The organism is Pseudomonas sp. SDO524_S393 (assembly GCF_054071875.1).
Genome location: NZ_JBSVVZ010000005.1, coordinates 57,672 through 115,342, shown reverse-complemented (window position 1 = coordinate 115,342; position 57,671 = coordinate 57,672). Strand labels below are relative to the sequence as shown.

Sequence of the window (57,671 nt, the reverse complement as noted above, 5' to 3'; positions counted from 1 at the left end):
GGCTCGTCATGGGTGGCAATCACGCAGGCCGCGCGACGCTCGCGGGTCTGGGCCAGCAACGCCTGCATCACACGCTCGGCGTTCAGCGGGTCGAGGGACGCTGTCGGTTCATCCGCCAACACCAGTTGCGGCCCATGGGCCAGGGCACGCGCGCAACTCACGCGCTGGCGTTGGCCCACTGAAAGCGCCGCCGGTTGCTTGGCCAGTTGATCGCTGATTTCCAACTGCTCGGCCAGCCGCGTTACGCTGCCGTCATCCTTCAAACCCAACAGTTGCCGGGGCAGGGCGATATTGCCGCGCACATCGAGAAAGCCCAGCAACCCGCCGGTCTGCAACACATAGCCCAGGTGCCGGCTGCGCAACGCGGCCAGGGTGGACTGGCGATCCGCGCGCCACAGCCCACCGATATCCTGCTGATGGAACTCGAATTGCCCCGCCTGATCCGGCGCCAGCACCAGCGCGAGCAAGTCCAGCAAGGTGCTTTTGCCGCAACCGCTCGCGCCGACAATCGCCACTTGCTCACCCGCCCCCAACTGCAACGCCGGGATCACCAGGCTGTAGCGTTGGCTGCCGACACCCCGGCTCTTGTGCACCGCGCTCAGGCTCAGCATTACGGCAACGTCGACAACGGCACGCGGTACAACGCGTCGCCCGGTTCGGCGTCACCGAAACGCACCCAGTTGGCCACATCGTTGTGGAAGGTTTCATAGAGGCGGATCTTCGAATCCAGCTCGTCGATAAAGTCTTCCTGTTCGGCCACGCTCAACGACAACCACAAATCCTGGGTCATGTTCAGCGACTTGCTGCGGTACGGCAGGCCCTCCAGGTATTCGCCGAGCAGGCCGCCGTCGGCCAGGTTGCCGCCCTTGCGCAGGGCTTGCGGGTCACGGCTCATGTAGGCCGAAGCACTGGCGATTTCCTGGAAGAAGTCCTTGGGCGAAGACTGGGTCTTGCGCGCCGCATCCACGATCAGCTTCAGCGACTGTTGCAACTCGTTGAGCTGCAACTTGGTCAGCATCACGCACACCTGAAACGCCGGCAGCGCCGGGTTGGTCAGGTCGCGGTCGGCGGTCCAGGCGCTGACCAACTGCGGCGCCTGGCTGGCGCTCTTGCGACCGAGGAAGTCCATGTGCATCGCATAGCCGACCGCCGCCGACTTGTCCGCCAGGCTCGGCGCCGCGCCCAGCGCCGGCACCGCCTGCGGCGTGTTGCTGCGCACCTGGTGCACCAGGTCGGCGAACACACTGCCGATTTCATCCACACGCTCCCCCAGCTTGCGCACATCGCCACCCGGTACCGGCGTGTAGAGGTCGCCGATCTGCGGGTTGGCGTCGGCGGTGAGGATGCGGTACTGGCTTTCGGCACCGGCGTGGGTTTTCTTGCCGGCGTCGGTGCGCAGGTGCAAGGCGTAGATCTTGATCTGCTTGCCCAGCGCCGCCTGGCGCACTTCGGCCTCGTTCATCTGGGTGGCGGCGAACGGATCGTTCTTGCGCAGCGCGCCCGCGTCGGTGACCAGCAGGATGATGCGCCCGCCGTAACCGGACCAGTCCATGCCCTCGACGGCCTGCATCACCCCGGCGAACGCGTCTTCGTTGAAGGAGTGACTGGACACCGTGGACGCCTTGACCTGGCGCGCCATGTCGAGGAAGCGCTGCGGGTCGCGGCCCTGATCGAGGGTGATCAAGGTCTTGGCCACGTAGTCCAGGCCGGGGGTCTTCTTGATGCTGTTGCGAAAACCCACCAACCCGAAACTGACACTGTCCAACTCGCCGCGCTCGGCAATGCGGGTTTGCAACTCATGCACCACGTCGCGCACCTGGTCGATATACGGCTGCATCGACACCGTGGTGTCCACCACCAGCACCACAGCGGTACGGAAGGCATCGGCATTGGCGCTGAGCACCGGCGTGGCCGGTTTTGCCACGGCCTTGCCGGGGTCGATGGACGCCACATTGAGCAACTGCACCGGCTGGCCGTTTTCGTCGAAGCTCTCTTTGGAGTCGAAGATCGGCAGCAGGTAGAACTGGTTCTGCGGCACCGCGCTGGTCGCAGGCTCCAGGGCCAGGATCTGGCTGTTGTCGTCGCTGTTCTTCTGCGCCTTGGCCAGCACGCCTTTGGCGGCAGCGGGATCGGCCAGCAGCTTTTCGACTTCACCGGATTGGCGCAGGAACATCACCGGTGCCCTGCCCGAACGCTCGGTGAACTTGAGCACCAGGCTTTGCTTCCAGTCACTGACCTGAGCCGCCGGCAACCAACCGTCGCTGCGGCCATCGGTGGCAGCACCGACGCGCACCCACGGGCTGCCGTCGACGTCCTTGCGCTGATACACATAGAGCACGGAAAACGCCGGCAGCGCTTTGCCCGGCGCACCGCCCGCCTCGCTGGACAGCTTGGCGCCCGGCTTGCTGAGCACGCGCTGGAACAAGGTCTTCTTGCCGGCCATCAGCAACGGGCGCTGGCCTCCGTCGGTATCTGCCACCACCGGCGGCTTGGCTTCAGGGGGTGGCGCTGTCGGGCTCACCGGCGTCTTGGGCACCACGACCGTCGCCGGCGGAACAGGCTCATCGCTGCCGCTGAGCCACCAGTAACTCGCGCCACCGATGGCCAGCGCGACCGCCACGGCCACGGCAGCCAGCGCCAGTACCGGCCCACGGCGCTGCTCGGACACGGCGCGGTGCTGTGTCGGCGTCACCACCGGTTGGCGCACCACCGCGGGTTGGGGTTGGGGCTTGTCGGTGGGAATCTCGATGGATTCCGGAGTGATGCCCGCCAGATCGAAGCTCATCGGGATCGGCAGTGGCCGCACCAGCGTGGCTTCCAGCGCCTCGCTGGGCAAAGTGTCCAGCGCGTGCAGCAGCGCGGCAGCGTCGGGGAAACGTTCCGTCGGGTCCTTGGCCAACAGCTTGCGCAGCACCTCCTGATAACGCCCGTGGTGCACCGGCAATTCCGGCAGCGGTTCGGTCAGGTGTGCCAGGGCCGTCGACAGCGCGTCGGTGCCGGTATAGGGCAGCTTGCCGACCAGGATTTCATACAGCACCACGCCCAACGCATACAGGTCGGCGCGGCCATCGATCTCCTGGCCCCGCGCCTGCTCCGGGCTCATGTAGCTCGGCGTGCCCACGGCAAACCCGGCCTGGGTGAACTGGGTGCGATCGTCCAGGGACTTGGCGATGCCGAAGTCCGACAGCACCGCCGTGCCGTCGGCGCGGAACAGAATGTTCGCCGGCTTGACGTCGCGGTGCACCAGGCCCTGGGCATGGGCGTAACCCAGCGCCGAGGCGATCTGGCGGATGTACACCAGGCCCTGCTCCGGTGTCAGGCCGGCGGCGATGCGCTCCTTGAGCGTGCCGTTGGGCAGGTATTCCATGGCCATGTAATACAGCTCACCGACATTGCCGATGTCGTGGATGGTCACGGTGTGCGGGTGCGACAGCCGCGCCAGGGTCTTGCCCTCGCGCAGGAAACGCTCGCAGAAACTCGGGTCGGCGGCCAGGGCCGCCGCCATCACCTTGAGCGCCACCTTGCGCTCCAACGAGCGCTGGGTGGCCAGGTACACGCTGGCCATGGCGCCTTCGCCGATCTCGCCTTCGATGTCATAGCCCGGGATCAGGATGTTCATGGCGAAACCTTCACGACAATGGCGGTGATGTTGTCCGGCGCCCCCCGGTTGAGTCCCAGGTGCACCAGGCTGCGCACGATTTCATCCGGAGTGTCGTGGCTGAGCACTTCGCGGATCTCATGGTCTTCGACGGTCTTGTTCAGGCCATCGCTGCACAGCAGGTAGCTGTCGCCAGGAGCGATCAGCAGGTCGACCACCGCCAGCTCCAGCTGGGCTTCGACGCCTACCGCGCGGGTGACGATATTCGCGCGCGGATGCAAGCGCGCATCGGCCTCGCTGAGCAGGCCGCTGTCTTGCAGGTCCTGTACGTAGCTGTGGTCTCGGGAGATGCTTTCCAGCACACCATCGCGCAGGCGGTACAAGCGGCTGTCGCCGGCCCACAGGCACACGCCGCGCAGCCCGCGCGCAGCCAGTAACACCACGGTGCTGCCCATCAGGGTCACGCCACGGTGGGCGGTTTCTTCGCGCACAGCACTGTTGATGCGGATGAGGTCGGTGCGCAGCGCCGCCGTGTATTCATCGAGTGAACGCCCCACCGGCACGCTGCGCAGGCTGTCGACGATCAGGCTGCTCACATAGTCCCCGGCCGCGTGCCCACCCATGCCGTCGGCGACCACCCACAGGCGGTTCTCCGGCAGGTCCAGGCAGGCGTCTTCGTTGACCTGGCGCACCATGCCCACATGGCTCTTGCTCGCGGATTTGTACGTCGCCCCCATCTACACCACACCTTCTTGTCCGAGCAAAAACTGCGCAAAATCGCCGGCGGCAGGCAGGCCCTGACACCGCAATAAACCTGGGGAAATACGTTGCGAACCCCGGCCCCACCAGAGGCTCGCACCTTCGCAGGCCTGCTCGGCCAGCGCGGCCAGGCGCCCATGGGGCACGGTGGCCGCCATCCGTTGCAGGCCGGCGAAGCGGCTGTCGACCGCACGCGTCTCGCTGGCCGGCGCACCCAGCTGGTCCACGCCGTCGCTGAACTGCTCGAACGTGGCACCCGGTTCCAGGGTGCTGAGCAACAACTCCTCGGCATGTTCGAACCAGCTGTCCGGCCCGCCGACCAGGGACGCGGGGTTGGTGTCGTGATCGAGCAAGGCAACCACCGCCAACGGAAAATACCGCCCGACCCGGTCGATGCTTGGCATCACCACCCCCACCGCGGCGTCCGGCCCGCACACGCCCGGCGCCAGCACAAAGCGCCACAGCGGGCTGACCAGGTAGGTGTTGAGCCAGTCACCGCCGAGGCTGTTCTGGCTGGCGAGCAAGCCCGCCGCCAGCCAGCTGTCCCACGGGCCGATAAAACTCTGGGGCAAGGCGCGGCTGACAAAATCTCCGCGACTGGCCAACTTGCCGTAGAAACCCAGGGTCGTCATAGCCGCTCCGGCAAGCTGAAGCCGCTGAGCACGCGACTCTTGAACGGGTTGAAGGCACTGTTGGCGCGTAATTCGTAGGCGATGCTCGCACCGTCCACCCGCAGACGCAGGTTGAAACGGTCCGGTGAGTTCCCGGCAGTGAGGTCCGACTGCTCCAGCAGGCGGAACCAGGCCCACGGCCCGTCCAGGGTCACGCCGGAACGTCCGCTGGCCGAGGGCGGCATGATCGAAATACGCACAACGCCAATGCTGCCGGGGTTCGGCCATTGCATCGCCACCGGGCGGCTCGGGCCGTGGTCGTAGCTCAGTTGCTGGCCGTCGAGGTCGAGCAGGAACTGGGTGATGGTCGGGTCCATCGACACCGGCTTGAGCTCGAAACGCACGATGGGCTGGGTGCCGCCAGCCCGGAAGAACGCATCACGAATCGCCGCCGCGCGCTGGAAGGTTTGCAGCACGCCCGGCGCAATCCCCAGCTTCTGCGCAGCGCCCGGCTGCCAACGCCAGGTCTGCGCCGAGGTGTCCACATACGGTTGCAGGTATTTGCGGAAGTAGTTGTCCATCACCCCGCCCACGCCGAAGAACTGGCCGAAGTCATCCAGCGTGGCGTCCCGCGCACTGCCCGGCGCCATCGGGTAACGCCCGGCCAGGGACTGGCGGTAGACGTTGACCACTTCGCTGACCCAGGCGGCGTTCAACTGGTTGCGCACGCCCCCCATCATGCTGTTGGTGGTGGCGTTGACCACCGACTTGACCATGCCCTGCACCAGCGGCGGCTGGCGCTCGGCGTTCAGGCTGACCCGCGTGGCCGCAGCCGCCGCCTGGTTCTTGGCCTCGCCGAGCAAGGCATCGCCGCTGGCACCGACCATGGCGCTGACCTGCACATACAGCGCGTTCATGTCCGCCAGCAGGCCGTCGATGGCCGCCGGCTCGCCTTCGTTCTTGCTGACGATGCCGTTGAGATCGGCAAAGTGCGCCGTCACCGGATCGTCTGCCGCTGCCGGCGCATTGGCCGCCGGTTGTTCCTGACCCAGCAAGCTGCCCAGACGCTCCTTGAGCTTGTCGACACCGCCTTCCACCGGCACGCCCTTGGCAGCCAGCTGGCGCTCTTCGGCTTGCAGATCGGTTTCCCTGGCCACCGCCACCAGCAGTTTTTTCAACGGCGAGGTCGGGCCGGAAATCACCCGCAGCACATCGGCCGCCTGGGCCACGCTGGTGATCGGTACGAAGTCGATGTCCGCGAGCAGCGCGTCCCACTGGCGCTGGTAGTCCTGGAAGTACAGGCGACGCACGTCGGCGGCCAGGCTCACCACGTTCTGTTGATCCGCCTGTTCGTGGCCCAGCACCCATTGCTCTTCGGCGAGGGTGCCGGTCTGGTTCAGGCTGCTCAACAGAAACGCCTGGCGATACCCCTTGGCGGTGAAGAACCCGCTCAGCGGCTCGCCCAACGGCTTGCCACTCTTGCGGCTGAACACCAGCGCGGCATCACGGCCCGCCGCTTCGTTGAGGCGAAAGTCAGGGATGCCTTCCGGCAGTTTCTGACGCTTGACCCGGTCATACACGCGCTGGGCCACCGGCAGTTGTTGCAGTTGCCGGCGCAGGTCGTCGATCAACCGTGGGTCAAGCCGCGCATTCGGCGGATGGCGCTCGAACAGGGACTGTAAATGCCCGGTCAGTGCCTGGCGCTGGTCAGCCGGCAAATCGCGCGGCAGGTTGCGGTCCCAGTCCAGGGCGATCCAGGCCTTGATGAAGTCCGGGTCGTAATGCTCGGTGTCGGCGAGCATCAGGTAGGCCTTGAGACCCTCGTAGAGGAAGTCGGAATTGCCGCCGCCATGCAGTTGCTCTTCGATGCGCGTGACCAGCCGCGGCGCGAAGACGGCAATCAGCAGCTTGCGGTAGACACTGGCGGACTCGGCTTCCAGCATGTCGCCCTGGTACAACCCCAGGCCTTCGGACCAGCTCGGCGAATCGCCCGCCAGGTGCTTCACCGCATTGAGCAACGGCAGCACGGCAAGCACTTCGCGCTGCGCCGGGCTCAGGCTTTGTACCGCCTGCCCCAGCGGCGCAACCTTCTGGTCGACCTGGGCAATGTAGGCCTGGTTGGCGCGATAACTCACCCACCACAAGCCGCTGACCACCACCACCAGCGCCACGGTCGCGGCGAGTACACCGCGCGCGATCCATTTGCGCCGACGCTCGACCTTGGGGTTCACACCGACCAATCCACGCTCGGCGAACGCGACGGCGCTGAAGAGTTTTTCGATGAAGTAGCTGCGCCCGGTACCGCTCTGGCGCGCCAGGTGTTGGCGGTCCAGGTTCATGCTCTGGGCCATCGCACCGATCAGGCGATCGATCGGGCTGCCTTCCTGGGTGCCGCTGGTGAAATACACGCCGCGCAGTAACACGCGCTCTTCGAAGGCATTGGGCTTGAACACGCCGTCGAGGAAGCTTTGCAGGCAGTCTTTCAACGCGCCGAACTGCTGCGGGAAGCCGTAGATCAGGTCGCGCCGCGCCGGGTCGCGCTCCTGTTGCAGACGCTCCACCAGACGCTCATTGAGGCGCTGCTCCAGCCCGGCAAACTCGCTTTGCAAGTGTGCCAGGGGGCTGTCACTGCTCTTGCCGTCGTCCAGGGCAAAGGTCATGCCCCACACCTGGGCGCGGTCTTCCTTGCTCAGGTTGTCGAAAAACTCCATGAAGCCCGGCACCAGGTCGAGCTTGGTCAGCATCAGGTAGATCGGGAAACGCACGCCCAGCTGGGTGTACAGCTCCTGGATACGCAGGCGGATGGCGGCCGCATGGGCCGCGCGCTCGGCGTCGCTGCCCAGCAACAGGTCGGACAGGCTGATGGCAATGAACGCACCGTCGATGGGCCGGCGCGAACGCTGCTTTTTCAGCAGGTCGAGAAAGCCCAGCCACGCCGCTTTGTCCACCGTGGAGTTGCTGTCCTGGGTGGTGTAGCGGCCTGCGGTGTCGAGCAGAACCGCCTGATCGGTGAACCACCAATCGCAATTGCGCGTACCGCCAACGCCGCGCACGGCGCCGGCCCCCAACTGGGCGGCCAGCGGAAAATGCAGGCCGGAATTGACCAGCGCCGTGGTTTTGCCCGAGCCCGGTGGGCCGATGATCACGTACCACGGCAGCTCGTAGAGGTTGCGCCGCTCATCGCCGCCGAGCTTGGCCTTTTTCAGCAGGGCCAGGGCCTCGTCCATGCGCTGGCGCAGGGTGGAGAGTTCTTCGGCAGTGGCGACACTGTTGGGGTCGGCCGGGGTTTCGGCGGCCAGGCTGCGCATCACTTCGGCGGCTTGCCGGCGGGCCTGGATAATGCGGAACACGCGGTAGGCAATCCACACCGCGAACACCAGGATGATCAGCGCCCAGCGGCGTCCTTCCGGCACCAGCACATCGAGCAGCGGCCCGACGAACCAGATGATCAGGCTCAGGGCGATCAGGCCCAGCAACGGGATCACCCAGCGAATCATGAAACTGAAAAACGCCTTCACTCGACGCCCTCCGCCAATACGGTGATTTCAACCCGACGATTGCGGGCACGGCCTTCGGCTGTACTGTTGGTCGCCACCGGCTCCGTGTCGCTGCGGCCTTCGGCGCTGAAACGGTCGCCCTGGCCAGTCTTGGCCGCGAGGATTTCCAGGACCGACCTGGCCCGCGCCTCGGAGAGCGCCCAGTTGGACGGGAAGCGCAGCGTGGCGATCGGGCGGTTGTCGCTGTGCCCGGTCACGCGCACCTGGCCTTTGACTTTGCGGATCGCATCGGCGATGCGCAGCATCAGCGGCTGGTAGTCATCGACGATGCTGGAGCTGGCGGACGCGAACAGCTCGTCGCCACGAATCGTCACCACGGAGCGGTCGACGGCATCTTCCACCGCCACGCGCCCGGCCTTGATGTCTTCCACCAAAAAGCCGGCCAGGCGTGGGCGTTCGACCACCTTCGGCTGCGCCACCTGGCGGTCGATGGTCTGCACCGGGATTTCGCCCAGGGCATGAATGTTCTTGAACACCGGCTCGGCGTCCGAGGCCAGCTTCATGCGCAGGCCGAACAACAGCGCCAGCAGCAGCGCCAGGCCGATGGCCACGGCGATCCACGGCGGCATGAACTGCGCCAGGCGGTCCCGCGCCACGGTCACGCCGCGCCAGTGCGGCGACAGCTCGCGCTCGTGCTCGCCACGGGCACTGCGGATCGCGGCGGCGGTACGTTCACGCAGGGCTTCCAATTGGCTGCGCCCGTCATTCATCACGCGGTAGCGGCCTTCGAACCCCAGGCACATGCACAGGTACAACAGCTCCAGCAGGTACAGGCGTTCGCGCGGGCTTTGCAGGCAATGGTCGAGCAGTTGGAAGACTTTCTCGCCACCCCAGGCTTCGTTGTGCACGGTGATCAGCAAGCTTTGCTTGCCCCAGTCACTGGTGCTGCCCCACGGCGTACTCAGTACGGCTTCATCCAGCGCAGTGCACAGCGCGTAGCGGGCCAGCAGCACTTCGTTGCGCGCGATACCGGCGGCTTCGGCGCGTTCTTCGAACTGGCGCAGGTAGGCCAACAGTTGGGCACGCAGGCTGGCGGGCGCCGGATGGGCGATGGTGTTGCGCAGGCGCGTCAGCAGCGCCAACAGCGGGCCGGCGGCGCTTTCCAGCGGGTTGAGGCCCTGGCTCTTGCCGGTGAGCATTGGCGCGGCCGGCATCGACAAGGGCGCAGGCTCGGCCCGCACGGGCTCTGGCGCCCGGCCACCCGGGCGCGGCATGAACTGGGTGCGTTCGTCATCATTGGGATGCATCGCGGTTTATCCTCGGATCGCCCAGAAGGCCAGGTTCAAGCCCGGGAACTGCCCGGCGATATGGAACGCAAAACCGCCGGAATTGCTGAGCTGCTGCCAATGTTCGCTGCCCCGGTCCAGCTCGTAATAGGTGGAGCCGGCGTGGTACGGCAGTTGGCGCGGCGCCACCGGCAGGGGCAGCAGGCCGATGCCCGGCAGTTGCAGGTTGACCAGGTCGCGGATGTGTTCCACCGAGCCGACCTTGCTCTGCTGGCCGAACCGCGCGCGCAGGGTTTCGCCGGGCACATCGGCCCGTACCACGAGAATGAAACTGGCGTTGTCGATCAGGGTCTTGTCGGCCAGCATCGCCACGTGGATGCCGTAGGCTTTCTCCACAATCGGGATTGGCGTGGCCTTGCTGTCGATCAGCATCGACAGCGCCTCACGCAATGCCGCCATCACCGGAGCGAAGCTCAGGGCCAGGTCGTCGTGCTGGTATTGCGGGTATTCCTGGGGGCGACGGCCTGAGGTGGAGAACGTCGAGAACTCGCCGGCCAGGCTGACCAGTTCGCTGAAAAAGCGCTCCGGGTGCAACGGGCTCAACTGACTGAAGTGCTGGATCAGCGGCTGGGCGCGGTTGACCAGTTGCAACAGCATGAAGTCGGCAATCTCCGAGGCGCCGCCCGCGCCCGACGCCACCACACGACCGGCCAGGGCTTCGCCGCGCTGATGCAGCAGGCCCAGCAGTTCGCTGCGAAACGCCGTCAGCGGTTTGCTCGCGGCCACGTCCAGCACCGGCGGGATGTAAGTGTCATCGAGGACCAGCGCGCGGTCGGCGCGTTTTTCCTTGATGCGCACCAGGCCCACGGCGGCGTAATCGCTGATGCCATCCTGGGCGGTCAACAGGCGCAAGGCGCGAGAGCCCACGGCCACCGGCGCGCGGTTCTCGAACGGCGCGTTGTCGTCCCGCACCTCGCGCACCTGGCTCACGTAACGCGCGGCGCCGAGGTCTTCGCCATCGTCGACGGTGTCGCGGGCGCCGGCGCGCTTGAGCGGCAGCGCCAGGTAGACCAGACCGTCGCGCAGGTTGTCATCGATGTTCAGCGGGCTCGGCGCCAAGTCATCCTGGGGAATGTTGAACGGCGTGCCGTCGGGCAACAGGCCACGGGCCGAAACGATCGCCAGCTTGCCCTGGGCCAGCAGGCCCTGGTCGATCAGCAGCTCGGAAAAGCCCCAGGCGCCTGCGGACAACGGGCGGCTGCGGGCGTCGATCAGGTTTTCCAGGTAACGGTCATGCTGCTGGAAGTGCTGCGTTCCGATGAACATGCCTTCCGACCAGACCACGCGATTGTTCCAGGACATGGGGGCTCCGATGACTTCTTATTGGGCAGGGCTGGATGGGGGAACCACGACGTCGGCACGCACGGCGCGCACATCGAGGCTGATCTGGTATTCGGTGTACTGACGCGCAGGCACGTTGATCACCGTGCGCCATTGCGCGCGGTCCAGTTCGCGGTAGCCCACCAACAGCCCGATCTGGCGGGTGGACGGGTCGAGATCGCGCTGGACGCTCAGTTGCTGGCCGGGCTGCACCATGACTTCGTCCTGGTCGAGCAGGTCCAGGCCCAGGGTCGATTGCGCACGGTCAGCCAGTGCGAAGTAATCGGAACGGCTGAAGTTGGCGGCATTTTTCAGTTCGAAAATGCGCACCCGCACTGGCGCGGCCTGGCCGTTGGCAGCGGGGTTGAGCCCGGCAATGGCGTGAAAGTGCAGCTCGACGGCGGCGGTGTCGGCGTCTGCCTCGGCGGTGGCTTCGGGCTTGGCGGCATCCTTGGCACAGGCCGTCAGCAGTAGAAAGGTGGCAACTGCGAGTAAAAACCTGGAAATCATCCTGCGTCCTCAATGACGTATTTAACTATCCGTTGATCCATGGGTGTTGCGGGGTGCGCTAGCGACGCTGTCGTGCGCTGTGCTCTTCGTAGGCCCGGCTGAATTCGCGACCGAACAGGTCCTGAAAGTCGTCCTGGGCCTCGCGGGAAATATTGCTGTAAAGCTCGGTGAACTGCTGCCAGTACTGGGCCTGCCGCGAACCGTTGAAAATGCTCGACAGCCCGCCGGGCTTGCCCATGCGTTCTTCCAGCTGGCCCGGTTCAAAACGGCTGAGCAGGTGTTTGATCGCGGCCTCCACGCCGGCCATCACTGCCAGTTGATGAGCGCGCAGGTCGTCGAAACTGTCGCGTACCGCCGCGTCCGGCGCCATGAACGCCTGATTGCCATGGCGCAGCAACAGCAGCAGGGCTTCATCGGCGTTCGGCGCGAACTTCAAGGGGTTGTTTTCCGCCGGCTGGATCATCGTCTGCTGCATGCGGAACTCGCCCTTGAGGCTGGCGCGGGCACGCAATACGTCGATCAGGCCTTCGACCATCAGCCGGTAACTGCGGCCGATGTTTTCCATCTGGGCTTCGGCTTGCGCGTTGTCCAGGCGCAGCTGGTCGAGGCCCGCACCGCGCAGGAAGGCTTGCAGCAGGTCAGGTTGTCCGGCGGTAACGGCCACCGGGCGCGCGGGCTCCACCACAGGCGGCTGGACGACCGCCACCGGCGGTGACGCAGCAGGCGGGGCCACGGGTGTCGGTGCACTGGCCACCGGCGCCGGTGTGTCGCCAAACAGGTCCCAGTCTTCGGGAATCACCGAGCCCGACACTGTCGGTTTTTCCGCCACAGGCGCTGTTACCGGGGTCGGCGGGCGGAAATCGTGTTGTTCGGACGGTACGTGGTCCGCCACGGTCGGCGGCGGCACGGCGGTTGGGCTGAGGAAGTCGAACAGATCCGGCAGGGTGTCCATCGACGAGGCACCCTGGAACTGCGGCGCGATCACCGGCACAGGCGTGGGTGTGGGTGGGCTCGCCACGGCGCCCATCAGCGCTTCGAAGCTGTTCGGTGATTCGCCGGCGAAGGGCTGGCTTTCAACGGCTTGCACGTTGAAATCGATACGCGCCTGGATTTCGTAGTCACCGATGCGGATCAACTCGCCATCTTGCAAAGGCTCGCTATTACCTCTGCGCAAACGAATACCGGCATTAACCAACTCCACACCGTTGGTGCTGTTATCGGTTAAATAATAACGGCCATCTTTGTATTGAATAACGCAATGTCGAGAGGAGACCAACCGCTCTGGATCAGGCAATACCCAGTCATTATCAGAACTGCGGCCGATCGCCATCGCGCCCTGATTCATGGACTTTTCGGGGCACTGCCCGGGGGTAATCTTGTGATAACTAGTGATAGTCAAACACAGCGACATCTTGCCTCCTTGCTGATACTTCGCGCGCAGTCGATTCCCGGGCAGACCGCTCCCCGAGAAATCCCCACCCGGTCGCCTGAACGACCGTCAAAACCTGCCTATGTCAGCATGATCGCTGATCTTAACTGGCCTCCATGACAAAAATCCTGTCCCGGTGCGCCGTCAGACCCACCAGTCGTACAGGTTGTTAAGCACCGCACATCTGTCACAGAGGGCGAATAGCTTACCTTGACAAGGGATAAGTACTACACCAAAAATGCACAACTTCTTGAATACCAGTGATGGCACAGTAGTGGCATCTTACTTATATGACCAAGAAAACATGCAAAGTTCATTACGCAACTAATGCATGAGTTGCCCGGTATCTAACGGGCTGATAGGGAGATCGATTTCAGTGGATGTGCCGTTGCTGCTCACCGCCGTTTCCGCGACTTCGCCGTGTGGTGAAGACATGGAATATGACGCGCAATTTCTGCAATTGGAGCGTGATGCCAAGGGCCAGCCCGAACGCAGCATGGGCGACTCGATCCTGCCCGCTGAACCACCGGAATGGCGCAGCATCCAGCAGCAAAGCCTCGACTTGTTGCAGCGCAGCAAAGACCTGCGCATCACCCATTTTCTGCTGCAAAGTTCCCTCGCCCTCCAGGGTGTCGCCGGGCTGGCCGAAGTCCTCACGCTGATCGACGCGTTGCTGCGCGAATACTGGGCCGACCTGCACCCGCGCCTGGATGCCGACGACGATAACGACCCCACGGTGCGCATCAACGCGCTGTCCGGCCTGACCGGCGACACGACCATTCGTCTGCTGCGCGAAAGCATCCTCACCCGTTCGCGCACCTTCGGTCCCGTGAGCCTGCGTGCTGCGCTCAACGCCAGCGGCCTGCTGAGCTTCCCCGACGAACAACTCGGCGCCCAGCAACTCAACGCAGCGTTCCTCGACAGCGACCCCGAACAACTGCAAGCCACCCGCGACGCCCTGATTGCGGCGCGCGCGGCCTGCGAAGCCATCGAACAGCAGGTCAACGACCAGGTCGGCTCGGCCCAGGGCGTGGACCTCAGTGCCCTGAAGCAACCGCTCAAACAGGCGTTGCAGCTACTCAATCAAGCGGTGCCCGGCACCGACAGCAGCAGCGAACCCGAGGCCGTCAGTGACGACGATGCCCCCTCGGCCGACTTCGCTGCGGCCCCCGCAGTTGCTCGCCCCGTTGGCGATATCGCCAGTCGCGACGATGTGCTGCGCAGCCTCGACAAGATCCTTGCGTACTACACCCGGCACGAGCCTTCGAGCCCGCTGCCGGTGCTGTTGAACCGGGCGAAGAATCTGGTGCACGCCGACTTCGCGGCCATCGTGCGCAACCTGATTCCCGACGGCATGTCCCAATTTGAAAACCTGCGCGGGCCGGACGGCGAGTAAACCGCCTGACCGTGCAGTAACAACACCGTCGCTCAAGCGACCAGGAGCAGCAACGTGGCGAAGCAAAGTTCTCAGAAATTCATCGCGCGCAACCGTGCGCCTCGAGTGCAGATCGAGTACGACGTCGAGCTTTACGGCGCCGAGAAAAAGGTCCAACTGCCCTTCGTGATGGGCGTGATGGCCGACCTCGCCGGCAAGCCCGCCGAACCGCTCGCGCCCGTGGCCGACCGCAAGTTTCTTGAAGTGGACGTCGACAACTTCGACTCGCGCCTCAAGGCCATGCAGCCGCGCGTGGCGTTCCACGTGCCGAACGAGCTGACCGGCGAAGGCAACCTGAGCCTGGACATCACCTTCGAAAGCATGGACGACTTCAGCCCGGCCGCCGTGGCCCGCAAGGTCGACTCGCTGAACCAACTGCTCGAAGCCCGCACCCAGCTGGCCAACCTGCTGACCTACATGGACGGCAAGACCGGCGCTGAAGAAATCATCATGAAGGCGATCAAGGACCCGGCACTGCTCCAGGCACTTGCCAGTGCGCCCAAGCCTGCAGGGGACCAGTAATCATGACCGACAATACCGCCCGCGAAGGCAGCCAGATCCTGGGTGCCACCGAAGAAGCCAGCGAGTTCGCCAACCTGCTGCTGCAAGAGTTCAAGCCCAAGACCGAGCGTGCCCGCGAAGCCGTGGAAACCGCCGTGCGCACCCTGGCCGAACAGGCCCTGGCGCAAACCGACCTGGTGTCCAATGACGCGATCAAGTCGATCGAATCGATCATCGCCGCCATCGACGCCAAGCTGACCGCCCAGGTCAACCAGATCATCCACCACCAGGATTTCCAGCAGCTGGAAAGCGCCTGGCGTGGCCTGCACTACCTGGTCAACAACACCGAGAGCGATGAGCAGCTCAAGATCCGCGTGCTCAACATCTCCAAGCCGGACCTGCACAAGACCCTGAAGAAATTCAAGGGCACCGCGTGGGACCAGAGCCCGATCTTCAAGAAGATGTACGAAGAAGAATACGGCCAGTTCGGTGGCGAACCTTACGGCTGCCTGGTGGGCGACTACTACTTCGACCAGTCGCCTCCCGACGTGGAGCTGCTGGGCGAGCTGTCGAAAGTCTGCGCCGCCATGCACTCCCCGTTCATCGCTGCGGCCTCGCCGACCGTGATGGGCATGGGCTCGTGGCAGGAACTGTCGAACCCGCGCGACCTGACCAAGATCTTCACCACCCCGGAATACGCCGGCTGGCGCTCGCTGCGTGAATCGGAAGACTCGCGCTACATCGGCCTGACCATGCCGCGCTTCCTGGCGCGCCTGCCGTATGGCGCCAAGACCGACCCGGTGGAAGCTTTCGCCTTCGAAGAAAACACCGACGGCGCCGACAGCTCCAAGTACACCTGGGCCAACGCTGCCTACGCGATGGCGGTGAACATCAACCGTTCGTTCAAGCACTACGGCTGGTGCTCGCGCATCCGTGGCGTGGAGTCCGGCGGTGAGGTGGAAAACCTGCCGGCCCACACCTTCCCCACCGATGACGGTGGCGTGGACATGAAGTGCCCGACCGAAATCGCCATCAGCGACCGCCGTGAAGCGGAGTTGGCGAAGAACGGTTTCATGCCGCTGCTGCACAAGAAAAACACCGACTTCGCCGCGTTCATCGGTGCGCAGTCGTTGCAGAAACCGGCCGAATACGACGACCCGGACGCCACCGCCAACGCCAACCTGGCGGCGCGCCTGCCGTACCTGTTCGCCACTTGCCGTTTCGCCCATTACTTGAAGTGCATCGTGCGCGACAAGATCGGTTCCTTCAAAGAGAAGGACGAGATGCAGCGCTGGTTGCAGGACTGGATCCTCAACTACGTCGACGGCGACCCGGCGCACTCCACCGAAACCACCAAGGCCCAGCACCCGCTCGCGGCCGCCGAGGTGATCGTGGAAGAAGTCGAAGGCAACCCGGGTTACTACAACTCCAAGTTCTACCTGCGCCCGCACTACCAGCTCGAAGGGCTGACCGTGTCGTTGCGCCTGGTATCGAAGTTGCCTTCGGCGAAATCTGCGTAAGTAGCTGTTGAACCGGCTCTTCTGTGGGAGCCGGGCTTTTGTGGGAGCGGGCTTGCTCGCGAATACGATGGGTCAGTCGAAATATCACTAGCTGATCCACCGCTTTCGCGAGCAAGCCCGCTCCCACACAAAGCGACTTCCACACAAGACAAATATCGTGGCACGGGCCACACAGGGAGAAAACATGGCTGTTGATATCTTCATCAAGATCGGCGACATCAAAGGCGAGTCCATGGACAAGGTCCACAAGGACGAGATCGACGTGCTGAACTGGAGCTGGGGCATGGCCCAGTCCGGCAACATGCACGTCGGTGGCGGCGGCGGCGCGGGCAAGGTGAATATCCAGGACCTGTCGCTGACCAAGTACGTCGACAAGGCCTCGCCGAACCTGATGATGCACTGTGCCAGCGGCAAGCACATCGACAAGGTCAAGCTGACCGTGCGCAAGGCCGGCGGTGAAAGCCAGGTCGAGTACATGGTGATCAACCTGGAAGAAGTGCTGGTCACCTCGCTGAGCACCGGCGGTTCGGGCACCGATGACCGCCTGACCGAGAACGTCACCCTGAACTTCGCCCAGGTGATGGTCGACTACCAGCCGCAGAAAGCCGACGGCACCAAAGACGGCGGCGCGATCAAGTTTGGCTGGAACATCCGTTCCAACACCAAGCGCTGATAGCTCGGGTGGCCGTGGCCGCGCGCCACGGCCACCGTGTTTTTGTCCCTCTCGCAACCCGTCCGTGGAGCTGCTTTGGTGATCACTGAAATCGCTTCCCGCGACCGTCTTCAACCGTCCCTGCTGGACCGGCTGACCGACGACGATCCGACCAACCCCAAGGAAAGCGCCGACAAACGTGTGCTGTCCCTGACCCAATTGAAAGCCTCGGTGCTGCGCGACCTGGCGTGGCTGCTCAACACCACCTCGTTGCTCGGCGCCGATGCCACGCTGCATACCCCGGCGGGAACGTCGGTGGTCAATTACGGCCTGCCGGCACTGGCGGGCAACAGCGTCTCCAGCGTGGACATCAAGGCGCTGGAAGCCTTGATCTACCAGGCCATCGCCACCTTCGAGCCACGGATCTTGCGCCACACACTGCGCGTGAAAGCCCGTGTCGGCCATGACGAAATGAACCACAACGCCCTGAGTTTCGAGATCGAAGGCGACCTGTGGGCACAGCCGGTGCCGTTGCGCCTGCTGCTGCAAACCGACCTGGACCTGGAGTCCGGCCATGTGCGCGTGGTGAACGCCGACCAGCGGAGACGCCCATGAATCCGCGCCTGCTGGAGCTGTACAACCAGGAACTGCACCACGTGCGCGAAAGCGCCGCCGAGTTCGCCAAGGAATACCCGAAGATCGCCAGTCGGCTGACCCTGTCCGGCATGGACTGCGCCGACCCGTATGTCGAACGTTTGCTCGAAGGCTTTGCCTACCTCACCGCCCGCGTGCAGCTCAAACTCGACGCCGAGTACCCGACCTTTACCCACAACTTGCTGGAAATCGCCTATCCGCACTATCTGGCACCGACGCCGTCGATGACCGTGGTGCAATTGCAGACCGACCCGGATGAAGGCTCCCTCGCCGACGGTTTCCCATTACCACGCGACAGCGTATTGCGGGCTGCCCTGGGCCGCGAAACCCAGACCTGCTGCGAGTACCGCACCGCGCACCCGGTGACGCTGTGGCCGCTGCAAGTCAGCAACGCCGAGTACTTCGGCAACCCCGCCGCCGTGCTGGGCCGCCTGGCCGCCAGCGAACCGAAGGCCAAGGCCGGCTTGCGCCTGACCCTGCGTACCGGCGCCGAATTGCCGTTCAACAGCCTGGCCCTGGACAACCTGCCGCTGTACCTCAGTGGCGCCGATGAGCAGCCATTCCGCCTCTACGAGCAACTGCTGGGCAACGCCTGCGCGGTGTTCGCACGCAAACCCGGCGGTGACTGGGTGGAACGCCTGCCGCCGGACGCCCTGCGCTCCCGGGGTTTCGACGATGCCGACGCGGCCATGCCGGTCGTCGCACGCGCCTTCCAGGGCTATCGGCTGTTGCAGGAATACTTTGCCCTGCCCCATCGCTTCCTGTTCGTGGAGTTCGCCGAGCTGAGCCGTGCGGTCAAGCGCTGCGACGGTCAGGAGCTGGAGCTGATCGTGTTGTTCGACCGTCACGAGCAGAGCCTGGAAGGCAGCGTCGGCGCAGCGCAGTTCCTGCCGTTCTGCACGCCGGCGATCAACCTGTTTCCCAAACGGGTGGACCGCATCCACTTGTCCGACCGGGTCAACGAGCACCATGTGATCGCCGACCGCACGCGACCGATGGATTTCGAAATTCACTCCCTGAACGGTTTAACCGGACATGGCACCGGCCCCGAACAGCCATTCCTGCCGTTCTACGCGGTGCGCGATCCCTCGCGGTATGGCCGCGACCAGGCGTATTACACCGTACGACGCGAGCCACGGGTGTTGTCCAGCGACCAGCGCCGCAACGGCCCGCGCTCCACTTACGTGGGCAGCGAAACCTTTGTCAGCCTGGTCGACAGCCAGCAAGCGCCCTACCGCCACGACCTGCGCCAGCTCGGCGTGACGGCGCTGTGCACCAACCGCGACCTGCCGCTGTTCATGAGCGTGGGCAACGGCAAGACCGACTTCACCCTGGCCGACAGCGCACCGGTGCTGGCGGTACGTTGCGTGGCCGGCCCCAGTCGCCCGCGCGCCAGCCATGCCCACGACGCCAAGGCCTGGCGCCTGATCAGCCAGCTCTCGCTCAATTACCTGTCCCTGAGCGAACAGGGCCAGGGCGCCGGCGCCTTGCGCGAACTGCTGCGCCTGTATGGCGACAGCAATGACGCGGCCCTGCAACTGCAGATCGAGGGCCTGCGCGAAGTCAGCAGCAAAGCGGTGACCCGGCGCCTGCCGATGCCTGGCCCGATCGTGTTTGGTCGCGGCCTGGAGATCACCCTGGAATTCGATGAAAACGCGTTTCGCGGCACCGGCGTGTTCCTGCTCGGTGCGATACTGGAGCGCTTCCTGGCACGCTACGTGTCGATCAACAGTTTTACCGAGACGGTGATCCGTACCACCGAACGCGGCGAGATCATGCGATGGAAAGCCAAGCCCGGGCGTCGTCCGACCCTGTGAACACACTGGATGCGATGCATCAGGAGCCCTGGGAATACGATTTCTTCCAGGCGCTGCGGCGTATCGAGTGCGAATCGCCGAATTTGCCGCGCCTGGGCCATTCCCTGCGTCTGGCGGATGACCCGCTGCGACTTGGGCAGCAAGCCGATTGCACCTTCGCCCCCGCCACCCTGGCGGCGGTCGATCCCGGCGGCGACGGCAAACCCGCGCGCCTGGAACAGTTCTTTTTCGGCCTCGGTGGCCCCAACGGCCCTCTGCCGCTGCATATCACCGAGTACGTGCGCGAGCGCCAGCGCAACAACGCCGACAGCACCAGCAAACAGTTTCTGGACGTGTTCCACCATCGCCTGCTGAGCCTGTTTTACCGGGCCTGGGCCGAAGCGCGCCCGACCATCAGCCACGACCGCCCGGATGACGACTATTGGTCGGCGCGCCTCGCGGCGTTGAGTGGCCGGGGCATGCCGAGCCTGCTCAACCAAGGGCTGATTCCCGACACGGCGAAGCTGCATTACAGCGGCCACCTGGCGGCGCAAACCCGCTACCCGGACGGTTTGAAGGCGATCCTCAGCGAGTATTTCGGCCTGCCGGTGCAGATCGAAGAATACGTCGGCCAATGGCTGGAGTTGCCCGAGCGCAGCCGTGTCAGCGTGAGCGCCAACCGTCTGGGTGTGGACTTTTGCCTGGGCAGCTTCGTGTGGGACCGCCAGCATAAATTCCGTATCCGCCTCGGCCCGCTCAAGCTCGATGACTACATGGGCCTGCTGCCCGGCCAGCAGCCGTTCAACGAGCTGGTGGCGTGGGTGGCCGAATACCTGGGCCATGAACTGGACTGGGACCTGAACCTGGTCCTGCAACAACCCGAAGTCCCGGCGCTGCAACTCAACGGCCAGTTCCGCCTGGGCTTCAACACCTGGCTCGGCCAGCCCGAGCGAGACGCCAACGACCTAATCCTGGCCCGGCATTACGCCGATCAGGCCACCACCTCAAGGAATCCAGAGCATGGGTGAAATCAGTCGCGCCGCACTGTTCGGCAAACTCAACAGCGTGGCCTACAAGGCCATCGAAGCCGCCACCGTGTTCTGCAAACTGCGGGGCAACCCGTACGTGGAACTGGCCCATTGGTTTCATCAGTTGCTGCAACTGCAGGACTCGGACCTGCATCGCATCATTCGTCAGTTCAACGTGGAGCCGGCGCGCCTGGCCCGCGACCTGACCGAAGCCCTGGACCGCCTGCCGCGCGGCTCGACGTCGATCACCGACCTGTCATCCTACGTGGAGGAAGCGGTCGAACGTGGCTGGGTCTACGGCAGCCTGATGTTCGGTGAAAGCCAGGTGCGCACGGGTTACCTGGTGCTCGGAATCTTGAAGACACCAAGCCTGCGCCACGCACTGCTGGGCCTGTCGTCGGAGTTCGACAAGATCAAGGCCGAAGCCCTGAGCGAACGCTTTGATGAATACGTCGGTGATTCGCCGGAAAACGCCTTGAGCGCCAGCGACGGTTTCAATGCCGGCGCCGTGCCGGGCGAAGCCAGCGGGGCCATGGCCCCGAGTGCGATGGGCAAACAGGAAGCCCTCAAGCGCTTTACCGTAGACCTGACCGAACAGGCGCGCACCGGCAAGCTCGACCCGATCGTGGGCCGTGATGAAGAGATTCGCCAACTGGTGGATATCCTCATGCGTCGCCGCCAGAACAACCCGATCCTCACCGGCGAAGCTGGCGTGGGCAAGACTGCCGTGGTCGAAGGCTTCGCGCTGCGCATCGTCGCCGGCGACGTGCCGCCAGCCCTGAAAGACGTGGAATTGCGCAGCCTCGACGTAGGCCTGCTGCAAGCCGGCGCCAGCATGAAAGGCGAGTTCGAACAGCGCCTGCGCCAGGTTATCGAAGACGTGCAGGCCTCGCCCAAGCCGATCATTCTGTTTATCGACGAAGCCCACACCCTGGTGGGTGCCGGTGGTGCAGCGGGCACCGGTGACGCGGCCAACCTGCTCAAGCCGGCCCTGGCGCGCGGCACCTTGCGCACCGTCGCCGCCACCACCTGGGCCGAGTACAAGAAGCACATCGAGAAAGACCCGGCCCTGACCCGTCGCTTCCAGGTGGTGCAGGTGGCCGAACCGTCGGAAGACAAGGCATTGCTGATGATGCGTGGCGTGGCGTCGACCATGGAACAGCATCACCAGGTGCAGATCCTCGACGAAGCGCTGGAAGCCTCGGTGAAGCTATCCCACCGCTACATCCCTGCGCGCCAGTTGCCGGACAAATCCGTGAGTTTGCTGGACACGGCCTGCGCCCGCGTCGCCATCAGCCTGCACGCAGTGCCGGCGGAAGTGGACGACAGCCGTCGCCGCATCGAGGCCCTGGAAACCGAATTGCAGATCATCGCCCGCGAGCATGCCATTGGCATTGCGATTGGTGCGCGTCAGACCAACACTGAGGCGTTGTTGAGCACTGAGCGCGAGCGCCTGGCGACCCTGGAAAGCCGTTGGGCCGAAGAGAAGGCCCTGGTGGACGAGCTGCTCGCCACGCGGGCAACCCTGCGCGAAAAAGCGGGCGTGGTGGACAGTGCTGCCGGTAACAACGAGAACGACGAGCTGCGCGCGCAATTGGTCGATCTGCAACAGCGCCTCAGCGCCCTGCAAGGCGAAGCACCGCTGATCCTGCCAACCGTGGATTACCAGGCCGTGGCCTCGGTGGTCGCCGACTGGACAGGCATTCCGGTGGGCCGCATGGCGCGCAACGAGCTGGAGACGGTGCTCAACCTCGATAAGCACCTGAAGAAACGCATCATCGGCCAGGACCATGCCCTGGAGATGATCGCCAAGCGCATCCAGACTTCCCGCGCCGGCCTCGACAACCCGAGCAAGCCGATTGGTGTGTTCATGCTCGCTGGCACCTCGGGCGTGGGCAAGACCGAAACCGCCCTGGCCTTGGCCGAAGCCATGTACGGCGGTGAGCAGAACGTGATCACCATCAACATGAGCGAGTTCCAGGAAGCCCACACCGTGTCGACCCTCAAGGGCGCGCCACCGGGTTATATCGGCTACGGCGAAGGCGGTGTGCTGACCGAAGCGGTACGGCGCAAACCCTACAGCGTGGTGCTGCTGGACGAAGTGGAAAAAGCCCACCCGGATGTGCATGAGATCTTCTTCCAGGTCTTCGACAAGGGCGTGATGGAAGACGGCGAAGGCCGGGTGATCGACTTCAAGAACACCCTGATCCTGCTGACCACCAATGCCGGCACCGAGCTGATTTCCCACGTCTGCAAAGATCCGGCGAACATTCCCGAGCCGGAAGAGATCGCCAAGGCCCTGCGCCAGCCGCTGCTGGAAATCTTCCCGCCAGCGTTGCTCGGCCGCCTGGTGACCATTCCGTACTACCCGCTGAGCGACGAGATGCTCAAGGCGATCACCCGCTTGCAGCTCAACCGCATCAAGAAGCGCGTGGAGAACACCCACAAGGTGGCCTTCGATTACGACGACGCGGTGGTCGACCTGATCGTTTCGCGCTGCACCGAGACCGAAAGCGGCGGGCGCATGATCGACACGATCCTCACCAACAGCCTGCTACCGGACATGAGCCGTGAATTCCTCACGCGCATGCTGGAGGGCAAGGCGTTGGCGGGGGTGCGGATCAGCAGTCGGGATAACGAATTGCACTACGCCTTCAGCGACGCCGAATAACTATTGTTGGAATGCGGTCAGTGTGGGAACTGGCTTGCCTGCGATAGCGGTCTGACATTCAACATTGATGTTGACTGATACGCCGCTATCGCAGGCAAGCCAGCTCCCACATTCGAGCCGGTTCCGTCAGTGACAACGGTATTTACGGGACAACCGATGCTATTCAACCAAGCCTCACGACTGGCCAAGATCACCAGCCCCCTCGGGCCGGATGTGCTGCTGCTCAATGAAATGGGCGGCGGTGAAGAGCTGGGGCGGCTGTTCAATTACGAGCTGCAACTGACGTCCCTGGACGCCAACATCGACCTCAACCAGTTGCTCGGCAAGCCCATGAGCGTGGGCCTGCAACTGGCGGACGGCGGTGAGCGGCACTTCCACGGCATCGTCGCGCGGTGCAGCCAGAACATCGACCAGGGCCAGTTCGCCAGTTACCAGGTGACCCTGCGCCCGTGGCTGTGGCTGCTCAGTCGCACGTCGGACTGCCGGATTTTCCAGAACCTGAGCATTCCGCAGATCATCAAGCAGGTGTTCCGCGACCTGGGCTTTTCCGACTTCGAAGACGCGCTGAGCCGCCCGTACCGCGAGTGGGAATACTGCGTGCAGTACCGCGAGACCAGTTTCGATTTCGTCAGCCGCCTGATGGAACAGGAAGGCATCTACTATTTCTTCCGCCACGAACAGGACCGCCATGTGCTGGTGCTGGCCGATGCCTACGGCGCCCACACCACGGTGCCGGGCTATGCGTCGATTCCGTACTACCCCAAGGACGAGCAGCAGCGCGAACGCGACCACATGCACAACTGGCACCTGGCGCAGGAAGTACAACCGGGTTCGCTGGAGCTCAACGACTACGACTTCCAGCGCCCCAGCGCCAGCATCGACGTGCGTTCGGCCATGCCGCGCCCGCACACCGCCGGCGACTATCCGCTGTACGACTATCCCGGTACCTACGTGCAAAGCGAGGACGGCGAACACTACGCGCGCACCCGCATCGAAGCGCTGCAAACCCTGCATGAACAGATCGAGTTCGCCGGCAATGCACGCGGTCTGGGCTCGGGGCATTTGTTCAGCCTGACCGGCTTCAGCCGCCAGGACCAGAACCGCGAATACCTGATCGTGGGCTGTCGCTACTACATCGTTCAGGAAAGCCTGGAAAGCGGCAGCGGCGCAGGCGGCGCGCAGTTCGAAAGCAGCCTGACGTGCATCGACGCCCAGCAAAGCTTCCGCCCGCTGGCGAGTACCCACCGACCCATCGTCAAAGGCCCGCAGACCGCGTTGGTGGTCGGCCCCAAAGGCGAGGAAATCTGGACCGACCAGTATGGCCGCGTGAAAGTGCACTTCTACTGGGACCGTCATGACCAATCCAACGAAAACAGCTCGTGCTGGATTCGTGTGTCGCAGTCCTGGGCCGGCAAGAACTGGGGCTCGATGCAGATTCCACGGATCGGCCAGGAAGTGATCGTGAGCTTCCTTGAAGGCGACCCCGATCGGCCGATCATCACGGGCCGGGTGTACAACGCCGAGCAGACCGTGCCTTACGATCTGCCGGAAAACGCCACCCAGAGCGGCATGAAAAGCCGTTCGAGCAAAGGCGGCACGCCGGCCAACTTCAATGAAATCCGCATGGAAGACAAGAAGGGCCTGGAGCAGTTGTATATCCACGCCGAGCGCAACCAGGACATCGTGGTCGAGGTGGATGAGACCCATGCGGTGGGGCATGACCGCACCAAGAGCGTAGGCCGCGACGAAACCGTGACCATCGGCTCGACGCGCCTGCGGGCGGTGAAGGATTACGACATCCTGGTGGTGGGTGACAAAAAGACCGACAGCATCAGCAAAAGCTACGTGATCGAAGTGGGCGAAAATCTGCGCCTGGTCTGCGGCGAAAGCGTGCTGGAGCTCAACGCCAGTGGCCAGATCAACCTGACCGGGGTGCAGATCAGTTTCTATGCCAGTGGCGATGCCGAATTCAATACCGGCGGCGTGCTGCACTTGAACAACGGCGGCGGTGCCGGCGCCTCGCCCGAGGGCCAGGGGGTCAAGGCCAGCATCGACTCCAGCGTCAAAGCCATGTTCCCGCCGCCCAAGAGCCCATCCTGACGAGACCTGTTTTCCATGACGTACCGCATCAACGAATTCCAGTTTCAACTGCCGGCGACCGAGTTGCAGGACGCGACGATCAATATCCTCAAGTTCCCCGAACTGGGCACTTCATTGATCATCAGCCGCAGCCTGCTGGCCGACGGCGAAACCCTGCACAGCAATTTCAAGGACCAGCTCGAACGCCTGGAAAAACAGGTGCAGGACCTGCGTTGCCAACCCAGCGTCAGCGTGCGCCTGGGCACGGCCCAGGAGATCGAGGGCATCGAGCTGCGCAGCCAGTTCAACAAGGGCAATGACAAGGTGTTCCAGTATCAGTTGGCACTGGTGATACCGGGTACGCGCAAGATGCTTGCGCTGAGTTATGTGAAGGCGGAAAAACTCGGGGATGCCGAGGCTGCGCACTGGGCCTTGATCAAAAACTCGCTGTCGTTCGACGCTATCTCCTGATGAGCCGCCTGCATGTCTGACGCGCTCTGGGCAGCCCGGATGGGCGACGCACTTTCCCACACCTCGATGATGGCCGACATCCTCGGCGGTGTGCTGGAGGTGGCGGCCAACATCGCGATCACCGCCGTGGCGACGGCTGCGGTGGTGGCCGCCACCGGGATCACTGTCGCCACCGGCGGGCTTGGCTGCTTCCTGTTGGGCGCCGTGGTAGGCACGATTGTCGGCCTGGCCATGAGCAAGACGGGGGCGGACAAGGGCCTGACGAATTTATGCGACAGCTTCAGCAACGCGCTGTTTCCGCCCACGGTGCAGGCGAACATTCTGACCGGCTCCACTGACACCCTCACCAACAACATTCCGGCGGCCCGCGCCGCCGGCGCGATCAGTTCCCACGTCGCGCCAGCGGGCACTGAGTTGGAAGAGCCCGCGCCGGAACCCAGCTACCTGGACATGGCCGAGAGCTTCTTCTCGCAGATGTGGCGCCCGACCGTCGCCACGCCTGCGCCTGGCGCTGTGCCCAAGCCGCTGGACATGGTCACGTGCATGAAGCATCCACCGATGCCGCCGCAGTTTCTGGCCGAGGGTTCGGACAAGGTCACGATCAACGGCCAGCCGGCGGTGCGCAGTGGTGACCGCAGCACCTGCGATGCGACGGTGGTGTCGTCGGGGCTGATCTCTTCCAACGTGACCATCGGCGGCGGCTCGGTGGTGGTGCGCGAAATTCGCAGCGGCAAGACCCCGGGCGTCGGCCTGGCGGTCACGGCGCTGCTGATGCTCAAGGGCGGCAAGGGCAAGTTCTTCAGCAAGCTGCCGTGCATGCTGATCGGCGGGGCGACCTCAATGGCCGTCAGCAGTGCCATGGGCGCGCTGGCCAACGCGGCGCTCGGCTCGTCGAACCCGGTGCACGCCGCCACAGGCGCCAAGGTGCTGGGTGATGTCGAAGAGCTGGATTTCGTGCTGCCCGGCATCCTGCCGATCGACTGGCAACGCTTCTACAACAGTCGCGATGAACGCCCGGGCGAGCTGTTCGGCGCCGGCTGGAGCGTGCCCTATGAAGTGTGCGTGGAAATCCGACCCCATCCTGAAGGCGGTGAGACGCTGATCTATACCGACGAACAGGGCCGCGCCATCGATATGGGCTGGATTGCCTTGGGCGGCGCCGTGTTCAGCGCCGGTGAAGGGCTGGCGGTACGGCGCCACCTCAATGGGCAGTTGCTGATCGAAAGCGACGATGGCCTGTACCGTTTGTTCGAACCCACGGCCAACCCGTCGCGGCTGCGCCTGAGCCAGTTGGGCGACCGCAACGACAACCGGATCCATGTCGACTACGACGACGGCGGACGCCTGGTGCGGCTGCGCGACACGTTTGATCAGGTGCAGGTGGAGTTGATCCGCGATCAGGGCCGACTGGCACGCATTGAACGCCTGTATCCCGACCAGCGTCGCGAAGTGCTGGTGAGCTATGGCTTGGACGCAGCGGGGAGCTTGACTGAAGTACGCGATGCGACCGACCAGGTGCAGCGCCGCTTCGCTTACGACAGTGGGCGCCGGATGGTGGAGCATCAACTGCCCAGTGGATTGCGTTGTTTTTATGAGTGGGCGCTGGTTGAAGGTGTGGAATGGCGTGTGGTCCGGCACTGGACCGATGACGGCGACGCCTATCAGTTCGACTATGACCTGCAAGCCGGCCTTACGCGCATCACCGATGGTTTGCAGCGTGTCAGCACGCGGCAGTGGAACACTCAGCATCAGATCACGCAGTACAGCGACACCCTCGGCCAGACCTGGCGCTTTGAGTGGAACGACGAGCGCCAGTTGCTCAGCGCCACCGACCCCCAGGGTGGGCGCTATGAATACAGCTACGATGAGGCCGGCAACCTGATCGGCGAGACCGACCCGTTGGGCCGCAGCGATTCGACCCAGTGGCTGGAGCATTGGGCCTTGCCGCTGGTGGAAGCCGATGCCGCCGGCAACAGCTGGCAGTATCGCTACGATTCGCGCGGCAACTGCATTGCCGAGACCGATCCGCTGGGCTACATCACGCGCTATCGCTACGACGACCACGGCCAGGTCGTGGAGATCATCGACGCCACCGGAAAAAGCAAAAAGCTGCGCTGGAACCCGTTCGGGCAACTGGCCGAGCACATCGATTGCTCGGGTTACCCCACCCGCTTCGGCTACAACGAGCGAGGCTACTTGCAGGTCATCATCGATGCCCTTGGCGAGCGCACGCAGTTCAGCTACGACGCCCAGGGTCGCTTGCTGGGCACCCAGCTTCCGGACGGGCGCACCGAGCACTACCAACGCAATACCGGCGGCCAACTGGTCGCCTACACCGACCCCGTCGGGCACACCACGCTTTACCAGCACAACCGCCGCGGCCTGGTCAGCCAACGCACCGACGCCCATGGCCGGCAGGTGCAGTTCGGTTACGACAGTTACGGGCGGCTGCAGGCCCTGATCAACGAAAACGGCGAGCGCTATCGCTTTGCGTGGGATGCCGGCGATCGCCTGGTCGAACAGCAGGACCTGGACGGCAGCGCCAAGCGTTACCGCTACGATGCGCTGGATAACATCACCGAAGTCACCGCTGTTCCGGCGCCGTACGGCACAGGCCTGTCGCTGGTGCCGGAGGCGCCGCCCGCCCCTATCGTCCATCGGCTGGAACGCGACGCAGTGGGCCGGCTGATCGCCAAGACCACCGACGATGGCCGCACCGAATACACCTATGATGAAGTGGACCAACTGACTGCCGTCACCTTCACCGACGTGCAGGGCAATGCCCAAGCCCTGGGTTTCGCCTATGACGCCATCGGCCAGCTACGCGCCGAACAGAGTGCGGCGGGTGGTCTGGAACACCATTACGACGAACTGGGCAACCTGATCCAGACTCAACTGCCGGATGGCCGCTGGCTCAATCGCTTGTATTACGGCAGCGGCCACTTGCACCAGATCAACCTCGACGGCCAGGTAATCAGCGACTTCGAACGCGACCGCCTGCATCGCGAAGTCCTGCGTACCCAGGGCCAGCTCAGCACCCGCAGCGAATACGACCGCAGCGGCCGCCTGCGCGCCCGCCACCGTCGTCACGCCAGCCAGCCTTCGCTGCTGCCGGCGGCGGCGCAAAAACAATTCGACTATGACCCCGCCGATAACCTGATCGGCAAACTCGACCAGCAACCCACCGGGCAACACCGCCAACTGCTGCACTACGACGCCACCGGCCGCATCATCGCCAGCCAGGACAACCTGCACGGTCAACGCGAAACCTTCGCCTACGACGCGGCCGCCAATCTGTTGGATGGCCCGCAAACCGGCGCAGGGCTGGTGGTGCACAACAAGCTGCTGACCTATCAGGACAAGCGTTATCGCTACGACGCCTTTGGCCGCACGATTGAAAAGCGCAGCGCCAGGCGAGGCGTGCAACGCTTTGCCTATGACGCCGAAAGCCGCTTGATCGAAGTGCGCAACGATGACGGCAGCGTCGTGCGGATGACGTACGACCCACTGGGCCGTCGCATCGAAAAAACCGTGCACGGCAGCGATGGGTATCCGCTGGGCGAGACTCGATTCGCGTGGGATGGCTTGCGGTTATTGCAGGAGCAGAAGCACAGCCAGACCAGCCTGTATGTCTACGACGATGATGGCTACGACCCCCTTGCCCGGGTCGACGGCAGTGGCCCGTTGCAGAAGATTCGCTACTACCACAACGACCTAAACGGGTTGCCCGAACAACTCACCGAAGTGGATGGGCACAGCGTCTGGCACGCCACGTATCGGGTGTGGGGCAACACGCTGGAAGAGGTGCGCGAGCCTTACTACATCGAAGAGCAGAACCTGCGGTTTCAGGGGCAGTACCTGGATCGGGAGACGGGGCTGCATTTCAATACGTTCAGGTTTTATGATCCGGATGTGGGGCGGTTTACGACGCCGGATCCGATTGGGTTGGCAGGGGGCATCAATAACTACCTCTATGCCGACAACCCCTTCGGATGGATCGATCCGTCAGGGCTGACATGTGGAGGCAGTGGAAAGGTCCACGGCAACAGTCATGCGAGCAAAAACCCTAATCACGTCTACGTTATTGTTGATACAAGAACAGGGCGGATGATGAAGCCGGGAATCAGCGGGCGTCCGCTAAATAAGAACGGTACATCACCTCGTGCCAACCAACAGGTCAATGTTCTAAACATACCCCAACCTGGGCGTTACAAGGCAGTGATTGTCGAGAAGAACAAAACACGGATTCAAGCAAAAACGACGGAGCAAAAAATCACTGACAAGCACGCGGCAAGAAACAACGGCAACATGCCTTCACCCATTCACAAAAAACCACTGCCGCAGGTTGACACAAGAGATGGCTATCTTAAATTGTATGGCACACCTGATAATCTTTAATTTTTTATAGCGAACATTGCAATGAATCTTAATCTTCTGACCTTGCAAGAAAGTGATATATCCGCAAAGCGTGATGGCATTCGCGTACGTCAACTAAGCCATCATATTACTCAGATATTCATGGAGCTATTGCCCAAAATCGAAATAAATGGGAGTAGTAAAATTGTTGTTTCCTTAGGCCCGCGCGGTGACGAAGATTTATTTGATAACGTGCTAGGTGTCACAAACATTTTCATAGAAAACTTCGACTTTGATAATTTCCTCTCCATGAACAGGGTCAATCAGGACAAACAGTTACTGGAGGAGCTACGCCAAGCATTAATTGCGATTGCAACTAAAAGAGAAAAAAATTCTACAACTGTAAATATTATTAATTCGACGGCTGACGCAGTATTGCAAAGTCATTTTGAGCTAGAGACACAAATTAAAAAACTATCAAAATCCAGCAAAGACAAAAAACGCAAATTTAGCGTCTACAGGATTTTTAATTCTGCAGTCGGTGAAGGTTGGTATTGTAAAGAAGACAGCAATCAAAAGGAAAAAACCTGGATGCACGAGCTTCCCAGCTTTATTGATCGACAAGACTTTTTTAAAACTGCAGAAATAAATGAAAACGGCTATCACGTCAAGAATCGACTAGGGAAAATAACATTTGAGATATTGTTTTAGAAAATAACTTTTTCTTCAACAATTAACATCACACTTAGGCACGCAGGTCTACTTCAGAGAAAAACAAAAATCTCAATCCGAAAAGACTTGCAATCATGGCTAAAACAAAGAGTCATTTCCGGCTCCTGCGAACACAGCCAAAATGGCCCAAAAGAATAGAATGGGGCGAACCGCTGGTGTTGTGGAGTAATTCAACATCAGCGATGTAAAGCCGAACTGGTACACGGGGCAAAAGTCACTATAGAAACTACAGGGCCGCGGCCAAAGCGCTAGGCGTCAAACCGAGCAAAATCAAATCCTGTACCTATAAAGAGGCCGCTGCATGAAAACCCTCAAGGCACCTAAACCGGGCGATCTTTTCTACATCCCATTCAGATGAGCCAGGGTTTGTGATTGCCCGCTACATTGAGCTCATCCCTCCTGCACTGGGACATCTGATTGAGGTTTTCGCGAAATTCCACACACAAATACCGACCTCTATCGGAGAGGTGGACACCTCAAAACGTCTGTTTCGACCGATTTTCTGCAGCATGCGTTTTTCAGATATCCCTCGATGGAAGATTCTTTTCAGTGATCCGGACTACAAAAAATCCTCCTCAGGATATGACAGGATTCAATTCGCGTTTGAGTCGAAAATCTGGACTGGCGGTGTAAGCAAACCAGCATCTGAGGAGCAATTGGCGAATATTGAACCATCTACTTGCTGGCGCATGAATCACATTATCTTCCGAGTAATTGCCCATCTGCGTGGGGCACTAACGGAGGATGAGCCCATGGACTATGAGCGCCTGCCCCACGATTTACGCATAAATAGCGTTACTGCCTCAGAGCGAGTAAACAAGTCCGCACTCCATGCGCAAGAATTATTTGAAGCCCAATAAAAAATAGCCCGCCTACTCAGCCGACCTGCACATTTCTCCCACTTCGAGACGGTAAATCCCGAAGGGGATCTATTTAATAGATACCCCCGCCGCCGACTTACCGGACGGCCAAAATGCGAATAGCGGGCTGTTGACGCATAACAAGCTGCTGACAGGTCCAAGGCTCTTAAAGTCGAACAAGGTACGTCTGACGCCACCGCCGTCACGCCAGCCAGCTTTCGCTGCTACCGACGGTGGCGCACAAACAATTCGACTACGACCCGCCGATAACCTGACCTGCAAACTCGGCCAGCAATTGTTGGATGGCCCGCAAACCGGCGCAGGGCTGGTGGTGCACAACAAGCTGCTGACCTATCAGGACAAGCGTTATCGCTACGACGCCTTTGGCCGCACGATTGAAAAGCGCAGCGCCAGGCGAGGCGTGCAACGCTTTGCCTATGACGCCGAAAGCCGCTTGATCGAAGTGCGCAACGATGACGGCAGCGTCGTGCGGATGACGTACGACCCACTGGGCCGTCGCATCGAAAAAACCGTGCACGGCAGCGATGGGTATCCGCTGGGCGAGACTCGATTCGCGTGGGATGGCTTGCGGTTATTGCAGGAGCAGAAGCACAGCCAGACCAGCCTGTATGTCTACGACGATGATGGCTACGACCCCCTTGCCCGGGTCGACGGCAGTGGCCCGTTGCAGAAGATTCGCTACTACCACAACGACCTAAACGGGTTGCCCGAACAACTCACCGAAGTGGATGGGCACAGCGTCTGGCACGCCACGTATCGGGTGTGGGGCAACACGCTGGAAGAGGTGCGCGAGCCTTACTACATCGAAGAGCAGAACCTGCGGTTTCAGGGGCAGTACCTGGATCGGGAGACGGGGCTGCATTTCAATACGTTCAGGTTTTATAATCCGGATGTGGGGCGGTTTACGACGCCGGATCCGATTGGGTTGCAGGGTGGCATCAACCTGTACCAATACGCGCCAAACCCTGTGACTTGGGTCGATCCATGGGGCTTGTTCAACTGGAACTACAAGAACATGCCTGGAATCGATGGATTCCAGAAACACCACATTATTCCTCAATCGTTGTCTGATCACCCTGCACTAAAAAAGGCTGGCTTCGACATACATAAAACGTCCAACATCATTTACTTGCCTACCGAAGAGGGCAAACATAAATACCGTACCATTCACAAAGGCTCACACCCGGGTTACAACAAAGCGGTTCGGGCGCAACTCAATGAAATCTCCATCGCCGGCAAAGCTGGAAAATGGAGTAAGGCCCAGTACGCGCAGGCTGTGAAGCAGGTTGTCAGCTCTCAGAGGTCCGGGTTACGCAATGGGCGCACCCGACTGAATAAAAACTCCACTCAGGCAGGCCGCTGCGGGAAATAATATGTACCTATTAGACATCAGTGAAAGTTATTCGGAGATTTACTGGTTCAAATATGACCAGAAGATATCTCCTGACCACCTAGTATTTATTAGTGGAGAAGAGCAATCATCCCTTGCTTCCAAGCCGACCTTTAGAAATAACAAAAAGATCAGTAAACTCCGCTTGGCGTCTTTCGATCTTCTTCAAAGCGACACACTTGAATTTGCCAGCGCGGCGATGGCCGACGTATTGAGCAAATTTGCAAAGGACGTCCAGCTCTTTCCCGCTGACGTTTACCTGAAGGAAGAAAAGCTGGAGGGATACTGCGTATTCAACGTTATTCAGACACGGCCTTGTATTGATCTGAATAATTCCCTGCATGGCCCGATGTTCAGCTTCATGCCTGAGGGGCCCATGGCATTCACCACCCTTCAAAGTCTGCCGCCTGCAGCCCTGGGCAACCACCATATCGTCAGAGCCGAGGAAAGCTCACAACGCATCTTCGTTTCCCAGCAGTTCAAGCAGCAGTGCGAAGCATCTCAGCTCAAGGGGCTGCGATTCGTAGATTGTTCCGAAGGTATTCAAGTTTAAGTCACTCAGACAACACGCTCGCCCGTAAAGAAGGGTACTTGATCCAGTCGGAGTGCCCTCTTTCCATCCGCTTCCGCGCTCCGGATCAGCCGCTTCAGCATTTTATTCACGTGTGCGTAGCGATTATCGATGTCCTCCATACGCGACATTTCAGTCGCCGCTTGGGATGACTGCGGCGCCACATTGAACTGGCCTAATGATTTTGGACACTTCAAACGGGCGCTATGATAGCGCCCAAATCTGAGGTGTTTGGATATGGGTAAATCTTATTCGAGTGAGTTCAAGCTCAAAGCAGCCAGCATGGTGCTTGATGAAGACCAGCCGGTTCCTGAGGTGTGTGCCAGTTTGGATATCGGCCCCACAGCGTTGCGCCGCTGGGTCGATCAGGTGCGCAAAGAGCGTTTGGGCTCGACGCCGGTAGGTGCCAAGGCTATCACCGCCGATCAACGGGAGATTCAGAGGCTCAAAGCTTTGCTCAGGGAGAAAGACCTGGACATCGAAATCCTAAAAAAGGCCAGTGCTCTCCTGCTGTTGGACGCCAAAGATCATTCACGCTGATCGATGAGCTGGACGAGCAGTACGGTGTGATCAGGTGTTGCCGGGCGTTCGGCGTCAACCGAAGCAGCTTTCACGCTTGGCGTCAGCACCAAGGCAGAGCAAATCCTGAGCGGGACAAGCTCAAGGCCGCGCTGGTCAGGCATCACAAGGCATCGCGAGCTTCTGCGGGAGCGAGAACTTTGGCGAAGGAGCTGCAAGAAAAAGGGCATCGTATCGGCCGGTATTTGGCCCGCAACTTGATGCCCGAAGCTGGGATCGCCAGCCGTTAGCGCGACGCCATAAGTACAAATCGCCTGGCGTGGAAGCGTTGGTGGCACCGCATGTGCTCAAGCGTAAGTTTGATGTCACGGCGGTCAATCAGGTCTGGTGTGGCGACGTGACGTACATCAAGGTCGGTAAGCGGTGGCTGTATTTCGCTGCGGTTCTGGATTTGTTTGCCCGTCGGATCGTGGGCTGGTCGTTTTCGATGATTTCCGATGCCACGCTGACCTGCGAGGCTTTGCGGATGGCAGTTGAGCTTAGAGGTCGCCCTAAAAAGGTGCTGTTTCACTCAGATCAAGGCTGTCATACACCAGTCACAAGTTCAGGAATGAGCTGCTGGAGCATGGCCTGCGGCAAAGCATGAGCCGTAAAGGCGAATGTTGGGATAACGCTCCGATGGAGCGTTTCTTTGGAAGTTTGAAATCAGAATGGGTGCCCGAAACGGGCTACACCTCAAAGCATGAGGCCCGGGCGGATGTGCAGCGATATGTTTCGCGCTACAACATCACCAGGCCTCACAGTTACAACGACTACCGGTCGCCGGTCGTCAGGGAGAGACTGGCGGCGTAAACCTTAAATGGTGTCCAAGATTACTTGACCAGTTCACGTTCGCTCCATTTTTTGGTTCACCCGCTGGTTTGAGAGGCGTTGGCAGCGTTGACGGCTTTGGCAGCTTTGACAGCTTTGGCGGCGTTGGCGGCGTTGGCAGCGTTGGCAGCGTTGGCAGCGTTGGCAGCGTTGGCAGCGTTGGCAGCTTTGACCGCTTTGGCGGCGTTGGCAGCTTTGACCGCTTTGGCGGCGTTGGCAGCTCTGGCGGCGTTGGCTTGAAAAAACTAAAGGCCTTACGCTTATCCCTGACATGCAACTCCTGGTCGGTCGCCATCGGATACTGAGACGAACGCCCGCTCTCAGTACCCAGGTCTTGCTCAACGTTCGAATCGTCCGAAACTTTTTGTTGTTGGCCTAAAACTATCGAATCCTTGTCATTCGGTCCCTTTGCGTGGGCCGACGAAACAGGCAATGGGATATATGGCTGTTCGAATAATTTCATCACTAAACCTCTTAAAGTTAATTGAGAGAGTACTCCCTGCAACCTCGAAATCTAAGTGACGTTCCGCACAGACCAGTTCCACCCTTTCTACAAAGATCTATCAAAGATAATACAAACTATTGAAATTTCTGTTGGCAACATAATTTCATAACTGTAAAAAATAATAACCCGCTTATCTTCCCCCAATAAAAATGGGCACCCGACCCGGCCGGCGTGCCCATTTTTCGTACTATTCCGCCTCCCTTCAGACGGTAACGCTTTTACGGGTTGACGCTGTCTTTGAGCGACTTGCCCGGTTTGAACGCAACGGTGTTGCTTGCCTTGATTTTCACCGGCTCACCGGTCTGTGGGTTTTTGCCGGTGCGGGCACCGCGATGACGCTGCAGGAAAGTACCGAAGCCAACCAGGGTGACGCTGTCCTTGCGGTGCAGGGCGCCGGTGATTTCTTCGAGAACGGCGTTGAGGACGCGGTTGGCCTGTTCTTTGGTGAGATCCGCTTTTTCAGCGATGGCGGCTGCGAGTTCTGGTTTACGCATATGTGAAGCCTCTTTGACGGTTTTTTGTTGTTATGTCCGTGCTGCTCTCTTGTGGAGCAGCGCCCAAAGCGCCGCAGGCTCTACTCTGCGGCAGACGGGAGTGAGGATGGCACGCCCCAAGACGCCGCGCCAGTCTCGCGACGACCTTTCTGGGGCGAAAAACGGGGTTATTCCGACAGAACGACCCGTATTTACGCCAGCAAAGGCGGAAGTTCTTTGTTGAGAGCGAGTTTTTCCATGACCGCCATGCCGGTCAGCGCATAGCCCAGCAAGCGCCCTTCGGCGTCGCGGCACAGTGCCTTGATGTCCGCGCCCTGGCCTTCGACACTCCAAGCGCCTTCGGTTCCACGAGGCGGTGGCGAGACCACCAGCGGACAAATCGGGGTTTTCACCGTGATCGGCATCGGCCCGTAGCTCACGGCGGTCGCATTGCCGGCCAGGGTCTGGGCCAGCGCACGGGCACAGCTCATCAGCGGCATGACGTACAGCAGGTTCAGGCCATCGACCTCGGCACAGTCGCCCAGGGCATAGATGTTCGCGTGGGAAGTCTTGAGGTGGCGGTCCACCATGATCCCACGGTTGATTTGCAGGCCCGCCGCTGCGGCCAGGTCGACGCGCGGGCGCAGGCCGATGGCCGAGACCACCAGGTCGCATGGGATGACTTCACCATCCGACAGATGGGCTTCCAGGCCATCCGCTGTACGCTGCAAGCGATTGAGCACCGGCCCCAGGTGGAAACGCGCACCGAGGCCTTCCAGCCCGGCCTTGACCGCTGCGGCCGCCGCTGGGTGCAGCAGGGTCGGCATGACCTGCTCGCAGGGCGCCACCAGGTCGATTTCATAACCGCCCAGGATCAGGTCGTTGGCGAATTCACAGCCGATCAGGCCGGCGCCGAGCAGCAGAACGCGGCGTTTGCCGGCAGCGGCGGTGCGAAAGCGTGCATAGTCTTCGAGGTCGTTGATCGGGAAAATCAGGTCAGCCGCATCACCTTCGACCGGCACACGCACAGTTTCCGCGCCCCAGGCCAGGATCAGGTCACGGTAGGCCACCGCCTCTTCGCCCAGCCACAGGCGCTTGTGGCCAGGGTCGATACCGGTGACGCGGGTGTGGGTGCGCACTTCGGCCTTGAGTTGCTCGGCCATGGCGCCCGGTTCCGCCATGCTCAGGCCGTCGGCTTCCTTGTTCTTGCCAAAGCCGGTGGAGAGCATGGGCTTGGAGTAGGAGCGTCCGTCATCCGCAGTGATCAGCAGCAACGGGGTCTCGCTGTCGAGCTTGCGAAACTCCCGGGCGACGTTGTAACCGGCCAATCCTGTGCCGATGATCACGACAGGTGCGTTCATTCCTTTCTCCTTGCAGTACGTTTCTTGAAAATTCAGATCAGCCGATTTCGATCATTTCGAAATCCGACTTGCCCACGCCGCAGTCCGGGCAAAGCCAGTCTTCCGGGACGTCTTCCCAGCGGGTGCCCGGCAGAATGCCGTCATCCGGCCAGCCGTCTTTCTCGTCATAGATCAGGCCGCAGACAATACATTGCCACTTCTTCATTGCGTGTTTCCTCAAGGTCCAGGCGTGTTGGCCGGCGGTCGATGGATGCAGCGTTGCCGCGCGGCTCAGCGCGTTTTGTACTGATCGGGGCCGGCAGATGCAAGCACGTTCGACGCGAGGAGCCGGTTCGGCCCGGCAAAAGATCAGGATGCCATGGTAAGCTCGCCGCCTCTTTTGCCGCCAATACTGACTCACCGTGCCGCACTCAATCGCCCTCCCCGATGTTTGCCAATGGCTGACCCAGAGCCGTTTGGCCCCCACGCCCGCGCCCTTGACCCTCAATTGGCTGTTCAACGAAGACTCGCTGACGCGGCGGCTGACGTGGCTCTCCAGGGACGGTTTCAGCGTGACGCCACTGTTCGAAGGCTGGCAGCCGCTGCGCGAGGATGAATGCGCAGCCCTGGGCCTGGCTCCGGCCACGGTCGGCTGGGTACGCGAGGTATATCTGCGCGGGCATGGCCAGCCCTGGGTGTTCGCGCGCAGCGTGGCCGCGCGCAGTGCCTTGCAAGGCGATGGCCTGCATATGGATGAACTGGGCAGCCGCTCGCTGGGGGAATTGCTGTTTTGCGACCGCGCATTTACCCGTCAGCCGATCGAAGTGTGCCACTACCCACGGCAGTGGCTGCCGGAAGCCGATCGGACCGACGGCCTGTGGGCCCGCCGCTCGCGCTTCGACCGGGGCCCGCTGAGCGTGCTGGTGGCGGAAATCTTCCTGCCCAGCTTCTGGCATGCCTTGCATGACCCCGCGGAGAACTGCTGATGTATCAACGCCTGCTCAAGTCCTTGAACCATCTGAACCCCAGGGCCTGGGATTTCATTCAACTGACGCGCATGGACAAGCCTATCGGCATTTACCTGCTGCTGTGGCCGACCTTGTGGGCGCTGTGGATCGCCGGCAAGGGCTCGCCTTCCATTGGCAATGTCGTCATTTTCGTACTGGGCGTGGTGCTGACCCGGGCCGGTGGTTGCGTCATCAATGACTGGGCCGACCGCAAGGTCGATGGCCATGTGAAGCGTACCGAGCAACGGCCGCTGGTGAGCGGCAAGATCAGTTCGAAAGAGGCACTGGTGTTCTTTGCCGTGCTGATGGGGATCAGCTTCCTGCTGGTGCTCCTGACCAACGCCACCACCATCCTGCTGTCCCTGGGCGGCCTGGCTCTGGCGGCGAGTTACCCGTTCATGAAGCGCTACACCTATTACCCGCAGGTGGTACTGGGCGCGGCGTTTTCCTGGGGCATGCCGATGGCGTTCACCGCCGAGACCGGCCATCTGCCTGCCACCGCGTGGCTGTTGTATATCGCCAACCTGTTGTGGACGGTCGGCTACGACACCTATTACGCGATGACCGACCGTGACGACGACTTGAAGATCGGCGTGAAATCCACGGCAATCCTGTTCGGCGATGCCGACCGCATGATCATCCTGACCCTGCAAGGGCTGTCATTGCTGTGCCTGTTGCTGGCGGGTGCCCGCTTCGACCTCGGCGGCTGGTTCCATCTGGGTTTGCTGACGGCAGCGGGGTGTTTTGCCTGGGAGTTCTGGTACACCCGGGACAAGGACCGGATGAAGTGCTTCAAGGCATTCCTGCATAACCATTGGGCGGGACTGGCGATATTCGTGGGGATTGTGGCGGATTACGCGTTTCGCTGAGTTTTGTGGTGGCTGGGCCGACGCCTTCGCGAGCAAGCCCGCTCCCACATTTGAATGTATTCACAAGTCAAAATGTGGGAGCGGGCTTGCTCGCGAAGCGCTTGGTGGCGCCGCAGGCTCACGGTTTGATGACGTGCCACACCCCGCCCTTGCCATCACCGGTCTTGTCACCGGCAGCCTTGTCATCCTTGTAGGTATAGACCGGCTTGCCTTTGTAGGCCCACTGGCTGGTCTGGTCGTCGCGGGTGATGACGGTCCAGTCGCCCGTGGTTTTGTCGGTGGACTCAGCCTTGAGCGGCGGCCAGTTGGTCGCACACTGGTCCTTGCACACTGACTTGCCGTCGGCGTCCTTGTCGAAGGTGTAGAGGGTCAGCCCTTTGTGGTCCACCAACAGACCGTCTTTGGTCATGGCCGGCTCCGCCGCGAACGCCAGGGTTGGCAGCGTCAATGCGGCCGTTACCAGCAGGGCTTTCCATGAAACTGTGCTGTTAGTCATCAGAACCTTCCTTTTTTGGTTGTCAGGATTCGGACCCAAAGCGTAGTCCAGAGAGGCGCGAATTGCCCAAGCGACTAAATTACTGTCACACGACTGCAATAATTCCGTTATCTAATGCGGCGCAAGACAGTTAAATGACAAGAGGATTTAGCATGGTTGGCAGGAGCATTCTGATCGTTGACGACGAAGCGCCCATTCGCGAAATGATCGCCGTCGCGTTGGAAATGGCCGGCTATGACTGCCTGGAGGCCGAGAACTCCCAGCAGGCCCATGCCATTATCGTCGACCGCAAGCCCGACCTGATCCTGCTGGACTGGATGCTGCCAGGCACCTCCGGTATCGAGCTGGCCCGGCGCCTCAAGCGCGACGAGCTGACCGGGGATATCCCGATCATCATGCTCACCGCCAAGGGCGAAGAGGACAACAAGATCCAGGGCCTGGAAGTCGGCGCCGATGACTACATCACCAAGCCGTTTTCCCCACGGGAACTGGTCGCTCGTCTGAAAGCCGTACTGCGTCGCGCCGGCCCTACCGATGGTGAAGCGCCTATCGAAGTCGGCGGCTTGCTGCTGGACCCGATCAGCCACCGCGTGACCATCGACGGCAAACCCGCCGAGATGGGCCCGACCGAATACCGCCTGCTGCAGTTTTTCATGACCCACCAGGAGCGCGCCTACACCCGTGGCCAGTTGCTGGACCAGGTATGGGGCGGCAACGTGTACGTGGAGGAGCGTACCGTGGACGTGCATATCCGCCGCCTGCGCAAAGCCTTGGGCGACGCCTACGAGAATCTGGTACAAACCGTGCGCGGCACGGGTTATCGGTTTTCAACCAAAGGTTGAAAGCAGCTGCAAGCTCCCAGCTACAAGTGGCAAGTAGAAGCTGATCTGCTCTGACTTGAAGCTTGCAGCTTGAAACTTTTCACTGTCCGAAGGACCGATCGTGAATCAAAACTGGCATGGCACCCTGATCCGCCACCTGCTTCTGTTGATCACCGGCTGCCTGTTGATTGGCCTGATCAGCGGCCAATACGGCTGGAGCCTGGCCGTCGGTATCGCCCTTTACCTGGGCTGGACCCTCAAGCAACTGCTGCGTCTGCATGAATGGCTGCGCCAGCACAAACCCGATGAAGCACCGCCCGACGGCTACGGTCTGTGGGGCGAAGTGTTTGACAGCATCTACCACCTGCAACGCCGCGACCAGCGCGTTCGCGGGCGCCTGCAAGCGGTGATCGACCGCGTGCAGGAGTCCACCGCCGCCCTGAAGGACGCGGTGATCATGCTCGACAGCGACGGCAACCTGGAATGGTGGAACCGCGCGGCCGAGACCCTGCTGGGCCTCAAGACGCCGCAGGACAGTGGCCAGCCAGTGACCAACCTGGTGCGTCACCCGCGCTTCAAAGAGTATTTCGAACAGGACAACTACGAAGAAGCCCTGGAAATCCCCTCGCCCACCAATGACCGTGTGCGCATCCAGCTGTACCTGACACGCTATGGCAACAACGAACACTTGATGCTGGTGCGTGATGTCACCCGCATCCACCAGCTGGAACAGATGCGCAAGGATTTCGTCGCCAACGTGTCTCACGAATTGCGCACGCCCCTGACGGTGATCTGCGGTTACCTGGAGACGCTGCTGGACAACGTCGAAGAGATCAACCCGCGCTGGAGCCGTGCCCTGCAACAGATGCAGCAGCAAGGCAGCCGCATGCAGACCCTGCTCAACGACTTGCTGTTGCTGGCCAAGCTGGAAGCCACCGATTATCCCTCGGACAACCACCCGGTGGCGGTGCAAAGCCTGTTGCAGACCATCAAGAATGACGCCCAGGCCCTGTCCGGCCAACGCGGGCAGCAGATCACCCTGGAAGCCGACCCGGCCGTCCTGCTCAAAGGCAGCGAAGGTGAGCTGCGCAGTGCGTTTTCCAACCTGGTGTTCAATGCCGTGAAGTACACCCAGGACAAGGGCAATATCCGCATCCGCTGGTGGGCCGACGAACACGGCGCGCACCTGAGCGTGCAGGACTCCGGCATCGGCATCGACGCCAAGCACCTGCCGCGCCTGACCGAGCGTTTCTACCGTGTCGACTCCAGCCGCAACTCCAATACCGGCGGCACCGGGCTGGGCCTGGCGATCGTCAAGCACGTGCTGCTGCGCCACCGCGCACGCCTGGAAATCAGCAGCGTACTGGGGCATGGCAGCACGTTTACCTGCCATTTCCCGCCGGCACAGATGACGCGTTCGCGGCCGGTCGGGAATGATGAATGACCTGAAGTAACAACGAACCGTGTGGGATTGTGTTGTTCTGGAGAATGCATTCCTTGCCCCGTCCGGCAGTGGGTACTAGGCAAGCGCCCCGTCAGCCGCTACATTGGCCGACTTGCGCCTGCCTTTCAGGCCCTCCTGACACCCCTTATTGAACACACGGAACCCGCAAAACCCCATCATGGACCCTTCCCCTGGTATTACCCTCGCGACACTCTTCGCCGACTTCGGCATGATTCTTTTTGCACTGATCCTGGTACTGCTCAACGGCTTCTTCGTTGCGGCGGAGTTTGCCATGGTCAAACTGCGCGCCACCCGCGTCGAGGCGATCGCTCACCAGAACGGCTGGCGCGGGCAGATCCTGCGTACCGTGCACAGCCAGCTCGACGCTTACCTGTCGGCGTGCCAACTGGGTATCACCCTCGCCTCCCTCGGCCTGGGCTGGGTCGGCGAGCCGGCCTTCGCGCACATCCTCGAACCGCTGCTGAGTGCCGTGGGCGTGCAATCGCCGGAAGTGATCAAAGGTGTGTCGTTCTTTGCGGCGTTCTTCGTGATCTCCTACCTGCACATCGTGGTCGGCGAGCTGGCGCCCAAGTCCTGGGCCATTCGCAAGCCCGAGTTGCTGTCGCTGTGGACCGCCGTGCCGCTGTACCTGTTCTACTGGGCGATGTACCCGGCGATCTACCTGCTCAATGCCAGCGCCAACACCATCCTGCGTATCGCCGGGCAAGGCGAGCCCGGCCCGCATCACGAACACCATTACAGCCGCGAAGAACTCAAGCTGATCCTGCACTCCAGCCGTGGCCAGGACCCCAGCGACCAAGGCATGCGCGTGCTGGCCTCCGCCGTGGAAATGGGCGAGCTGGAAGTGGTGGACTGGGCCAACTCCCGGGAAGACATGGTCACCCTGGACTTCAACGCCCCGCTCAAGGAAATCCTTGCGCTGTTCCGACGCCACAAATTCAGCCGGTACCCGGTGTATGACGCCGTGCGCAACGAATTCGTGGGCCTGCTGCACATCAAGGACCTGCTGCTGGAACTGGCGGCCCTGGACCACATCCCCGAATCGTTCAACCTGGCCGAACTGACCCGCCCGCTGGAGCGCGTGTCACGGCATATGCCGTTGTCGCAGTTGCTGGAGCAGTTCCGCAAAGGCGGCGCGCACTTCGCCCTGGTGGAAGAGGCCGACGGCAAGATCATCGGCTACCTCACCATGGAAGACGTGCTGGAAGTGCTGGTGGGTGACATTCAGGACGAACACCGCAAGGCCGAACGGGGCATCCTGGCCTATCAACCGGGCAAGCTGCTGGTACGTGGCGACACGCCGCTATTCAAGGTGGAGCGCTTGCTGGGCATCGACCTGGATCACATCGAGGCCGAGACCCTGGCGGGCCTGATCTACGAAACCCTCAAGCGGGTGCCGGAAGAAGAGGAAGTGCTGGAAGTCGAAGGCCTGCGGATCATCATCAAGAAGATGAAAGGGCCGAAGATCGTATTGGCCAAGGTGCTGCTGCTGGACTGATCCCTCAGTTGCCCAATGCAAAATTGGGCAACGTACCGACGGGCTGGTTGAACTCATACGGAATCGACACCAGCCCCGCCTCGGTGGCGCGCTGAACCACAAAGTGCAAGTGCGGCCCGCTGCTGTTGCCGGTGTTGCCCGACAACGCCAATGGGCTGCCCACCGCCACCCGCTGCCCGGCCCTGACACTGACCGAGCCCTGCTTGAGGTGCAGGTACACGCCTTCGGTACCGTCATCGTGCCGCACCCGCACAAAATTCCCCGACGCGTCATTGCCGCGTCCCACCTGCGCATTTTCAATGTTCACCACCACGCCAGCACGTGCCGCAATGATCGGCGTGCCTTCGGGCATGGCGATGTCCATGGCGTAACGGCTTTTGGCGTCGGTGTGACTGAAGCTGCCGTTGGGTCCCTGGGTCAAGCGAAACGGCCCACCACGCCAAGGCAAGGGGTAGCGATAGGCTTGCTGTGGATAGACGCGTTGAGGCCTGTCGGGCGAAGGGGGCAGGAACTTGCGCTCATGGATCACAAACGCCTGGGCGCCCGGCGTTTGCCGATCACTGAAAAACACATCGCCGTTGGCATCGGTGGATCGGTAGAGGGTCATGGCCAGAGTGGGCGTGGTCACCGTGGCCAACCCGCAGAGCAACAATAGGCGCATGAACATGGCGTAGACCTGCCGGAATGACTGAGCGGCAGGTTAGCAAGGCTTGATGACAACTTCAGGCTGGTAGCCCGTTGAAACAAATATCCACGTTCATTTGGGCCGCCGCCGACAGATTGACCAAGGCGTCCAGAGAAAGCTTGTCGATCTTGCCGGTGAGGACGTCGTTAAGTCGGGGCTGACTGACGCCTAGTCTGTGTGCAGCCTCTTTTTGGGAAAGCTCCCAGCTGCGAATGGTTTGGCACAACGCCAAGAGCAATTTCGAACGCAGCCGCATATTGGCAGCTTGCTGGGGCGTATCTTCCAGAGCGTCCCAAACACAGCTGAAACGCTCGCCATAAACTTTCTGATTTGTCATAGGCTTAACCTAACTCCTGCAACCTGGCGCGTGCCAGCTCGATATCTCGCCCCTCGGTTTTCTGTGTGGTCTTGCGCAGCGCGTGCAGCACATAAACGGCCTCAGGCCGATTAACCACGTAAAACACTCGAAAAGCGCCCGACTCCTCGGTGATACGAATCTCGCTGACGCCTCTCCCGATAGTTTTCATCGGCTTGCAATCAAAAGGCTGCTCACCCTGTTGCAAGAGATCCAACTGAAAACCTGCTGCCCTTCGGGCGTCGAGAGGAAACGCTTTGAGGTCCTTGAGCGAGCTTCCTAGAAACACCACATCCCTGTGCCTTGGCATTGGCTTCTCCTTTCCTGGAAAGAAAAAGCGTAATCGACGATTCGGCCAATGCTCACGGAGGTTTGTTTCAAGGCATCGCAAAGCCTCGATAACGCGGAGGCGTTATCGAGAGGCTATATCGAAACAGATATAAATCAAGCAAAGCACAGGGAATCAGACAACCGGTCGACTCCCTGTAATCAGAAGATCAAGCACCCGGCACGAAATGCTTCTGCGCCGTACCGCGTGCGATCAGGCGAGAGATGTAGTCGAGCTTCTGTGCGTCCTGATCGATGAAGCGGAAGGTCAGTTGCAGCCAGTCGCTGTCGGGCTTGGGCTCATAGGCGACGATGGCATGCAGGTAGCCATTGAGCCGCGCGACTTCGGCGTTTTCGCCTTGCTCAAGATCGAGTACTGCGCTTTCCAGAACCTGAGGCAGCACGTCACCACGGCGCACCACCAGCAGCGCCTCCTTGATGCTCAGCGCCTTGATCACGCATTGCTGGTTGCCGCTGGACAGGCGCAATTGGCCCTGGCCACGACCACCGGCCGGCGCCGCTGCGGGGGCCTGCACGGGCGGGCTGTTAAGCAGGCCCTTGCTCGGTGCCGGCGCGGCAGCCGCTACCGGAGCCGCACGGACCGCTTCAGGCTTGCCGCCGGTCAGTGCGCTCAGGGAATCGTTGCCGAATGCCGAGTTCATCTTGGTCGGCGCGCTGGCGATCAGCGCATCAAGGCGACCGATCTTGTGCAGGGCTTGCTTGACCTTGTTCAGCAGCTGTTCGTTGGTGAAGGGTTTGCTGACGTAGCCGGAAACGCCGGCCTGGATCGCCTGAACAACGTTTTCCTTGTCGCCACGGCTGGTCACCATCACGAACGGCATGGCTTTGAGGTGCGCTTGCTCACGGCACCAGGTCAGCAGTTCCAGGCCGGACATTTCCGGCATTTCCCAGTCGCACAGCACCAGGTCGAAGGTCTCGCGCATCAGGATGGCCTGGGCCTTTTTGCCGTTCACCGCATCTTCGATCTTGATCCCGGGGAAGTAGTTGCGCAGGCACTTCTTCACCAGGTCGCGGATAAACGAGGCGTCATCCACCACCAATACACTGACTTTACTCATCGACCCTTCATCCTATAAAAACTTCGGCACGCAGAACGCCTGACTGATGGCATTTTGCCAAAACTCGTTGGTCACGGAGGGACTTTATCGCTCCCGACGCGCAAAAAATTCAGATGCCACAAACGAAAACGCCCGGCCTGAGGCCGGGCGTTAATTTCTCGGGCAACCTTACTTATCGTCAGATTCGCCCGGAACATTAGGGATTTGGTCGGCAGTGCCTTCAACTTCGGCCTTCATGCGCTTGAGGCCCATGTGCCGCACATCGGTCCCCCGAACCAGATAAATCACCAGCTCCGAGATATTGCGCGCGTGGTCGCCGATGCGCTCCAGCGAACGCAAGACCCAGATGATGTTCAAGACCCGCGAGATAGAGCGTGGGTCTTCCATCATGTAGGTGGCCAGCTCGCGCAAGGCCGTCTTGTATTCGCGGTCGATGATCTTGTCGTACTGGGCCACCGACAACGCCAGTTCGGCGTCGAAGCGAGCAAATGCATCGAGGGCATCGCGCACCATGTTGCGCACCTGGTCGCCAATGTGGCGCACTTCCACGTAGCCGCGCGGCGCTTCACCTTCTTCGCACAGCTGGATGGCGCGACGGGCGATCTTGGTGGCTTCGTCGCCAATGCGCTCCAGGTCGATTACCGACTTGGAAATGCTGATGATCAAACGCAGGTCGGACGCCGCCGGCTGGCGACGGGCCAGAATGCGCAGGCATTCCTCGTCGATATTGCGTTCCATCTGGTTGATCTGGTCGTCGATCTCGCGCACTTGCTGGGCCAGGCCCGAGTCAGCCTCGATCAACGCGGTCACGGCGTCGTTGACTTGCTTCTCCACCAGCCCGCCCATCGCCAGGAGGTGGCTGCGCACTTCCTCGAGCTCGGCGTTGAACTGCGCGGAGATGTGGTGGGTAAGGCCTTCTTTGCTAATCATGTTGGCGTCCTTGGAGCGTCCGGTAAGGTGCGGAGAACCGCAGCGTCAGTGCAATGAGAACCACAGCGTCCTAGCCGTAACGACCGGTAATGTAGTCTTCGGTCTGTTTCTTCGCCGGATTGGTGAACAGGGTGTCGGTGTCACCGAACTCCACCAGCTTGCCCATGTACATGAATGCGGTGTAGTCGGAAACCCGCGCCGCCTGTTGCATGTTGTGGGTCACGATGACGATAGTGAACTTGGACTTGAGCTCGTAGATCAGCTCTTCCACTTTCAGCGTCGAGATCGGGTCGAGGGCCGAGCAGGGTTCGTCGAGCAGCAGCACTTCCGGTTCCACGGCGATGGTACGCGCGATCACCAGACGCTGCTGCTGGCCGCCGGACAAGCCGAGTGCCGAATCATGCAGACGGTCCTTGACCTCATCCCACAGCGCGGCGCCCTTGAGGGCCCACTCGACGGCTTCGTCGAGGATGCGCTTCTTGTTGATGCCCTGGATGCGCAGGCCATACACCACGTTTTCGTAGATGGTCTTGGGAAACGGGTTGGGCTTCTGGAACACCATGCCCACGCGGCGACGCAGCTCGGCCACGTCTTCACCCTTGCGGTAGATATTGCTGCCGTAAAGGTTGATCGCACCTTCCACGCGGCAACCGTCCACCAGGTCGTTCATGCGGTTGAAGGTCCGCAGCAGCGTGGACTTGCCGCAACCGGACGGACCGATGAACGCAGTCACGCGTTGCTTGGGAATGTTCATGCTGACGTTGTACAGGGCCTGTTTCTCGCCGTAGTACAGGCTCAGGTCCGGCACTTCGATGGCCACGGTTTCCTGGGCCAGGCTCAGGCTCTGCTTGTCGCGACCCAGGGCCGACATGTTGATGCCGTGGGAATGGGTTTCGTGTTGCATGGGATGCTCCCTGTGCTACCAATTCGTTGTGTTGGACCGCCGGGGCGGTCTACTCAAAAATCTGTGTCTGACACTGGCCTCTGTGGGGGCTGGTTTGTGTGGGAGCCGGCGGTTCGACGTCTCGACTTGCCCGCGATGCAAGCACCTCGGTGTGTCAGTCACACCTTGGTGATGCTATCGCAGGCAAGCCAGCTCCCACACAAGCCAGCTCCTACAAGTATCAGCTGTCCAGCGCCTTGTACTTTTCGCGCAGATGGTTACGAATCCATACCGCCGACAGGTTGAGCGTGGCGATCACCAGCACCAGCAGCAAGGCGGTGGCGTATACCAGCGGCCGCGCAGCCTCGACGTTGGGGCTCTGGAAGCCGACGTCATAGATATGGAAGCCCAGGTGCATGATCTTCTGGTCCAGATGCAGGTACGGGTAGTTGCCATCCACCGGCAGCGACGGCGCCAGTTTCACCACACCCACCAGCATCAGCGGCGCCACTTCGCCGGCGGCGCGGGCCACGGCGAGGATCATGCCGGTCATCATCGCCGGGCTGGCCATCGGCAGCACGATCTTCCACAGCGTTTCCGCCTTGGTCGCGCCCAGGGCCAGGGAACCCTCACGGACAGTGCGAGGAATCCGCGCCAGGCCTTCTTCGGTGGCCACGATCACCACCGGCACCGCCAGCAACGCCAGGGTCAGCGACGCCCAGAGCAGGCCCGGGGTACCGAAAGTCGGCGCCGGCAGGGCTTCGGGGAAGAACAGGCGGTCAAGCGAGCCGCCCAGTACATACACGAAGAAGCCCAGGCCGAACACGCCGTAGACAATGGCCGGTACGCCCGCCAGGTTGTTCACCGCGATGCGGATCACTCGGGTCAGGGTGTTCTGCTTGGCGTATTCACGCAGGTACACCGCCGCCAGTACGCCGAACGGGGTCACGATCATCGCCATGATCAGGGTCATCATCACGGTGCCGAAGATGGCCGGGAAGATCCCGCCTTCAGTGTTGGCTTCCCGTGGGTCATCGCTGAGGAACTCCCAAACCTTGCTGAAGTAGAAGCCCACCTTGGTGGAGTAGCTCATGGCATTCGGCTGGTAGGCGTGCACCACTTTGCCGATGCCGATTTCCACTTCCTTGCCATTGCCGTCGCGGGCTGTCAGCGAGTCACGGTTGAACTGGGTGTGCAGGTCGGCCAGGCGCGCTTCCACGTCCTGGTAACGGGCATTCAGTTCGGCACGGTCAGCGTCCATGTCAGCCTGGGCGGCGGCGTCGAGCTTGCCTTCCAGTTCCAGCTTGCGACCGTGCAGGCGAATCCGCTCCAAACCGGCGTTGATCGCACCGATGTCGGTTTTCTCCAGGCTCTTGAGTTGCCCCGCCAGCTTGTTGACACGGTCGACACGGGCTTGCAGCTCCGGCCAGGCCGCTGCGCCTTCGGCGATGACTTTGCCATCCTGCTTGACGTTGACCAGGGTGCCATAGAAGTTGCCCCACTCACGACGCTCGATGGCCATCAGGTCCAGCGGCTTGGTCTGGTCCTTCAACCATTCGCCGACGATCCAGGTGAAGTCGTTGCCGTTCAGGTCGCGGTTACCCACCTTGATCAGCTCACGGGTCATGAATTCCGGGCCTTGGTCGGGCACCGGCAGACCGGCGCTTTTCAGGCGCTCGCGCGGCACTTCTTCCTTCTGCACCACTTCGCCGATGACCACATGATTTTCCTGGCCAGGCACGTTGTAATTGGCCTGGATCAGGTCAGCCGGCCAGAAATGGCCGAGGCCACGTACCGCGATCACCGCCAGCAGGCCAATGGTCATGATGACCGCGATGGACACCGCGCCACCGCTGATCCAGACACCCGGGGCGCCGCTCTTGAACCATCCATTCAGGGAGTTCTGTTTCACAGACTTCTACCTTTCTTAAAGCGACGAGTATTTCTTGCGCAGACGCTGACGGATCAGCTCGGCGAGGGTGTTCATGATGAAGGTGAACAGCAGCAGCACCAGTGCCGAGAGGAACAGCACGCGGTAGTGGCTACCGCCCACTTCCGACTCAGGCATCTCCACGGCGACGTTGGCCGCCAGGGTGCGCAGGCCTTCGAACAGGTTCATCTCCATCACCGGGGTGTTGCCGGTGGCCATCAGCACGATCATGGTCTCGCCGACGGCGCGGCCCATGCCGATCATCAGCGCCGAGAAGATCCCCGGGCTGGCGGTCAGGATGACGACGCGAGTCATGGTCTGCCACGGTGTGGCGCCCAGGGCCAGGGAGCCCAGGGTCAGGCCGCGCGGCACACTGAACACCGCATCTTCAGCGATGGAGTAGATGTTCGGGATCACCGCGAAGCCCATGGCCAGGCCGACGACCAGTGCGTTGCGCTGGTCATAGGTGATGCCCAGGTCGTGGGAGATCCACATGCGCATGTCGCCGCCGAAGAACCAGGTTTCCAGGTACGGGCTCATGTACAGCGAGAGCCAGCCCACCAGTAGGATCACCGGAACCAGAATCGCGCTTTCCCAGCCATCCGGCACCCGCAGGCGCAGCGACTCGGGCAGGCGGCTGAAGACAAAACCGGCGATCAGAATGCCGATCGGCAGCAACATCAACAGGCTGAAGATCCCGGGCAGGTGCCCTTCGACATACGGCGCCAGGAACAGGCCGGCGAAGAAGCCGAGGATCACCGTGGGCATCGCTTCCATCAGCTCGATCACCGGCTTGACCTTGCGGCGCAGGCCCGGAGCCATGAAGTAAGCGGTGTAGATCGCAGCGGCAACGGCCAGGGGCGCGGCCAGCAGCATGGCGTAGAACGCGGCCTTCAAGGTACCGAACGTCAGCGGCGCCAGGCTCATCTTGGGTTCGAAGTCGGTGTTGGCCGCAGTCGATTGCCAGACGTATTTAGGCTCGTCGTAGTTTTCGTACCAGACCTTGCTCCACAGCGCGCTCCAGGAAACCTCCGGGTGCGGGTTGTCGAGCGCCAGCGGTTGCAGCTTGCCGCCCGCTTCGACGATCACGCGGTTGGCTCGTGGCGACAGACCGAACACACCCTGGCCATCCACCACCTGCTCCACCAGCAAGGTGCGGTGCGCAGTGCTGTGGAACACGCCGAACTTGCCGGACGCATCCAGAGCGGTGAAGCCTTTGCGGCGCTCTTCGGCGGTGATCTCCACAATCGGCGCAGTGCCCATCTGGAAGGTACGGACCTGTTTGAAGCGTTGCTCGCCGTCCGGGTCGCGGGCCATGAACCACTGGGCCAGGCCGCCTTTGGAGTTACCGACGATCAGCGAGATACCGCCCACCAGTTGCGCACTGGCGGTGATTTCGGCGTTGGCGTCTTCGGTGAGTTTGTAGCGACCGTTGAGGCTCTTGTCCCGCAGGCTGAACACATCGGCCTGGGCGCGACCGTTGATCACGTACAACCACTGCTGGCGTGGGTCGACAAAAATGGCTTTGACCGGCTCGGTCATCTGCGGCAGCTCGACACGCTTCTGCTCGATGGTGACTTCGTCAGTCATCATGTTTTCTTCACGGCTGATGCTCAGCACGTTCAGGTGAGCACCGCTGGAGCCGGCAACCACCAGCGACGAGTCGGTGGCATTGAGCGCCACGTGCTCCAGGGCACGGCCCTGTTCGTCGAGGGCGATCGGCGTTTCGCCGTAGGGGTATTCGACAGCCGGAGTAATGGTCTTCTTGCCGTCCGGGTAGGACACTTTATAGGTATGACGGAACACCAGCGCCTGGCCATTGGACAAGCCGAGAATCACCAGCGGACTGGCGGGCTGGTCTTTGCTGATGGATACCACGCTGGCGCCGGCCGGGACCGGCAGGTCGATGCGCTTGAGCTCCGCACCGCTGTCCACATTGAAGAACAGCGCCTGGCCTTTGTCGGAAACGCGCATGGCGACCTGGTTCTGTTCTTCCATCGAGATCAGCAGCGGCTTGCCTGCGTCCTGCACCCAGGCGGGCGTCAGGGCCTCGTCCTTGGTCAAGCTGGCACCGTGGAACAACGGTGCGACCACATAGGCAAGGAAGAAGAAAATCAGTGTGATGGCGCCGAGGACGGCGAGGCCGCCGACCAGCACGTACCAGCGGGTCAGGCGATCCTTGAGCGCGCGAATGCGGCGCTTGCGTTGCAGCTCAGGCGTATTGAAATCAATGCGCTTGGGGGGAGAAGTCGTCGTCATGGTGGAATTGGCCAGATCATTCATGCGCACACCCTAGCGATCCTGTATGACAGAAAGATGACAATGCAGTGACGCAAGAAATCCGCCGCGTAGCAGGGCTGGCAGCGGACTCGAAATTTGGGGATGCGGGGCCGGTGATACCGGACCCCGCGGAGGCAATCAGTTGCCTTCTTTCAGACCCAGGTCAGCCAGTGCCTTGGCGGCAACTTTGGCTGGCAGCGGGATGTAGCCGTCTTTCACTACAACTTCCTGGCCCTGTTTGGACAGAACCAGCTTCACGAACTCGGCTTCCAGCGGGGCCAGAGGCTTGTTCGGAGCTTTGTTGACGTAAACGTAGAGGAAGCGCGACAGCGGGTATTTGCCGTTCAGGGCGTTTTCTTCGCTGTCTTCGATGAAGTCGGTGCTGCCCTTTTTAGCCAGTGCAACGGTCTTCACGCTTGCAGTCTTGTAGCCGATGCCCGAGTAACCGATGCCGTTCAGCGAGGAGCTGATCGACTGCACGACCGAAGCCGAGCCTGGTTGTTCGTTCACGTTTGGCTTGTAGTCGCCTTTGCACAGGGCTTCTTCCTTGAAGTAGCCGTAGGTGCCGGATACCGAGTTACGACCGAACAGCTGCACTGGCTTGTTGGCCAGGTCGCCGGTCACGCCCAGGTCGCCCCAGGTTTTTACGTCGGCTTTGGCGCCGCACAGACGAGTCGAGGAGAAGATCGCGTCGACTTGTTCCATGGTCAGGTGCTGGATCGGGTTGTCCTTGTGCACGAACACGGCCAGGGCATCCACGGCAACCGGGATAGCGGTTGGCTTGTAGCCGTACTTCTGCTCGAAGGCAGCCAGTTCGGTGTCCTTCATCTTGCGGCTCATCGGGCCCAGGTTGGAGGTACCTTCAGTCAACGCAGGTGGCGCAGTGGCGGAGCCAGCAGCCTGAATCTGGATGTTGACGTTCGGGTATTCCTTTTTGTAGGACTCAGCCCACAGGGTCATCAGGTTGGCCAGAGTGTCGGAACCGACGCTGGACAAGTTGCCCGAGACACCAGTGGTCTTGGCGTAAGCCGGAATTGCCGGGTCAACACCAGCGGCCACCGCGTGGGCAGTCGCAACGCCAGCGGCGACAAAAGTCATTGCCGCCATCAAACGCTTCAGTTTCATGCCTTGCTCCTAGCAGATAGGGATAGTTGGATCGGGGCCAAGTATCGGTAGGCCGTGTGAACACTCTATGTCTGGAATGTGACAATTAGATGAAAGGCCACTAGTGCGCCGAAGAGAGGAAAAAGAAGGCAGGTATCAAGCTGGACGGGGAGTACGCGGGGGATGGGGCGATTGTTGCCGTATTGCAGAAATACTCTGTAACTGTTGATCGTTCCCACACGTGCGCGGGAACGATCAACGAATAATCAACGGGCACGCTTCCAGAGATAAGCCCCCACCAGCATCCCCATCACGCACAGCGCCGCCACGTAGTACGACGGCCCCATCGGGCTTTCCTTCATGAGTAGCGACACCACCAGCGGCGTCAGGCCCCCGAAGATGGCGTAGGCGACGTTGTAGGAAAACGACAACCCGCTGAAACGCACCACGGCCGGGAAGGCTTTGACCATCACATAGGGCACGACGCCGATGGTGCCGACGAACAAGCCGGTCACGGTGTACAGCGGGAACAACCAGTCCGGGTGAGCGGTGAGGCTGTGGTACAGCGTCCACGAGCTCGCCAGCAGCAGCGCACAGCCCACGATCAGCACACGCCCGGCACCGAAACGGTCAGCCAGTGCACCGGCGCCGATGCAGCCAAAGCTCAGGGCCACGATGGCCAGGCTGTTGGCCTTGAGCGAATCCGTGGGGCTGAAGTGATAGACCGTCTGCAACACGGTCGGTGTCATCAGGATCACCACCACGATGGCGGCCGACAGCAGCCAGGTCAGCAACATCGACAGCACGATGGCGCCACGGTGGTCACGCACGACGGCACGCAGCGGCAGCTCTTCGGCCAGGGTCTTGCGCTGCTGCATTTCGGCGAAGATCGGGGTTTCGTGCAAATAGCGGCGCAGGTACACCGACAACAGGCCGAACACACCGCCGAGCAGGAACGGGATCCGCCAGGCGTAGTCCGACACCTGCTCCGGGGTGTAAGCGGTATTGATCGCGGTGGCCACCAGCGAGCCCAGCAGGATGCCGGCAGTGAGGCCGCTGGTCAGCGTGCCGCAGGCGTAGCCGATGTGGCGCGGCGGTACGTGCTCGGAGACGAATACCCACGCGCCCGGCACTTCGCCACCGATCGCCGCGCCCTGGATGACGCGCATCAGCAGCAACAGGATCGGCGCCCAGAGGCCGATCTGCGCGTAGGTCGGCAGCAGGCCCATGATCAGGGTCGGCACAGCCATCATGAAAATGCTCAGGGTGAACATCTTCTTGCGGCCCAGCAGGTCACCGAAGTGCGCCATGATGATGCCGCCCAGCGGACGGGCCAGATAGCCCGCGGCGAAGATGCCGAAGGTCTGCATCAGTCGCAGCCATTCAGGCATCTCGGCAGGGAAGAACAGTTTTCCGACCACGGTGGCGAAAAACACGAAAATGATGAAGTCGTAGAACTCCAGCGCCCCGCCCAAGGCAGACAGCGACAGGGTTTTGTAGTCGTTGCGGGTCAGCGGGCGCGAAGGTTGCGCACTGCTTGCGGGCACGGAGGACATGGCAAGGCTTCTCTTATTGTCAGGACGGCGAACGCGAGACCCCGGCAAGCGCCGGGGTCGGTTCGGCACGATAGCAAATCGCCCGGAAAAGCACAGCGTTGCTTAACGCCCGCGCTTGCACAGATACGCACCCACGGCCATCCCCACGACGCACACCAGCGCCACGTAGTAAGCCGGGCCCATCGGGCTTTCCTTGAGCAACAGCGAAACGAATACCGGGCTCAGGCCGCCCAGCACGGCATACGCCAAGTTGTAGGAAAACGACAACCCACTGAAGCGCACCGCTGCGGGAAAGCCCTTGACCATCACAAAAGGCGCCGCCGCCACAGTGCCGACGAACAGGCCGGTCAAGGCATACAGCGGAAACAGCCACTCGGGATGGCCCGCCAGGCTGGCATACAAGACCCAGCACGAAACCGCCATGCCCGCGCAGCCGAATACCAGCACCCGGCCTGCGCCGATGCGGTCACACAGCCAACCCGCCGCCACCACGCCCAGGCTCAGGGCGACGATGGCCAGGCTATTGGCCTGCAACGAGGTTTTCGGTGGGAAGTGATACACGCCCTGCAACAGGGCGGGTGTCATCAGGATCACCACCACCACGCCGGCGGACAGCAGCCAGGTCAGCAGCATCGACACGACAACCGACTCGCGATGCTCGCGCAGCACCGTGCGCAACGGCACCTCGGCCGCCAGTGCCTTGCGTTGTTGCAGCTCAGCGAATACCGGTGTTTCGTGCAGCCAGCGGCGCAGGTACACCGACAACAGACCGAACACGCCACCGAGCAGGAACGGAATACGCCAGGCGTAATCGGCGATCTGCTCCGGGCTGTAAGCGCTATTCAAGCCTGTTGCGACCAGCGAACCCAGCAAAATCCCCAGGTTCAGGCCCACGGTCAGCACCCCCACGGCATATCCGATACGCTTGGCCGGCACGTGTTCGGCCACGAAAATCCAGGCGCCCGGCACCTCGCCGCCAATCGCCGCCCCCTGGATGATGCGCATCAGCAGCAACAACACCGGCGCCAACAGCCCGACTTGGGAGTAGGTCGGTAGCAAGCCGATGGCCAGGGTGGGCAAGGCCATCAGGAAGATGCTCAGGGTGAACATTTTCTTGCGCCCCAGCAGGTCACCGAAGTGCGCCATCACGATGCCGCCCAGCGGGCGAATCAGGTAGCCGGCGGCGAAAATGCCGAAAGTTTGCACCAGGCGCATCCACTCGGGCATGTCCGGCGGGAAAAACAGCTTGCCCACCACGGCAGCGAAAAACACAAAGATGATGAAGTCATAGAACTCCAGCGCACTGCCCAGGGCGGACAGCGACAGGGTTTTATAGTCGCTGCGGGTCAGCGGACGCACGACGGGCGCGGTGCTTGCAGGCACGGTGGGCATGGCGGGGCTTCTCTATTAAGGTCGGTACTGACGGAACAACACCTCAATACCTGCAAATATTCCCGACCATGAGCACAGTTTCCGGAAAAAGCCGCATTACAGCCGCGATTTACCGACCAAATGAGCCTTGGGAGGTCGTCGCGGCGTCAGGGTCTCGATATACTCGGCCCGTGCAAGCGTCAAACCCGCTGTCTTGAGGGGCTGCTGTGCCAAAACGCCGTTGGGTGCCCTCCAGCCGGTTTGGCAGAGTTTCCCTTCAGTTCGCCTTACGAGAAACGTATCACGCGGTGTATGTTGGTGCTGAAACGTTTTTTTCGAAGACGGCTATCCACTTGAAATACCCATGAAGCGTCACGGGTCAGAGGCACCCTCGGCATGATCGAACTCGAACAAGAAGATCCTATCCCGCAAGGCGATCTCGCCCTGCAAATCACGGCGCTCCCGCGTGAAACCAATGGCTTTGGCGATATATTCGGCGGCTGGCTGGTGGCACAGATGGACCTGGCCGGCACCGCCATGGCCAGCAAGGTCGCCGGCGGGCGTGTGGCAACAGTGGCCATCGACCGCATGGCCTTCCTGGTGCCGGTAGCCGTCGGCGCGCAGTTGTCCTTTTATACCCAGGCCCTGGAAATCGGCCGCAGTTCGATCCAGATGATGGTCGAGGTGTGGAGCGACGACCCGCTGTCCAGCGAATGGCGCAAGGTCACCGAGGCTGTATTCGTGTTCGTCGCCATCGACGGCAGCGGCCGCACGCGTTCGGTTCCGTCGCGCGCGCGTTAAACCTCATTGGGTTTTGACGGTCAATTGCCCCATTGCCTGCCATGAAGAGTGCTTTGTTATGCCGACGCCCCACGTTGAAACCGTGAAAATCGACGAGCTGGACTGCTGGCGCATTCGCCACAACGGTGCCGAACTGATGGTAGCCCAGCAGGGTGCGCACATCTTCAGTTACGGGCGCGAGGGCGAACAGCCGCTGATCTGGCCGAATCCTCAGGCGGTGTTCAAAAAGGGCAAGGGCATTCGCACCGGCGTACCGGTGTGCTGGCCGTGGTTTGGTGTATTCGACCGCAACCCGCAAAGCGTGAAAGCAATGCGCCAGAGCGATCAACCCGCCGGCGCCCATGGTTTCGCGCGCACAGCGCTTTGGGATCTGGTCGCGACCGAGCTTGAAGGCAATGCCTTGCGCATCGACTTGGTATTGCCCGTACCTGCTGGCGGTTTTCCCGGCTGGCCCCATCAGGTCGATCTAAAACTGAGCCTGTTGTTGGATGATCAACTGCATATCCGTCTGACCAGCCACAACCGCGGCACCGACACCGCGACCTTCAGCCAGGCCCTGCACACCTATTTCGCCGTGAGCGATGTGCGTAATGTGCAGGTCGACGGCCTGGATGGGGGCACGTATATCGACACCGCCGATGGCTGGACCGAGAAGACCCAATCCGGCCTCCTGCACTTCACCGCCGAGACCGACCGCATC

The 57,671-nt window shown here is 61.6% G+C and carries 50 protein-coding genes and 1 pseudogene (2 of these 51 cut by a window edge); 26 read left to right on the top strand and 25 right to left on the bottom strand.

Annotated features, from left to right (window positions below; all coding sequences use genetic code 11):
• The 9 genes in view from ACW9IB_RS04190 to tagH are tightly spaced (at most 58 nt apart) and all read right to left on the bottom strand, a layout consistent with a single transcriptional unit that may run on beyond the window.
• On the bottom strand, positions 1-611 hold the 5' portion of the coding sequence (locus ACW9IB_RS04190; RefSeq protein ID WP_457412497.1) for an ABC transporter ATP-binding protein. It extends 94 nt beyond the left edge of the window; 611 of the gene's 705 nt are visible here — the first part of the coding sequence; it begins with the start codon at positions 609-611; its stop codon lies beyond the left edge, outside the window.
• Positions 611-3,619, bottom strand: coding sequence for a serine/threonine-protein kinase (locus ACW9IB_RS04185; RefSeq protein WP_457412495.1), 3,009 nt, complete (start codon positions 3,617-3,619; stop codon positions 611-613). Before ACW9IB_RS04185 ends, ACW9IB_RS04190 begins: the two co-directional genes overlap by 1 nt.
• A complete protein-coding gene (locus ACW9IB_RS04180; RefSeq protein WP_457364810.1) occupies positions 3,616-4,335 on the bottom strand; it encodes a PP2C family protein-serine/threonine phosphatase in 720 nt (239 codons plus the stop codon). The genes ACW9IB_RS04185 and ACW9IB_RS04180 overlap by 4 nt, the downstream gene beginning before the upstream one ends.
• Complete coding sequence (tagF, locus tag ACW9IB_RS04175) at positions 4,336-4,989, bottom strand: type VI secretion system-associated protein TagF (protein ID WP_457412494.1); 654 nt, start codon at positions 4,987-4,989, stop codon at positions 4,336-4,338.
• Positions 4,986-8,486 carry a type VI secretion system membrane subunit TssM gene (gene tssM / locus ACW9IB_RS04170; RefSeq protein ID WP_457364808.1) on the bottom strand — a complete coding sequence of 1,167 codons (3,501 nt, stop codon included), beginning with the start codon at positions 8,484-8,486 and terminating at the stop codon, positions 4,986-4,988. Before tssM ends, tagF begins: the two co-directional genes overlap by 4 nt.
• A complete protein-coding gene (locus tag ACW9IB_RS04165) occupies positions 8,483-9,772 on the bottom strand; it encodes a DotU family type VI secretion system protein (RefSeq protein WP_457364807.1) in 1,290 nt (429 codons plus the stop codon). Before ACW9IB_RS04165 ends, tssM begins: the two co-directional genes overlap by 4 nt.
• A 6-nt stretch (positions 9,773-9,778) precedes the next feature.
• Positions 9,779-11,113, bottom strand: coding sequence for a type VI secretion system baseplate subunit TssK (gene tssK / locus ACW9IB_RS04160; protein ID WP_457412492.1), 1,335 nt, complete (start codon positions 11,111-11,113; stop codon positions 9,779-9,781).
• Positions 11,114-11,131: 18 nt separating this feature from the next.
• A complete protein-coding gene (gene tssJ / locus ACW9IB_RS04155) occupies positions 11,132-11,641 on the bottom strand; it encodes a type VI secretion system lipoprotein TssJ (protein ID WP_457364805.1) in 510 nt (169 codons plus the stop codon).
• Positions 11,642-11,699: 58 nt separating this feature from the next.
• Positions 11,700-13,052: a type VI secretion system-associated FHA domain protein TagH gene (gene tagH / locus ACW9IB_RS04150; RefSeq protein WP_457412491.1), complete on the bottom strand. Its 1,353-nt coding sequence runs from the start codon at positions 13,050-13,052 to the stop codon at positions 11,700-11,702.
• A 394-nt stretch (positions 13,053-13,446) separates the two neighbouring features.
• Between tagH and tssA the strand changes: the two genes are divergently transcribed.
• The 19 genes and pseudogenes from tssA (at position 13,447) to ACW9IB_RS04055 (ending at position 35,178) form a co-directional block, all read left to right on the top strand.
• Positions 13,447-14,466 carry a type VI secretion system protein TssA gene (gene tssA, locus ACW9IB_RS04145; RefSeq protein ID WP_457412490.1) on the top strand — a complete coding sequence of 340 codons (1,020 nt, stop codon included), beginning with the start codon at positions 13,447-13,449 and terminating at the stop codon, positions 14,464-14,466.
• Between the two features lie 54 nt (positions 14,467-14,520).
• Positions 14,521-15,027, top strand: a complete 507-nt coding sequence (tssB, locus tag ACW9IB_RS04140) for a type VI secretion system contractile sheath small subunit (RefSeq protein ID WP_010207547.1) — start codon at positions 14,521-14,523, stop codon at positions 15,025-15,027.
• 2 nt (positions 15,028-15,029) lie between these two features.
• Positions 15,030-16,526: a type VI secretion system contractile sheath large subunit gene (gene tssC / locus ACW9IB_RS04135; RefSeq protein ID WP_248748435.1), complete on the top strand. Its 1,497-nt coding sequence runs from the start codon at positions 15,030-15,032 to the stop codon at positions 16,524-16,526.
• A gap of 184 nt (positions 16,527-16,710) precedes the next feature.
• Positions 16,711-17,199: an Hcp family type VI secretion system effector gene (locus ACW9IB_RS04130; RefSeq protein WP_457364802.1), complete on the top strand. Its 489-nt coding sequence runs from the start codon at positions 16,711-16,713 to the stop codon at positions 17,197-17,199.
• Between the two features lie 78 nt (positions 17,200-17,277).
• Entirely contained in the window at positions 17,278-17,793 is a 516-nt protein-coding gene (gene tssE / locus ACW9IB_RS04125) for a type VI secretion system baseplate subunit TssE (RefSeq protein WP_457364801.1), read from the top strand.
• A complete protein-coding gene (gene tssF / locus ACW9IB_RS04120) occupies positions 17,790-19,649 on the top strand; it encodes a type VI secretion system baseplate subunit TssF (protein ID WP_457412488.1) in 1,860 nt (619 codons plus the stop codon). Before tssE ends, tssF begins: the two co-directional genes overlap by 4 nt.
• Positions 19,613-20,656, top strand: a complete 1,044-nt coding sequence (gene tssG / locus ACW9IB_RS04115) for a type VI secretion system baseplate subunit TssG (RefSeq protein WP_457412487.1) — start codon at positions 19,613-19,615, stop codon at positions 20,654-20,656. The genes tssF and tssG overlap by 37 nt, the downstream gene beginning before the upstream one ends.
• Positions 20,649-23,327: a type VI secretion system ATPase TssH gene (tssH, locus tag ACW9IB_RS04110; protein WP_457412485.1), complete on the top strand. Its 2,679-nt coding sequence runs from the start codon at positions 20,649-20,651 to the stop codon at positions 23,325-23,327. Before tssG ends, tssH begins: the two co-directional genes overlap by 8 nt.
• A gap of 156 nt (positions 23,328-23,483) precedes the next feature.
• On the top strand, positions 23,484-25,427 hold the full coding sequence (locus tag ACW9IB_RS04105; RefSeq protein WP_457412484.1) for a type VI secretion system Vgr family protein: 1,944 nt from the start codon (positions 23,484-23,486) through the stop codon (positions 25,425-25,427).
• A gap of 15 nt (positions 25,428-25,442) precedes the next feature.
• The gene (locus tag ACW9IB_RS04100) at positions 25,443-25,877 is read left to right on the top strand and encodes a DcrB-related protein (RefSeq protein ID WP_457364796.1); all 435 of its coding nucleotides are present in this window, start codon (positions 25,443-25,445) and stop codon (positions 25,875-25,877) included.
• A 12-nt stretch (positions 25,878-25,889) separates the two neighbouring features.
• The gene (locus ACW9IB_RS04095; RefSeq protein WP_457412482.1) at positions 25,890-30,275 is read left to right on the top strand and encodes an RHS repeat-associated core domain-containing protein; all 4,386 of its coding nucleotides are present in this window, start codon (positions 25,890-25,892) and stop codon (positions 30,273-30,275) included.
• A 21-nt stretch (positions 30,276-30,296) separates the two neighbouring features.
• Entirely contained in the window at positions 30,297-30,944 is a 648-nt protein-coding gene (locus ACW9IB_RS04090; protein ID WP_457412481.1) for a hypothetical protein, read from the top strand.
• 389 nt (positions 30,945-31,333) lie between these two features.
• A complete protein-coding gene (locus ACW9IB_RS04085; protein ID WP_457412480.1) occupies positions 31,334-31,825 on the top strand; it encodes a hypothetical protein in 492 nt (163 codons plus the stop codon).
• 191 nt (positions 31,826-32,016) lie between these two features.
• Positions 32,017-33,218 (top strand): annotated as a pseudogene (locus ACW9IB_RS04080) (RHS repeat-associated core domain-containing protein); the annotation flags it as partial.
• A 1-nt stretch (position 33,219) separates the two neighbouring features.
• Positions 33,220-33,789 (top strand): imm11 family protein, encoded by a 570-nt coding sequence (locus ACW9IB_RS04075; RefSeq protein ID WP_457412479.1) that lies wholly within the window; start codon positions 33,220-33,222, stop codon positions 33,787-33,789.
• Positions 33,790-34,044: 255 nt separating this feature from the next.
• Positions 34,045-34,347, top strand: coding sequence for a transposase (locus ACW9IB_RS04070; protein WP_457412478.1), 303 nt, complete (start codon positions 34,045-34,047; stop codon positions 34,345-34,347).
• A 26-nt stretch (positions 34,348-34,373) separates the two neighbouring features.
• Positions 34,374-34,616 carry an IS3 family transposase gene (locus ACW9IB_RS04065; protein WP_457412476.1) on the top strand — a complete coding sequence of 81 codons (243 nt, stop codon included), beginning with the start codon at positions 34,374-34,376 and terminating at the stop codon, positions 34,614-34,616.
• Positions 34,617-34,645: 29 nt separating this feature from the next.
• A complete protein-coding gene (locus ACW9IB_RS04060) occupies positions 34,646-34,972 on the top strand; it encodes a DDE-type integrase/transposase/recombinase (protein WP_457412475.1) in 327 nt (108 codons plus the stop codon).
• A complete protein-coding gene (locus tag ACW9IB_RS04055; protein WP_457412474.1) occupies positions 34,969-35,178 on the top strand; it encodes an integrase core domain-containing protein in 210 nt (69 codons plus the stop codon). The genes ACW9IB_RS04060 and ACW9IB_RS04055 overlap by 4 nt, the downstream gene beginning before the upstream one ends.
• Here ACW9IB_RS04055 and ACW9IB_RS04050 read toward each other — a convergent pair.
• From ACW9IB_RS04050 to ACW9IB_RS04035, 4 genes are all read right to left on the bottom strand, one after another.
• On the bottom strand, positions 35,156-35,659 hold the full coding sequence (locus tag ACW9IB_RS04050) for a hypothetical protein (RefSeq protein ID WP_457412509.1): 504 nt from the start codon (positions 35,657-35,659) through the stop codon (positions 35,156-35,158). The two genes, ACW9IB_RS04055 and ACW9IB_RS04050, sit on opposite strands and share 23 nt — an antisense overlap.
• Positions 35,660-35,919: 260 nt before the next feature.
• Entirely contained in the window at positions 35,920-36,195 is a 276-nt protein-coding gene (locus ACW9IB_RS04045; protein ID WP_003213368.1) for an HU family DNA-binding protein, read from the bottom strand.
• Positions 36,196-36,386: 191 nt separating this feature from the next.
• On the bottom strand, positions 36,387-37,535 hold the full coding sequence (locus tag ACW9IB_RS04040) for an NAD(P)/FAD-dependent oxidoreductase (RefSeq protein ID WP_457412473.1): 1,149 nt from the start codon (positions 37,533-37,535) through the stop codon (positions 36,387-36,389).
• A 37-nt stretch (positions 37,536-37,572) separates the two neighbouring features.
• Positions 37,573-37,740, bottom strand: a complete 168-nt coding sequence (locus tag ACW9IB_RS04035) for a rubredoxin (protein ID WP_457364791.1) — start codon at positions 37,738-37,740, stop codon at positions 37,573-37,575.
• A gap of 196 nt (positions 37,741-37,936) precedes the next feature.
• Between ACW9IB_RS04035 and ACW9IB_RS04030 the strand changes: the two genes are divergently transcribed.
• Positions 37,937-38,500, top strand: a complete 564-nt coding sequence (locus tag ACW9IB_RS04030) for a chorismate--pyruvate lyase family protein (protein ID WP_457364790.1) — start codon at positions 37,937-37,939, stop codon at positions 38,498-38,500.
• A complete protein-coding gene (gene ubiA / locus ACW9IB_RS04025; RefSeq protein WP_457364789.1) occupies positions 38,500-39,390 on the top strand; it encodes a 4-hydroxybenzoate octaprenyltransferase in 891 nt (296 codons plus the stop codon). The genes ACW9IB_RS04030 and ubiA overlap by 1 nt, the downstream gene beginning before the upstream one ends.
• Before the next feature lie 118 nt (positions 39,391-39,508).
• Here ubiA and ACW9IB_RS04020 read toward each other — a convergent pair whose 3' ends face one another.
• Entirely contained in the window at positions 39,509-39,886 is a 378-nt protein-coding gene (locus ACW9IB_RS04020) for a COG4315 family predicted lipoprotein (protein ID WP_457365572.1), read from the bottom strand.
• 152 nt (positions 39,887-40,038) lie between these two features.
• On the opposite strand from ACW9IB_RS04020, the gene phoB reads away from it, so the two are divergent.
• From phoB to ACW9IB_RS04005, 3 genes are all read left to right on the top strand, one after another.
• Entirely contained in the window at positions 40,039-40,728 is a 690-nt protein-coding gene (phoB, locus tag ACW9IB_RS04015; RefSeq protein ID WP_003176964.1) for a phosphate regulon transcriptional regulator PhoB, read from the top strand.
• A gap of 97 nt (positions 40,729-40,825) precedes the next feature.
• Complete coding sequence (gene phoR / locus ACW9IB_RS04010) at positions 40,826-42,151, top strand: phosphate regulon sensor histidine kinase PhoR (protein ID WP_457365578.1); 1,326 nt, start codon at positions 40,826-40,828, stop codon at positions 42,149-42,151.
• Between the two features lie 178 nt (positions 42,152-42,329).
• Complete coding sequence (locus ACW9IB_RS04005) at positions 42,330-43,670, top strand: hemolysin family protein (protein ID WP_457365571.1); 1,341 nt, start codon at positions 42,330-42,332, stop codon at positions 43,668-43,670.
• A 4-nt stretch (positions 43,671-43,674) separates the two neighbouring features.
• Here ACW9IB_RS04005 and ACW9IB_RS04000 read toward each other — a convergent pair whose 3' ends face one another.
• The 11 genes from ACW9IB_RS04000 to ACW9IB_RS03950 form a co-directional block, all read right to left on the bottom strand.
• Positions 43,675-44,337 (bottom strand): M23 family metallopeptidase, encoded by a 663-nt coding sequence (locus ACW9IB_RS04000; RefSeq protein WP_457412471.1) that lies wholly within the window; start codon positions 44,335-44,337, stop codon positions 43,675-43,677.
• Between the two features lie 55 nt (positions 44,338-44,392).
• Positions 44,393-44,692 carry a helix-turn-helix domain-containing protein gene (locus ACW9IB_RS03995; RefSeq protein ID WP_457365569.1) on the bottom strand — a complete coding sequence of 100 codons (300 nt, stop codon included), beginning with the start codon at positions 44,690-44,692 and terminating at the stop codon, positions 44,393-44,395.
• Between the two features lie 4 nt (positions 44,693-44,696).
• On the bottom strand, positions 44,697-45,020 hold the full coding sequence (locus tag ACW9IB_RS03990; RefSeq protein WP_457365568.1) for a type II toxin-antitoxin system RelE/ParE family toxin: 324 nt from the start codon (positions 45,018-45,020) through the stop codon (positions 44,697-44,699).
• Positions 45,021-45,207: 187 nt separating this feature from the next.
• Complete coding sequence (locus ACW9IB_RS03985; protein ID WP_457365567.1) at positions 45,208-46,116, bottom strand: response regulator; 909 nt, start codon at positions 46,114-46,116, stop codon at positions 45,208-45,210.
• A gap of 168 nt (positions 46,117-46,284) precedes the next feature.
• Positions 46,285-47,046, bottom strand: coding sequence for a phosphate signaling complex protein PhoU (gene phoU / locus ACW9IB_RS03980; RefSeq protein WP_110620517.1), 762 nt, complete (start codon positions 47,044-47,046; stop codon positions 46,285-46,287).
• A 70-nt stretch (positions 47,047-47,116) separates the two neighbouring features.
• Positions 47,117-47,950 carry a phosphate ABC transporter ATP-binding protein PstB gene (pstB, locus tag ACW9IB_RS03975; RefSeq protein WP_457365566.1) on the bottom strand — a complete coding sequence of 278 codons (834 nt, stop codon included), beginning with the start codon at positions 47,948-47,950 and terminating at the stop codon, positions 47,117-47,119.
• 220 nt (positions 47,951-48,170) lie between these two features.
• Positions 48,171-49,841 carry a phosphate ABC transporter permease PstA gene (pstA, locus tag ACW9IB_RS03970; RefSeq protein WP_457412469.1) on the bottom strand — a complete coding sequence of 557 codons (1,671 nt, stop codon included), beginning with the start codon at positions 49,839-49,841 and terminating at the stop codon, positions 48,171-48,173.
• Between the two features lie 15 nt (positions 49,842-49,856).
• Positions 49,857-51,890, bottom strand: coding sequence for an ABC transporter permease subunit (locus ACW9IB_RS03965; protein ID WP_457365577.1), 2,034 nt, complete (start codon positions 51,888-51,890; stop codon positions 49,857-49,859).
• A 387-nt stretch (positions 51,891-52,277) separates the two neighbouring features.
• Positions 52,278-53,264 (bottom strand): phosphate ABC transporter substrate-binding protein PstS, encoded by a 987-nt coding sequence (locus ACW9IB_RS03960; protein ID WP_053258707.1) that lies wholly within the window; start codon positions 53,262-53,264, stop codon positions 52,278-52,280.
• 245 nt (positions 53,265-53,509) lie between these two features.
• Entirely contained in the window at positions 53,510-54,799 is a 1,290-nt protein-coding gene (locus ACW9IB_RS03955) for an MFS transporter (protein WP_457412468.1), read from the bottom strand.
• A gap of 102 nt (positions 54,800-54,901) precedes the next feature.
• The gene (locus tag ACW9IB_RS03950; RefSeq protein ID WP_457412466.1) at positions 54,902-56,191 is read right to left on the bottom strand and encodes an MFS transporter; all 1,290 of its coding nucleotides are present in this window, start codon (positions 56,189-56,191) and stop codon (positions 54,902-54,904) included.
• Positions 56,192-56,566: 375 nt separating this feature from the next.
• On the opposite strand from ACW9IB_RS03950, the gene ACW9IB_RS03945 reads away from it, so the two are divergent.
• Both ACW9IB_RS03945 and ACW9IB_RS03940 read left to right on the top strand, forming a co-directional pair.
• Positions 56,567-56,971 carry an acyl-CoA thioesterase gene (locus ACW9IB_RS03945; protein WP_003176975.1) on the top strand — a complete coding sequence of 135 codons (405 nt, stop codon included), beginning with the start codon at positions 56,567-56,569 and terminating at the stop codon, positions 56,969-56,971.
• A 58-nt stretch (positions 56,972-57,029) separates the two neighbouring features.
• Positions 57,030-57,671, top strand: the 5' portion of a protein-coding gene (locus tag ACW9IB_RS03940; protein WP_457412464.1) for a D-hexose-6-phosphate mutarotase. Its footprint extends 258 nt past the window's final position; 642 of the gene's 900 nt are visible here — the first part of the coding sequence; the start codon lies at positions 57,030-57,032; the stop codon falls past the right edge of the window.

Coding starts and splice junctions, on each gene's coding strand:
- ACW9IB_RS04105 (WP_457412484.1), top strand. CDS start 23,484: ATGCTATTCAACCAAGCCTCACGACTGGCCAAGATCACCAGCCCCCTC.
- ACW9IB_RS04000 (WP_457412471.1), bottom strand. CDS start 44,337: ATGTTCATGCGCCTATTGTTGCTCTGCGGGTTGGCCACGGTGACCACG.
- ubiA (WP_457364789.1), top strand. CDS start 38,500: ATGTATCAACGCCTGCTCAAGTCCTTGAACCATCTGAACCCCAGGGCC.
- ACW9IB_RS04035 (WP_457364791.1), bottom strand. CDS start 37,740: ATGAAGAAGTGGCAATGTATTGTCTGCGGCCTGATCTATGACGAGAAA.
- pstB (WP_457365566.1), bottom strand. CDS start 47,950: ATGCAACACGAAACCCATTCCCACGGCATCAACATGTCGGCCCTGGGT.
- ACW9IB_RS04095 (WP_457412482.1), top strand. CDS start 25,890: ATGTCTGACGCGCTCTGGGCAGCCCGGATGGGCGACGCACTTTCCCAC.
- ACW9IB_RS04045 (WP_003213368.1), bottom strand. CDS start 36,195: ATGCGTAAACCAGAACTCGCAGCCGCCATCGCTGAAAAAGCGGATCTC.
- ACW9IB_RS04070 (WP_457412478.1), top strand. CDS start 34,045: ATGGGTAAATCTTATTCGAGTGAGTTCAAGCTCAAAGCAGCCAGCATG.
- ACW9IB_RS04005 (WP_457365571.1), top strand. CDS start 42,330: ATGGACCCTTCCCCTGGTATTACCCTCGCGACACTCTTCGCCGACTTC.
- ACW9IB_RS03995 (WP_457365569.1), bottom strand. CDS start 44,692: ATGACAAATCAGAAAGTTTATGGCGAGCGTTTCAGCTGTGTTTGGGAC.
- phoB (WP_003176964.1), top strand. CDS start 40,039: ATGGTTGGCAGGAGCATTCTGATCGTTGACGACGAAGCGCCCATTCGC.
- phoU (WP_110620517.1), bottom strand. CDS start 47,046: ATGATTAGCAAAGAAGGCCTTACCCACCACATCTCCGCGCAGTTCAAC.
- ACW9IB_RS04100 (WP_457364796.1), top strand. CDS start 25,443: ATGACGTACCGCATCAACGAATTCCAGTTTCAACTGCCGGCGACCGAG.
- ACW9IB_RS04050 (WP_457412509.1), bottom strand. CDS start 35,659: ATGAAATTATTCGAACAGCCATATATCCCATTGCCTGTTTCGTCGGCC.
- ACW9IB_RS04180 (WP_457364810.1), bottom strand. CDS start 4,335: ATGGGGGCGACGTACAAATCCGCGAGCAAGAGCCATGTGGGCATGGTG.
- tssF (WP_457412488.1), top strand. CDS start 17,790: ATGAATCCGCGCCTGCTGGAGCTGTACAACCAGGAACTGCACCACGTG.
- ACW9IB_RS03945 (WP_003176975.1), top strand. CDS start 56,567: ATGATCGAACTCGAACAAGAAGATCCTATCCCGCAAGGCGATCTCGCC.
- ACW9IB_RS04055 (WP_457412474.1), top strand. CDS start 34,969: ATGAGCCGTAAAGGCGAATGTTGGGATAACGCTCCGATGGAGCGTTTC.
- tssG (WP_457412487.1), top strand. CDS start 19,613: ATGGAAAGCCAAGCCCGGGCGTCGTCCGACCCTGTGAACACACTGGAT.
- ACW9IB_RS03990 (WP_457365568.1), bottom strand. CDS start 45,020: ATGCCAAGGCACAGGGATGTGGTGTTTCTAGGAAGCTCGCTCAAGGAC.
- ACW9IB_RS03985 (WP_457365567.1), bottom strand. CDS start 46,116: ATGAGTAAAGTCAGTGTATTGGTGGTGGATGACGCCTCGTTTATCCGC.
- ACW9IB_RS03960 (WP_053258707.1), bottom strand. CDS start 53,264: ATGAAACTGAAGCGTTTGATGGCGGCAATGACTTTTGTCGCCGCTGGC.
- ACW9IB_RS03950 (WP_457412466.1), bottom strand. CDS start 56,191: ATGCCCACCGTGCCTGCAAGCACCGCGCCCGTCGTGCGTCCGCTGACC.
- ACW9IB_RS04185 (WP_457412495.1), bottom strand. CDS start 3,619: ATGAACATCCTGATCCCGGGCTATGACATCGAAGGCGAGATCGGCGAA.
- tssJ (WP_457364805.1), bottom strand. CDS start 11,641: ATGATTTCCAGGTTTTTACTCGCAGTTGCCACCTTTCTACTGCTGACG.
- ACW9IB_RS04090 (WP_457412481.1), top strand. CDS start 30,297: ATGAATCTTAATCTTCTGACCTTGCAAGAAAGTGATATATCCGCAAAG.
- ACW9IB_RS04075 (WP_457412479.1), top strand. CDS start 33,220: ATGTACCTATTAGACATCAGTGAAAGTTATTCGGAGATTTACTGGTTC.
- ACW9IB_RS04040 (WP_457412473.1), bottom strand. CDS start 37,535: ATGAACGCACCTGTCGTGATCATCGGCACAGGATTGGCCGGTTACAAC.
- tagH (WP_457412491.1), bottom strand. CDS start 13,052: ATGTCGCTGTGTTTGACTATCACTAGTTATCACAAGATTACCCCCGGG.
- tagF (WP_457412494.1), bottom strand. CDS start 4,989: ATGACGACCCTGGGTTTCTACGGCAAGTTGGCCAGTCGCGGAGATTTT.
- ACW9IB_RS04020 (WP_457365572.1), bottom strand. CDS start 39,886: ATGACTAACAGCACAGTTTCATGGAAAGCCCTGCTGGTAACGGCCGCA.
- ACW9IB_RS04130 (WP_457364802.1), top strand. CDS start 16,711: ATGGCTGTTGATATCTTCATCAAGATCGGCGACATCAAAGGCGAGTCC.
- tssC (WP_248748435.1), top strand. CDS start 15,030: ATGACCGACAATACCGCCCGCGAAGGCAGCCAGATCCTGGGTGCCACC.
- tssH (WP_457412485.1), top strand. CDS start 20,649: ATGGGTGAAATCAGTCGCGCCGCACTGTTCGGCAAACTCAACAGCGTG.
- tssK (WP_457412492.1), bottom strand. CDS start 11,113: ATGTCCTGGAACAATCGCGTGGTCTGGTCGGAAGGCATGTTCATCGGA.
- ACW9IB_RS03955 (WP_457412468.1), bottom strand. CDS start 54,799: ATGTCCTCCGTGCCCGCAAGCAGTGCGCAACCTTCGCGCCCGCTGACC.
- ACW9IB_RS04165 (WP_457364807.1), bottom strand. CDS start 9,772: ATGCATCCCAATGATGACGAACGCACCCAGTTCATGCCGCGCCCGGGT.